Here is a 44,343-nt window from a genome sequence, read left to right as displayed (position 1 = left end):
CGGGTGTTCGACGCCGCGTCGAACCTCCTGCTGCGCGCGCTGCGCATCGAGCCGGTTCACGACGTCGAGCACTCCGCCACGGTGCGGGACCTCGAGCACATCGTCGAGGAGTCCCGCGACAGCGGTGACCTCCCGGCCGAGCTGTCGGTGCTCCTGGACCGGATCATCGACTTCCCGCGCCGCGACGTCGAGCACGCCATGATCCCCCGTGCCCACGTCGACGTCGTCGACGCCGACGAGACGCTGGCCCAGGTCCGCGCGCGGATGGCCACCGGTCACTCCCGGTACCCGGTCCTGACCGACGACGAGCAGGTCGTCGGCGTCGTGCACCTCGACGACGTGCTCGCCGGTGTCGAGGGCGACCGGTCGCTGGCCGCGACGTTCATGCGGCCCCCGCTGATGCTCGCCGCGTCCATGACGCTCCCGGACGCCCTGCGCGAGCTCACCCGGTCGAGGAACCGGCTGGCGTGCGTCATCGACGAGTACGGCGGCTTCGCCGGGGTGCTGACCCTGGAAGACCTGGCCGAGGAGCTTGTCGGGGAGATCACCGACGAGCACGACCCCGCCACCCCGACCCTCGCCCCGGTCGCGGACGACGGGATCTGGGTCATGGCCGGCGACGTGCACATCGACGAGGTCGAGCGCGCCGTCGGGCACGACCTGCCGCGCGACGGCTACGAGACCATCGCCGGCCTGGTCATCGCCCACCACGGCTCCCTGCCCGCGACCGGTGACGTGGTGCACGTCGAGCTGCCCCCGGACCCCGCCGACCTGGCCCACGCCGACGAGCCGGCACCGGTGTGGATGCGCGTGGAGGTGCTCGAGCTCGAGCGGCGCGTCCCGGCCCTCGTGCGCGTCACCGTCCCCGCCGGACCGCCCGCGACCACCGACGCCGGCACCCACGCCCAGGAGGACGACCGGTGAGCGACCCCGGGATCGTCGCCGCCGTCACGGTCGCCCTGATCGCGCTGAGCGCGTTCTTCGTCGCCGTCGAGTTCGCGCTGCTCGCCGCCAGGCGTCACCGGCTCGAGGACGCCGCGCCCACCAGCCGGTCCGCGCGTGCGGCCCTGCGCAGCTCGACCGAGCTGACCGTCCTGCTCGCCGGGTCCCAGCTCGGGATCACCGCGTGCACCCTGGCGCTCGGGGCGATCACCAAGCCGGCCGTGCACCACTGGCTCACGCCGCTCTTCGAGGCCTGGGGGCTGGCTCCGTGGCTCGCCGACGCCGCCGGGTTCCTGCTGGCCCTGCTCATCGTCACGTTCCTGCACCTCGTCGTCGGCGAGATGGCGCCCAAGTCCTGGGCCATCGCCCACCCCGAGACCTCCGCGACCGTGCTGGCGCTCCCGATGCGCGCGTTCATGTGGGTCACCCGCCCGCTGCTCGTGGCGCTGAACGACGTGGCCAACCGGTGCGTGGTCAAGGTCGGCGTCGAGCCGGCCGCCCAGGTGGCCGCCGGGCAGAACCCCGAGGACCTGCGTCACCTGCTCGAGCACTCCGCGAACGTCGGGGCGCTCGAACCGGCGTACTTCGCGCAGCTCTCCGGCGCCCTCAAGCTCCAGGACCTCACCGTCCAGGACCTGCTTGGCGCCGGCTCGCGGCCGACGGCCGTCCCGGTGACCGCGACCGCCGCGGACGTCCAGGACGCCACCCGGACCTCGGGTCATCTGCGCGTCCTCGTCGGCGGCCGCGGCTCCGCCCAGGGGGTCGTGCACGTGCGCGACACGCTCGTCGAGCCCGCCGACCGGCCCGTGCGCGAGCTGATGCGGCCCGTGCTCGCGCTCGAGGCGGGCACGCCCGTGTACGCCGCGCTGACCTCGATGCGGGAGACCCGCAGCCACCTCGCCGTCGTGGTCAGCGACGGGACCCTGCGCGGGGTGATCACCCTCGCCGACGTCCTCGCGCGGCTCTTCCCCCGAGTGCCGACGGTTCCCGTCGGATCCTCCCCCGACGGGAACGGGCGGCCGGCCCTGCCGTAAGTACTCCGTACCGTCTAGAACGCCTACGACGCCTCGCCATACCTCGACCGGTCTCTCCGCGGAGTGCATCTGGCAGAAGAACCGCGCACAGGTCAAAGTGCGCCGCCGAGTAGGGTTCTAGCCAAGAATCGAGGGTCCCCCCGGCGCACGCGCAGGGCGGCGTGGCGTCGATGGCATAGCGGGCCGTGAGGTAGCCGCCAGCCCGCTCGATGACCTCAGGAGCAGCAGCCGTCCGTGCAGGGCGAGGCGCCACGGGATTCGCTACGGGCGTCGACCGAGGCGCTCGTAGTGGTGGGCGGGACACAGCAGGCGTCTCCTCGCCAGGCGTCGATGCCTTCCTTGACGGCGACGGCGGCGATGATCAGGGCGGCGAGCGGGTCGGCCCAGGTCCATCCGAGGGTGCTGTTGAGCAGCAGCCCGGCCAGGAGGACCGCGGACAGGTACGTGCACAGCAGGGTCTGCTTGGAGTCGGCGACGGCGGATGCCGAGCCGAGCTCGCGTCCGGTGCGTCGTTCGACGAAGGACAGGAACGGCATCACCGCGAGGCTGACGGCGGCCAGGATGATGCCGACGGTGGAGTGCTCGGGTGTGGCTGCCCCGAGCAGGGTGCGCAGCGCGTCGATGGTGACGAACGCGGCGAGGCCGAAGAACGACAGGGCGATCACTCGCATCGCGGTGCGTTCGCGCCGTTCGTGGTCGGGGGTGGAGAACTGCCAGGCCACGGCCGCCGCCGAGAGCACCTCGACGACGGAGTCGAGACCGAAGCCGATGAGCGCGGCGGACGACGCGGCTCGCCCCGCGGTGATGGCGATGACGGCCTCGATGACGTTGTAGGTGATCGTCGCCGCGACGATCCAGCGGACCCGCCGGGTCAGCACGCCGCGCCGCTCGAGGCTCAGGGGACGCTGGCCGATCGTGATGTCGGTCATGAGCAGGTGCACCCCTCGGCCGCGCAGCATGTTGGGTCGACGGTCACGACCAGGCGCAGGAGCTCACCGAGCGCCGGCGCGAGGTGCGGGTCGGTCAGCCGGTACCAGGTCCGTCGCCCGTCCGGGATGGCCTCGACCAGGCCGCACCCGCGCAGGCAGGCGAGCTGGTTGGACATGACCTGGCGGGAGACCCCGAGCGCGTCGGCGAGGTCGGAGGGGTAGGCGGGCGCCTCCCGCAGCGCGAGCAGGATCCGAGCGCGGGTCTCGTCCGACAGTGCATGTCCGAGCCGGGCCAAGGCCGCGGTGTGGGTCAGCGCGACGGTCTCCATGCCGCGACGATACACGAAAACCTGTACTGAGAGGAGGGGGCCGGATGCCGACTCGCGTCTACGGGAGAGTTCAGCCCCGACTGTATCGTTGCGCGGACGTGCCGTAGCTGCCAGCGCCCGCTCCCGACAGAGAACGAGACGATGACCCGGAACGCGAAGATCTCCTTGACGATGCTCGGCGTGTTCGTGGTCGTGGTCGTCGTCGCTCTGCTGGTGAACCGCCCCGCATCCCCCGCCCCCAGCGCGGCGGGCGCGACGTCTGGGGCGGTGGAAGGTCCCACCGCGGGTGCTGTGCCTGTGGTTCGTGAGGACACCCACCTGCTGACTACCGCCGAGGACGGGCGGGTGACGCTGGTGGAGTTCTTGGACTTCGAGTGCGAGTCGTGCCTGGCGATGTTCCCGGTGATGGAGCGGATCCGCGAGGAGTACGAGGGCCGGATCACGTTCGGTGTGCGGTACTTCCCGATCCCGGCCCACCCGAACTCGGGCCTGGCCGCCCTCACTGTGGAGGCGGCGGCCCAGCAGGGCCAGTTCGAGGCGATGTACCAGAAGATGTACGAGACGCAGGAGCAGTGGAGCCACACCCAGGCTTCGCAGCAGGAGACGTTCTTCGGCTTCGCGCGCGAGCTCGGGTTGGACATGGAGAAGTTCGAGGCGGCGCTGCGGGACCGGGCGACGGCTGATCGGGTGGCCCGCGACCAGACCGACGGGATCGCTCTGGGCGTGCAGGGCACCCCGACGCTGTTCCTGAACGGGGAGACGGTCCCCTCGATGCCGACGTATGAGGAGCTGACCGCGCTCATCGACGCCGAGCTGGCTCGATGAGCGCACCCCCCACCGCGACGGTCGGCGCCGTGGACGGGACCAGCACGCCCACGCTCGCGGCGGGGCTCCCGACACGGGCGATCGGGTGGGTGCTGGCGGTCGGCGGGGCGATCGGCTTCCTGGCCGCGTTCGTGCTCACGGTGGAGAAGATCACGCTGCTGGGTAACCCCTCGTACATCCCCACGTGCAGCATCAACCCGGTGCTCAGCTGCGGGTCGGTGATGAGCACCCCGCAGGCCGAGCTCTTCGGCTTCCCGAACCCCCTGCTCGGGATCGCCGGCTTTGCCATGGTTCTCACCGCCGGGATGGCGGTGCTCTCCGGGGCGCGCCCGGGCCGCTGGTTCTGGCTCGCGCTGCAGCTCGGCACGACTGCCGGTGCGATATTCGTGCACTGGCTGATCTTCCAGAGCCTGTACCGGATCGGGGCGCTGTGCCCGTACTGCATGGTCGTCTGGGCCGTGACGATCCCGGTGTTCTGGTACACCACGCTGCACAACCTGCAGGCCGGTCACCTTCCGGTCGCCGGGCGGGCCCGGCGGCCGGTCGAGGTGGCCAGCCAGTATCACGCCGTCGTACTCACCGGGTGGGCCTTGAGCGTCCTGGCCCTCATCGGCGCGGAGTTCTGGTTGTTCTGGACGACCTTGCTCTGAACGTGCAGGGACCCCGACGTGGCGCCGGCGCGCGCTGCTCGCGGCGGCGGGCGGTGGTCCTCATCGGCGGCGCCCCGGCGAGCGACACCAACGCCGACACCGACGTGGCCAACCGGGGCTACGAGTCCGGGGACGGCAGCACCAAGACCTGCCCGGCGGACAGCCGAGGGAAACCGGTGGACCTGGCCGGGACGGACTTCACTGGCGCCGCGGTGGAAATCACCGCCGGTGCTGTGAGGTGGTGGTCGTCAACACCGGGTACGCGGGGTAGCTGCGTCGGCTCCGACTGCTCATCGCCCCCTTTGGCGGGGCAAGTCTCGTCCTCATCGGCGTGGCGCTGGCCACCAGGCTGTGGAGCGGCTGGACGCAGTCGCTGCAGGGCCTTGTCGGCGATTCCGGCCGGCCGTCGGAGCCGTTCATGCTGCCGCGTTCACCGGCCGCCGGTTCCGTCCTGGGACCGACGGCATCCATGCCGCGCCCGTAACGTTTAGGCCATGGCGATCCAGCCGATCGTCACAGCTAACCTCCCGAAGTGAGCAGTCAAGGGCGGGGCCTGAGTGCGGTTCGCGCGCCCGCGGGTGCGTACCGCATCACCGTGGCCCGGCGAGCCGGTGCTCGCTCGAGACCGCCGGCCTCGCACCTGGCGTGTGCGGAGATGAGCACGATCACGTGAACGCCCTCGCGACGACCTCCTGGGTGCGTCACGAGTCGGGCTGCCGGCTGCACCGGCTAGGGCACACCAGACCCTGCGGACGTCAAGACACCCCTACGGGGCCCATCAAGGCTGCCCCGTTCCTGGCGCGCGTAGCGCATCGGTCCACTGGTTCATGCGCCCCCGCCGGGAGGCATGCACCCGGACGCTGAGCGGCGCACCCTCGCACGAACTACCCCTGTCGCATCGGAGATACGCATGGCCACACTCGACGACCCGACCCTCGCGCCTCCCGAGTTGCCGCCCGCCAGCCCCGTTGGTCAGCGGCGAAGTGGCGGGCTGTTCCGTGCGTTCTGGCGCTGGCACTTCTACGCGTCGTTCCTCGTGATCCCCGTCGTGCTCGTGCTGGCCGTCACCGGCCTGATCTACCTCTTCCGCTTCCAGCTCGAGCCCGCGCTGCACCCCGACCTGATGCGTGTCGACGCACCCCCGGAGGGCGCCCAGCTCGCAGGTTTCGAGCCGTACCGCATCGGGGTGGCGGCGACCTACCCGGACGCGACCGTGGTCTCGATGACCGAGCCGGCCACTGAGACCGACCCGCTGCGCTTCTCGCTCGAGACGGCCGACGGCTCGCCGCTCGACGTCTTCGTCGACCCGTGGACGGGCAAGATCCTCGGCGACCTGAACCCCGACACGACGCTCAGCGGCACCGCGGTGCGCCTGCACGCCGACCTGATGGCCGGCCGCGTCGGGGACGCCGTGCTCGAGCTCGGGGCGTGCTGGGCGATCGTCATGGCGCTGTCGGGGTACTACCTGTTCTGGCGCGGGCGCGCGGCCCGCGCCCGCAAGCGCCGCACCCGCACCGGGCAGGCCCGCCTGCGCACCACGCACGCGTGGCTGGGCCTCGCGGTCGGCGGCGGGCTGCTGCTCCTCGTGGTGAGCGGGCTGCCGTGGACGGGGATCTGGGGTGCGAACGTGCAGTCGCTCGCGACCGGCGCCGGGACGTCGATGTGGAGCCAGGACCACGGCGCGCTGTCCGACCCCGTCTCGACGCTCGACGAGTCCCTGCCGCACAGCCACGAGGTCCCCTGGGCGCAGGGCAAGAGCCCCGTCCCGACGAGCCAGGTCCCGACGACCGACCCCGACGCCGTGACCCGGTCGGTGGCGACCGTCGACACCGCGCTGCTGCTCGCGGCGCAGGAGGGCCTCGCGCACCCCATGACGGTCGCCCTGCCGCGCAAGGAGGACGGCGTGCTGACCGTGATCGGCTACGCGTTCGACGACCCCGGCAAGGAGCGCTCGGTCCACGTCGACCGCTTCGGCGGCACGGTCGTGTCGCAGTACGGGTACGACGACTACCCCGCCCTGGCCAAGACGGTCGCGCAGGGCATCGCGCTGCACGAGGGACGCCGCTTCGGGCTGCTCAACATGGTCCTGACCGCCGCGTTCTGCGCCGCCGTCGTCGTGATGTGCGTGACCGGGCCGCTCATGTGGTGGCGGCGGCGACCCCGCGGCCAGGGCCGGATCGGCGCACCCCGCGGAACCCTTCCTCTCAAGACGACACCGCTGCTCGCGATCGGCGTCGTGCTGCTCGGCGTCACGCTCCCACTGTTCGGCGCGTCGCTGCTGGTTGTCCTGCTGCTCGACCGGTTCGTGCTGAGGCGGCTGCCCGCGACGCGACGCTGGTTCGACGTCACTACCTGAGCGTCACCGGAGTCGCGCCTTGCGGGGTCCGCGGGACGCGCCGGGTGCCCCGTTCTCCGGTCCCTGCGCAGTGCGGGCTCAGGACCGCGTCATGCAGTCCGATAGGCGGAGGCGAGGCCGATCCGCGCCTCTGGCCTACGGAAACCTTGAAAGAGCGGCGACACTCGATGGCACCCGAGCAGCGCGTAGTTGGTAGCAGACCCAGGATCGCAGCGAAGTCGTCCGCGGCGGCCCCCCCGTCGAACCCGACGGAGGACGCACCCGTCGCTGGCGGCGGACGGAAGCGCGCCATCACGATGGCGCTGGTGGCGCTGCTAGTCCTGGGTGGTGGCGCCGGGTACTGGTTCGTGCTGGGTCCGGGGTCGACCAGCAGCGCGGAGGCAGAGGTGGAGCCCGAGCCGGAGCCGGGGAAGGTGCAGACAGTCGAGTCGTTCAGCCTGAACCTGGCCGGTGGCCGTTACCTGCGTCTGGGGCTGGGCCTGCAGCTGTCCGCCGAGGTGCTCGAGGACATCGACACGTCCAAGGCTGTCGACCGGGCCCTGACGCTGTTCTCCGGACGGACGCTGGAGGAGGTCAGCAGCCCCGAGGGCAGGACCGCACTCAAGGATGAGCTGACCCGGCTCTTGAAGGAGGCGTACCACGGTGAGGTGATCGCCGTGTACTTCACCGACTACGTCACCCAGTAGCTCACCGCCCACCTCAGGTTCTGATTCCGGCGTCACGGCGGGGATCGAGGTCGGTTGTAAGTTCTCCGCTGCGATTGGGCACCTTTCGCTGCGCATCGACGTTCACTACGCAGGCGCGAGCAGGGCCCCGGGCCCTGCTCGCGTACCGTGAACGCGCGCCCGCGGCGGGTGCCGGTGATGCGAGGAGAGCAGATGAGCGGCAAGAAGCCCAACCCTCGGGACGAGCGGCGGGCCCGGCTTCTGGAGATCCAGGCCGAGCAGAAGCGCAAGGAAGCCCGTCGGGCCAGGTTGATCTTCATCGCGCTCACGCTCACCGTTCTGGCCATGGTGATCCCCACCGTGTTCGTGTTCATCAACGCCGAGCGGGACCGGGAGGCTCAGGAGGCCGCTGAGCAGCAGCCCATCGACGGTGTTGAGGAGTTCGAGGTCGCCAGCGCCAACCACGTCGAGGCCGACGTCGAGTACGCGCAGACCCCGCCCGCCGGGGGCGACCACTCGGGCACCTGGCAGAACTGCGGCGTCTACCCCGAGCCTGTGGTCGACGAGAACGGGGTGCACTCCCTGGAGCACGGCGCGGTGTGGATCACCTACGGCCCCGAGATCACCCAGGAGCAGGTCGACGCCCTCGCGGAGCAGGCCAGCACTGAGCCGTACCTGCTGATCAGCCCGCGTGAGGAGCTGCCCAGCCCGATCGTGGCGAGCGCCTGGGGTAACCAGCTGCAGGTGGACTCCGCGGACGACCCGCGTCTAGCGACGTTCATCGGCAAGTACATCCAGGGTGAAGACACCCCTGAGCCCGGCGCGCCCTGCACCGGGGGCATCGGCCTGTGACGGCGCCCGCCGCGGACACCCGCCCGCGCGTCGTCCTGGTGGCGGCGGTCCTGGTGGCGTTGATCGTGGGGCTGTGCGGTGGGGTGCTGTTCGCGAGCCGGTTGCTGCAGCAGCCGGCGCTGCCGGGCGACGCCTCGCTCGAGGCGGGTTTCGCTCGGGACATGCAGGCCCACCACGGGCAGGCGGTGGAGATGGCGCTGCTCATCCGTGACCGCAGCACCGACCCGGCGATCCAGCAGCTGGCGCTGGACATCGTGCTGACCCAGCAGCAGCAGCAGGGCCAGATGTATGGGTGGCTGTCCTCGTGGGGGCTGCAGCAGTCGTCCTCACGTGCGCCGATGGCGTGGATGAGCCAGGACAACGGCGCCGGCCACACCATGACCGAGGGCGCCGGGCAGCCCGCGATGCCCGGCATGGCGACCGACGAGCAGATCGCCCGCCTGACCGCGGCGGACGACGTCGAGGCCGAGCGGGTGTTCCTGGAGCTGATGCTCCGTCACCACCAGGGTGGGGTGCAGATGGCCGAAGCGGCCGTCGACCAGACCCGCCGGGCCGAGGTGCAACGCCTTGCCGAGGCGATCATCACCTCCCAGACCGCCGAGATCACCGTCCTGCAGGACCTGCTCGAGGCCCGCGGCGGGCCCCCGAACGACCTGTGACCGCCCGTGGGTGACCGCCAGATCGGGCGGTCACCCACGGGGCAGGCGTCAAGCGCGGCCCTCCCGCCGTATCGCCTCCCCTCTTCCCCGTTTTGGAGGACCTGCTGTGCTCCGCAGTGCCGCCCCTGTTCCCTGGCGACGTCGTCGTGGCCGCGTGCTCGTGGCGCTCGCCCTGGTCGCCCTGCTGGTGGGCTGCACGAGCGGGACCGACACCAACGCCGACACCGATGTGGCGGGTCAGGGGTATGAGTCGGGCGACGGCAGCACCAAGTCCTGGCCAGCGCTGGACCGCGACGACCCCGTGGAGATGGCCGGGTCCGACTTCACCGGCGCGCCGGTCGACGTCGCCGACTGGCGCGGCGACGTCGTGGTGCTCAACACCTGGTACGCGGCCTGCCCGCCGTGCCGCGAGGAGGCACCGGATCTGGCGGCTCTGGCCACCGACTACGCCGACCGGGGCGTGCACCTGCTCGGCATCAACAGCACCGACGACGCGGGCGCGGCTCAGGCGTTCGAACGCACCTTCGCCGTGCCCTACCCCTCGATCGCCGACCCCGACGGGCAGGCGATCGCCGCCCTGCAAGCCAAGGTCCCCGTCCAGGCGGTGCCGACCACGGTCGTCCTGGACCGGCAGGGCCGGGTCGCAGCCCGCATCCTCGGGCGCGCGGACCCCTCGATCTTGCGAGGGCTGGTCGACGACGTCCTGGCCGAACCGGCGCCCACGCCGTGAGCGCGGCCCTGACGGCCGCTGACATCGGCACGACCTTCGCGACCGTCGCGTTCTCCGGGACCATGCTGTTGGCCGTCCCGGTCGCCCTGCTCGCCGGCGTGGTGTCCTTCGCCTCCCCGTGCGTGCTGCCGCTGGTGCCCGGCTATCTCGGCTACCTCGGCGGCATGTCCGGCGCCGCCCTCGGCGCATCCACCACCCGGCCCTCGCCAGGGCGCGCGGAGCAAGCCGGCGCTGACCTGGCGGGGCCGGAGCCTGCCCGTCCACGGCGCGGGCGCCTCCTGGCCGGGGTGGCACTGTTCGTAGGCGGCTTCACGGCCGTGTTCGTGACCTTGGGTGTGCTCGCCGGGTCGCTCGGGGCCTCGCTGGTGCGCTGGCAGGGACCGGTGACCCAGGTGCTCGGGGTCGTGGTCATCGTGCTCGGCCTATCGTTCCTCGGGTTCATCCCCTTCCTGCAACGCGACCTGCGCCCGCACGCCACCCGGACCGCCGGGCTGTGGGGCGCTCCCGTGCTCGGCCTGGTCTTCGGGCTGGGCTGGACACCCTGCATAGGACCAACCCTCGCGGCGGTGATGGCCCTGTCCCTGGACGAGGGCTCACCCAGCCGTGGAGCCATCCTGTCCGTCGCCTACGGGCTGGGGCTCGGGCTGCCGTTCCTGCTCATCGCCCTGAGCGTCGAACGCAGCTCACGGGTCCTGACGATGCTCCGCCGGCACCGGCTGCTCATCGCCCGCGCCGGCGGTGCACTGCTCGTCCTGATCGGGCTGGCCCTGGCCACCGGGCTGTGGAGCGCGTGGACCCAGTCGCTGCAAGGACTCATCGGCGGCTTCCAGACAGCCGTCTGACCCCGGTCCGCCCATCCCGGCGCGGGGCACAGATCGCCCTGGCAGGGCAGCACGTGCGCCGCCCACCCCCGTGTTGCAAGGTGGCTGGAGCGCCTTGCGTGAACCCCGTGAACAGGAGAGACATGCGCTCGCCCCAGGGCCTCGTGGCCCACTCCCCTCAGCCCACCCACCGGACCCTCGCGCTGAGCCTTACCAGCGTGGCCGCGCTCCTCGTCGCGGTAGTGTTGGCTGCGGCGCCCGCGGCGGCGCACACCGGGCTGGTCAGCTCCAACCCCGCCGCGGGAGCCGCCCTGACCGAGGTCCCCGCCACGGTCACCCTGACGTTCAGTCAGGAGATCTCCGAGCAGTTCGCCACCGCCGCCCTGTCCGTCGACGGTGCCACTGGCAGCGAGGTCCCGCTCACCGTCCAGGGCGCCCAGGCGGTGCTCGACACCACCGCCGTGCCCGACCTCCCCGTCACCCCAGGACAGGCCAACGCCTGGCAGGTCCTCTACCGGGTGGTCTCCCCCGACGGTCACCCGATCAGCGGGACCGTCGATTTCACCGTCACCCCGCCCGCCCCGCCCACACCCGTCACCACCGAGCCGACCTCACCCACCACCGCGCCCAGCCCGGAAACCACCACCCCGGCGGCCATTGCGGCCCCCGGCGACCCGGCTGCTGACGGTGCCGGCACCATGCGCGGCGGCGGCGCACTCGCACTGGTGGGCCTGCTCGCCGTGGTGGGGGCCGGCGCGGTCGTCGCCGCGCGGTCCCGGCGCACACCGCCCGCGTGATCCCCGCGCGCCGCCTGGCCGTGACCGCCTCGATCGTGGCGGTCGTCCCGCTCGTCGCGGTGGCGGTGCTGGCCGGCGCCGGTGAGCTGGCCCCCGCCGAGGTCGCCGACCCCGGGCCCGTAATCCGGTGGGGGCTGCCGGTGGTGCGCGGGCTGCGTGACGCCGCGGCCGCCGCCACGATCGGGCTGCTCGTCCTGTCGACCCTGGTCCTGCCCCGCGACGACACCGACGCCGACCGCCTGAGCCCGATCCAGCAGACCGCGGCCCGCAGCGCCGCCGCTGGCGGCGCCGCGTGGATGACCAGCTCCGTAGCCGTCATCGTGCTGACCTTCGCCCAGCTCGCCGGGATCGGGGCCCTGGACGCGGCGCTCAGCCCGCGGCTCGGGACGTTCCTCCTGGAGGACCAGCAGGGCCGGCTCCTGGTCGGAAGCACCGTCCTGATCGCCGCGGCCACCGGCGCGGCCTGGTCCCTGACCCGCGAGGTCCCCCTCATCCTGACCAGCGTGGTGGCGGTGGCGGCCCTGCTGCCCGTAGCCCTGACCGGGCACACCGCCGCCGCGGTCAACCACGACGCCGCGGTGAACCTACAGTTCACCCACGTCGCCGCCATGTGCATCTGGGTCGGTGGCCTAGGAGCTCTCGCTCTGCTGCGCCGCGCGCTCGCCGAGCACTTCCCCGCCGCAGCCCGGCGCTTCTCCACCCTGGCGGGCGTCTGCTACGTCCTGGTCGCCGTCTCCGGGGTCGCCGGCGCCCTCGTGCGCGCCGACGGGCTCCCGGACGTGACCTCGACCTACGGCACGCTGCTGGTCGTCAAGACCGCGCTGCTCCTAGTGCTCGGTGTGGCCGGCTGGGTGCACCGCACCAGCACCCTCACCGCCCTAGACACCTCCGCGGAGTCAGGACATCCCTTCGCCCGACTCGCCACCGGCGAGCTCACGGTGATGGCCGTCGCGATGGGGCTCGGCATCGCCCTGTCGAGCACCTCCCCCATGTAACGCACCGCTGCACACGAAGGTTCCCACCCGCCACACTGTGCGCTAACATCGTCTTATGGCGATGTCGAAGATGGGTAGCGATTCTTCAGTTGTCGATGAGGGGCGGGCGCTGGAGGCGGCGGCGTGCCTGTTCCACGGGTTCAGCGACCCGTCGCGGCTGACGATCCTGCGCCACCTGGCCCTGGGCGAGCACCGGGTGGTCGACCTGACCGAGCACCTCGGGCTGGCGCAGTCGACGGTGTCCAAGCACCTGGCGTGCCTGCGCGACTGCGGCCTGGTCGAGTCACGGCCGCAGGGGCGGGCGTCGGTATTCCGCCTCACGCACCCCGAGGCGCTGATGGACCTGCTCGCGGCGGCCGAGCGGCTGCTGGCGCTCACCGGGGACGCCGTCACGCTGTGCCCCACGTTCGGCACCGCCGCCACGGCCGGGACGGCGGCACGTACGGAGGCCGCGAGGTGAGCGGGACCCGTGAGCTCGACGCCCTCGAGGTCGAGCGGCTGACCCGCCGCGGGCTGCGGCTCGCGCAGTTCACCGTGGCCTACAACGTGGTCGAGGGCGCCGTCGCCGTCACCGCCGGCGTGCTGGCCGGGCTGGTGTCGGTCATCGGGTTCGGGGTCGACTCGGCCATCGAGTCGATCGCCGGGGTCCTGGTCGCGCTGCGCCTGTCGGCGCGGCTGCGTCACGGCGAGGCCGACGAGCGCAAGGAGCGCCTCGCGCTCAAGGCCGTCGCCGTCACCTTCTTCATCCTCGCCGCCTACGTCACGATCGAGGGTATCCGCAGCCTTGTCGGTGGCGAGGTCCCCGAGAGCTCACCGCTGGCCATCGCCCTGCTGGTCGCCTCGATCATCGCCATGCCCGTGCTGGCGGCGATGAAGCGCAAGGTCGGGACGCGCCTGAAGGACAACCTGATCCTCGCCGACGCCGCCGAGACCCGGATCTGTGTGCTGCTGAGCATCTCCACCCTCGCCGGGGTGGTCCTGTTCCAGCTGACCGGCGCGGCGTGGCTGGACCCGGTCGCGGCGTTCGTGATCGCCGCGTTCGCGATCCACGAGGGCAAGGAAGCCTGGGAGGGCGAGCTTGTCGAGGACGACGACGAGGAGGGGGACGACGATGACGACTGACTCCGCGGCCGCCCTCGGGCTCGGCCTGTATCTGCTCGGGGTGCTCACCACCTTCGGGGTCCGCACCTTCCTGCACCACCGGCGTACCGGCACCACCGGGTACCGGGGGGTGTCCGGGACACCAGGCTCCGCCCAGTGGTGGGGCGGGATCCTCTTCGCCGGTGCGCTCGTCCTCGGCGCCGCCGGGCCTGCGCTCGCCCTCGCTGGTGTGGGACCGGCACCCGCCGAGGTCCCCGCGGCGCTGCAGTGGCTCGGCGCCGTCGTGGCGGTGCTCGGGTTCGGGGCCGTGCTGGCCGCCCAGACCGGGATGGGGTCCTCGTGGCGGATCGGTGTCGACCCGGGCGAGCGCACCGCCCTGGTCACGTCCGGGGCATTCGCGCTGGTCCGCAACCCGATCTTCACCGCCATGATCACCGCCCTGGCCGGACTGACCCTGCTGGTGCCCACACCGGTGTCGGCCGCGGCGCTCGTGTGCCTCGTGCTGGCCGTCGAGCTGCAGGTGCGTGTGGTCGAGGAGCCCTACCTGCGGCGCACTCACGGCCAGCACTACATCGAGTACTCCGGCCGGGTCGGCCGGTTCGTCCCCGGGGTCGGGCGCCTGCGCCGCCCACCCGTCGTCACGATCGAGGGGCTCTCATGAGCGGCGGACACACCCACAGCCACGGCACCGCGACCGGCCAGCACCGCAAGCGCCTGATCCTGGTGCTCGCCATCACCTTGAGCGTCGTAGGTATCCAGGTCGTCGGCGGCCTGGTCTCCGGGTCCCTCGCGCTGCTCGCCGACGCCGGGCACATGCTCACCGACGCCACCGGCGTCGCGATCGCCCTCATCGCCTCCACCCTGGCCACCCGGCCCGCGACGAACGCCCGCACCTACGGGCTCCAGCGCGCCGAGATCCTCGCCGCCCTGGCCAACGCCCTGCTGCTCGGCGGGCTCGCGATCTGGGTCATCGTCGAGGCCGTCGGACGCTGGAACGACCCACCCGAGGTCGCCACCGGTCTCATGCTCACCGTCGCTGTCGCCGGCGCGGTCGCGAACCTGGCGAGCCTGCTCATCCTGCGCGGCGGGCAGCGCGAGAGCCTGAACCTGCGCGGGGCCTATCTCGAGGTCCTCGGCGACCTCGTCGGGTCCGGCGCCGTGATCATCGCCGGCATCGTCATCGCCACCACCGGATACACCCGCGCCGACGTCATCGCCTCCATCGCGATCGGGCTGTTCATCATCCCGCGCGCCTGGTCCCTGCTCCGCGAGGTCATCGACGTCCTGCTCGAAGCCACCCCCAAGGGCCTAGACCTGGACAAGGTCCGCGACCACATCCGCGAAGTCCCCGGGGTCGTCGACGTCCACGACTTGCACGCCTGGACCATCACCAGCGGCGTCCCTGCCCTGTCGGCGCACGTGGTCGTCGACGAGGAGTGCATCGACCAAGGCCGGCCCGGTGTCGTGCTGGACGCCCTCGATGAGTGCCTGGGCGAGCACTTCGCGATGGAGCACTGCACCTTCCAGCTGGAACCCGTCGGCCACCGACCCCATGAAGGCGCCCACCACGACTAGGAGCCGTCGTACGGCGGGTGCAGCAACTCCGCGATCCGCTCATGGCGCACGCGGTCATCCTCACGGAAGTCGACCACGACGCCCGTGAGCGCGATCATGCCCAGGACCGCACCGGCCAGCACCGCCCAGCGCCGGCCGTGCCCTCGCGCACCCGGGCTGTGTCGGAGGTCGCTGCCCGGCTCGGGTCGGGCCAGCGTCTCGTCAGGGCTCACGTCGCGCTCCGAGGCCGAAGGTGAGGCTCAAGGTCCGTTGGTCGCGCCGCCGCCCGAGCGAGGGGCCTGATCGCGCTCTTCGCTGGCGCGGGTGATCTGCGCTGCGAGCCGGGTCCCCCCGACAGCGCCGAGCACGACCAGCATCGCGGCGCCCAGGAGGAACCGGCGGTCGACCAGGCGCTCCTCCTGGGCAGGGGCGGTCGATCGCGAAGCCCGCCCAGGGCCCGGCTCATCGCGTTCGTCGTCATGCACACCTTCACGGTAACCGCCGGTGGCTGACGCTACGCGCCGGTCAGCCCGGGTTGGAGCGCTCGTTCAAGCGCGCGAGGTAGGCGTTGTAGGCGTCAAGCTCGGCGTTCCCCTGCGCATCGATCTGCCGGTCAGTCACCTCGGCCTGGGCGGTGTCGGCCCGCTGCCAGCGGGCCAAAACCAGGAGCAGCATGAGCAGGGTGGGCGCCTCGCCGTAGGACCAGGCCAGCCCGCCAGCGACCTGCTGCTCTCGCAGCGGGTCCACACCCCACGCCTGCGGCGGGGAGGCGAAGAACGCCACCAACGGGACCGGGGCCATCATCAGGACCACCCCGAAGAAGGCATGCAGCGGCATCTCCGCGAACAGGTCCAGAGCACGCCCGACGTGCGTCTGGCGGGTCGGCAGCGGATCGGTGGACAGCACCGGCACGGTGAACAAGATCCCGGCCACCAGGAAGAGCAGCTCCAGACCCACGTGCCCGGCCCAGGTGCGCAGCAGCCGGTCGGCCAGCGGACTGAGGTAGATCCCGTAGAAGCTCAGCAGGAACAGCGGGATCATCAACGCCGGGTGGATCGCGAACCGCCCGAGCCGGGACCGCAGCCCCCAGCGCGCCGCCCCCATCGCCGCCCGCCCGGCCGCGTTGTGCGGCAACGCGCGCAGCAGCAGCGTGCCGGGCCGGCCGAGCACGAGCAACGGTGGCACCGCCATCATCAGAGTGAGCTGCTGGAACATGAACACCGAGAACAGCCGCAGCCCGTACCCCTCGACCCCGGCGCCCATCACGACCGCGATCACGACACACCCGGTCAGGAAGGACAAGGTCGCCGGGACCGACCACCGCCGTCCCGAGGCCCAGACCCGGATGGCACCCGCCAGGTACAACACCGCGAGCACGACGGCCAGCGCCGGCAGCACCGGCACCGGCTGCAACGTGGGCGCCAGGTAGGTCTCCAACGACGGCGGCAGCGAGGGAATCCACACCGGACCGCTGATCTCCACACTCGACGCCGCAGCCCCAAGACTCATCGGGCCACCTCCCACGCTCGGACCGCGCGGCTCACCGCACGCTCCGGGCGCCCGGCGGCGCCCGTTCGCCTTCAGCGTACGACGCACCTGCGTGGCCCCGAATCGCCACCAAACACCACATCCCACCCGAGTCGAACGGGCGAAGGCTTCCGCCATCGGCGCGCCACCCACCGGGTCGGCGAGCGGCGTGCTTAGCCTCCCGGTGGCCCAGCTCCTCTTCCTGTCCTCTACCTCGGGCCGAGGCGAGCATGCACCACCACTTCATGCACCAGCCGGCACCGGTTCCCCGCGGGACTAGAGCCAGACGCGTGCTCGCGGCCAGCCTCGCCGGCCTGCTCGCCGCCGGGCTTGCGCTTGCCCCGCCCGCGGCCGGCGACCCGATCACCGACCAGCGCCGGGACGCCGAGCAGCGGGCCGCCGCGGCCGAGCGCCGCGCGGAGGAGCTACAGGCGTCGATCGAGGGACTCAGCGCCGAGCTGAGCCAGGCGGTGCTGGACCTGCAGGCCACCCAGGCACGACTGCCGGTCGCCCAGGCCGAGCTGGCCGCCGCCCAGGAAACCCTCGAGCGCACCCAGCGCGAGGCCGCCCTGATCGCCGCCCGCCTGCAGGACGCCCAGGACCAGCAGAACGCGATCACGGAGACCATCGCGGCCGATGACGCCCGCGGTCAGGAGATCCGCGCCTCGATCGGGCAGCTGGCGCGCCGGGCCTACAAGGGCGGCCAGGGCGCGATGCCCGAGCTCGACCTCGTGATGGAGTCCGAGACCACAGAGGACTTCGTCGACCAGTCCGCCCGGCTCGCCACCGCACTACGCACCCAGACCCGAACCCTGGAAGAGCTCCGGGAGATCGAGGCAGCGAACCGCAACAGCCAGGTCCGCCTGACCGCCGTCAAGGACCGGATCACCGAGCTCAAGATCGAGGCCGAACAGAAGGTCGTCGAGGCCGACGCCGCCCGCGCCGCGGCCCAGGCCCGTCAGGCGGAGATCGAACGCCTCATCGCCGACCAGACCGCCCGCCAGCAGGCCATCGCGGGCATGAAGGCCCAGGCCGAGGCCGAGCAAGCCCAGATCGACGCCCAGCGCAACGCGATCGCCGCCGAGCTCGCCGACATCATCGCCCGCGAACGCGCCGCCGCCGAGGCCGCCCGCGCCGCCGCCGCAGCGGCCGCCGCCGCTGCCGGGAAGAAGCCGCCGCCGGCCGTCCCGGCACCGTCCGGGAGCGTCTCGGGGTCGATGTTCTCCAACCCCACGTCCATCGACCCGATGTACGTGACCTCCGAGTACGGCATGCGCCTGCACCCGATCCTCGGATACACCCGCCTGCACGCCGGGATCGACCTGCGCACCTACTGCAACACCCCCCTGTACGCGCCCCGAGACGGGCGCGTGCGGTGGGCCGAGTGGCGCAACGGGTTCGGCAACCAGGTGATGATCGACTACGGCACCGTCGACGGGAACTCCCTGATGACGAGCTCCAACCACCTCACCCGCGCCGTGGTCGGCGCCGGGCAGCAGGTCTCCCGCGGCCAGCTCATCGGCTACTCCGGCAACACCGGCCTGTCCGGGGCCTGCCACCTGCACTTCGAGGTCTACGTCAACGGCTCCACCGTCAACCCCCGCCCGCTCCTCGGCCGGTAGACCAAGAAGACACCCCACCGACGGCGAAGCGCACGAGACCGTCGCGCTGACCAGGGGTGCGGAACCATGCGCGAAGGCGAGCCGCGCCGCTAGAGTTCGGATACCCGAACTTTTTGGCGGAGGTGTCCCGTGGCCGTGACGACCGACCCGATCCAGCGCCGACCAGGCTGGCGGACGCGCCTGTTCCTGCTCGGCCCAGCGTTCGTGGCGGCCGTCGCGTACGTCGACCCCGGCAACGTCGCGGCGAACCTCACCGCCGGCGCCCGGTACGGGTACCTGCTGGTCTGGGTCCTCGTCCTCGCCAACGTGATGGCCGTGGTCGTGCAGTACCAGTCCGCCAAGCTCGGCCTGGTCACCGGACGCAGCCTGCCCGAGCTCCTCGGTGAGCGGCTGCGCACCCGCAACCGTCGCCTGTACTGGGTGCAGGCCGAGGCGGTCGCCGCCGCGACCGACCTCGCCGAGGTCATCGGCGGAGCCGTGGCCCTGCACCTGCTGTTCGGGCTACCCCTGCTCGCCGGTGGCGTCATCGTCGGGATCGCCTCGATGCTGCTGCTCGCGGTGCAGTCCACCCACGGCCAACGCCACTTCGAACGGGCCGTCATCACCCTGCTCGCCGTGATCGCCGTCGGGTTCATCACCGGACTGGTCGTCGCCCCTCCCGACGCCGGCGCGGCGCTCGGCGGGCTGCTCCCGCGCCTGGAGAACACCGACACCGTCCTGCTCGCCGTGAGCATGATCGGCGCGACCGTCATGCCCCACGCCATCTACCTGCACTCCGCCCTCACCCGCGACCGGCACGGACGCGCCAGCAGCCCCGCCGAGCTGACCCGCCTCATCCGAATCACCCGCGTCGACGTGATCGGCGCACTCGTCCTGGCGGGAGCGGTCAACATCAGCATGCTCCTGCTGGCCGCGACCAGCCTGCGCGGCACCGAAGGCACCGACACCATCGAAGGCGCCCACGCCGCCATCACCACCGCCCTCGGCCCCGTCGTCGGCGTGATCTTCGCGATCGGGCTGCTCGCCTCCGGCCTAGCCTCCACCTCGGTCGGCTGCTACGCCGGCGCCACCATCATGGGCGGCCTGCTGCACCTACGCGTGCCGCTGCTCACCCGCCGCCTGATCACCCTCATCCCCGCCCTGCTCATCCTCGGCGCCGGCCTCGAGCCCACCCGGGCCCTGGTCATCAGCCAGGTCCTGCTCAGCTTCGGCATCCCGTTCGCGCTCATCCCCCTGATCCGCCTCACCAGCGACGCCGCCGTCATGGGCGAGCACGTCGACACCCCACGCCTGAAGATCGCCGGCTGGACGATCGCCGGGATCATCACCGCCCTCAACGTCGTGCTGATCACCCTGACCCTCACCGGCACCACCTGACGAAGGCCAGCTCGTCCTTCGGATCAGCCGAACTCGCGCACCTCGGCCACGGTGCGCACGCGGTGCCCAAGCCGACTGCATTTCGAGTACACCCGTCGCCGGCGACGCACTCACCGAGGAGCTTTGGGGGCTGGCTCAAGCGCGGCGGTCCGGGTTGGGCCGCCGCACCAGCTGCCCTCGCGCCCCACCAGATCATCCGCTCTGTGCCTGCCGTCCATCTCGACCGTGAAGCCGACGAGCGGATCAGCGTCTCGGCTCCACCTGTCGAGCCTGACCGACCCGCTGCTGGATCCGACCGTCCGCCTCTCGCGCGGTGGGCGGCCACGGCTGCGATGGGCGCGGCGGCGAAGCCCCCTGGCACCGCACCGCACCCCTGGGCATCGCGCGGTCAGCGTCCGATCCCGGGACCGCGTCCTCGCTGCTGGTCCCGGCGGCGCTGCTCGTCCCGCCGCCGATGCTCCTTCTCGCGGCGCCGCTCGGCCTCGGCCCGCGCCACGTCGGCAGCGTCGCCCGGCGGCGCGGCCGCAGGCTGCTCGTCGGTACCGTCGCCGCCTGGAAGCGGCACGCGGGCGGGCGTGGCTGCGGTGTCGTAACGGGCAGCACCTTCGCGCATACGCTGCACCCGCTCCAGCAGGCGGGCCGCCGTAGGCGCTTCCGCGCGGGCGCGAGCGTTCGGCACCGGGAGTGCGTCACTGCGCTCGGGTTCCCGGGCGGCGAGCAGTGTCAGAGCTGCTGCAGCGCTCTCGCTCGCCCGCTTCTGCGCTCCCCGCGCGGTGTGGTGGTCACCGAGGGGGTGCGTGCTGGTGATCGCGTATCGGTCGCGGTAAGCCACGACCTGACGCAGTGCCGAGTCGACGCCGAGGTCCAGGCCCGAGGTCCAGGCTGGGCGCTGAATGCGGACCTGCTCGACGAGCTGGTCCAGCCGGTTAGCGATGAGGTCGGCCTGCCGGCCCATCCACGCCACAACTGTCGGGTCCACCGTGCGCCGCGTCGAGTCTCCATCCGCATCCACGGCCGCACGGGTGCCCGGCGTGGGTGCGGGCGGGGGCGCGATCCACGACGGCAACCGGCGTTCGTCGACGTCGTGGTGCGTCGCGGGGTAGCCGAGGCGGTGGTGCAGGACTTGGGCGATCGAGTCAGCGTCGTCGAGGATGCGCGCGCCCACCGCTTTCAGGAGCAGCGAAGGAAGATCCGCGCCGGCAGCCTCGTGCAAGACGAGGCGTGCAGCCAGGGCGGGCCAGGCGTCGTCGTCGAGCAGGTCCTGAGCGATCTGCGGGACCGCAGCCTGCACGGACTGCTCAATCCGCTTAAGTGAGGTGGGGTCGATCAGCCGGGTGCAGGCGTCCTCGTACTGCGGGACGAGCCGGGCCAGGCTGTGCGCGGTGTCGAACTCCCGCTCCAGGGTCGCGGTCGCCGACAGCGGCGCGCCCTCCCGAGCCACGACCCGCGCCAGGGTCTCTTCGACGGCACGCTGGGGCGCCGGCTTGGCGTGAGCGTCGACCTCAAGGACTTCCTCCACCACGACATAGACGCGGTTGGAGTCGCGGCCGCGGGTCACCGCGGTATAGAGCTGCTCGCGGGTGGTGGTGTCGGTGACCAGAGTGTGGGAGGTATCCACGGTCATGCCTTGGACGCGGTGGATGGTCGCGGCGTACCCGAGCTCGACGTTCTCGGCCACGTAGTCCGCGGGCAGGACGGCGCGGGCCTTGGTCGCGAGGTTCCGCACGTGCAACTCCCCGGTCGTACTGCGCTCGGCAACGAACCACCGGTCGCCGTTGCGGACGAAGTCGGTGGGCCCGACCTTCAAGCGCCGATCGTTGCGGCGAGTCACCACGACGTCCCCGCGGCCGGCGTAGGTGCCGTCGTGCAGCTGCACCCCGCCCGCCTCGACGTCGCCGACGGTGACCCGGTCGAGGCGGGCGCGGGCACCGAGCTCGCTGACATCAGTGGTGGTGGCAGCGACCATGACGGTGTCCTTGCCCGCGGCTAGGTCGGCGGCCCAGGCGGCGTAGAGCTGCTCGCGCATCGCCTCGACGCTGCCCCCGGTGGTGCGCCCGCGCGCGATGTAGAAGTCCAGTCCGGTGGTCTGGCCGTCGCGGAGCAGCAGGGACGCCTCGGCCTCCCCATGCGTCCCGAACCGGTGCACGACGTCCAGGTGCGCGGCACCGACCTGCTCGTCGATCAGCCGCAACGCCCCGCCAGCCCCGACCGCGGACAGCTGGCGGGGGTCCCCCAACAGCCGCACCGCCGCGCCATGCCGACGGGCGAGGGCGACGACGGCCGCCAGGTCCGGGGTACCAGCCATGCCGGCCTCGTCGACGAGCAGCACCGTCCAGTCGTCCAGCCGCAGCACCTCCGGGAGTTCGGCATCCGGGTCGGCTGCTGCGGTGTCGTGTGCGTGCAGGAGCTTGTGCAGGGTCTCCCCCGCCACGGCGAGCTCGGCGCCCAGCACGGCGGCCGCGGCCGCGGACGGGGCAAGGGCCACGACCCGGCCACCGGCGAGATCGACGGCGCGAGCGAACGCGGCCATCGCGGTGGTCTTGCCGGTGCCGGCCGGACCGATCCCGGCCTCCACGACGTGCCCGCCGGCGGCGAACCGTCGGGCGAGCTCGAGCTGCCCCGTGTTCAAGGTCCGCCCGGTCGACTCGGCGACCTCGGCGACGGCCCGCTCGAACGTCGCACCATCCACGACCAGCCCACCGCCCGTGCGAGCAGCTTTGACGAGGGTGTCCTCGGCCTCCAGGACCGGCAAAGAGGTGTACTTCTCGGAGCCGTGGACGGTGTAGATCGACGCACCGTCCGAGCGCTGCATGACCTTCGGTGCCTCGTTGACCTCCGGCGGGGTCAACGCCAGGGATACCGACCGGACGCCCTCGGCGATCCGGCCGGCCAGATCGGTGACCGACTCCCCCGCGCCGGCGTGCTCGCGCGCGACCCGCAGCGCCTCGGCCTCGATATGGAACCGGCCCCACGTCGCCCGCTTCGCTGCCAGCCCCGTCAGCGCCTGCTCGACGAGCACGTTGACGTCGACCTCGACCGCGTCCCGGTGTGGTGCGGCCGCCAGGGCACCGGCGATCATCGCGTCGACCGCGTGCTCACTGCCCAGCACCCGGGCTGCGGTCTGGCGCCACTCCCCCAGCCGCACCCCCAGACCCACCGGGGTCTTCTTGGCGGTGCGGGTGTCGAGCGTGGCCTGCTGGGCGAGCTTGTGCTGCACCGGTCGCGGCGCCTCGAGCCCGTGCCGGGACCGGTACATCGCGAGCAGCTCGCCGTAGGCGTCCTCGATCGCGGCCCGCCGCTGGGAGAACGCCCGCCGCACCCCGGCGTCGATCCCGGCGATCTCCCGCACCCCCTGCCGGCCCGCCCGGCGCGCCTCCTCCTGAAACTGCACACCCAGGCGCGCCCGCAACTCGGATTCGATGTTTGCGTTGTACCGCTCGGAGGCGGCCACGGCTAAGGAATGCAGCACCCGCCCATCCAGGGAACGCCATTTCCCGTCCACGCCGAGGACCTTGTTGGACACCGCGACGTGGGTGTGCAGATTCGGGTCTCCGGCCCGGGAATCGAGGTGATCGAACGCCGCGGTGATCAGACCCTTCGTCTCGATCTGCGCGACCCCACCGGCACCGACCCGGGTCAGGGCCGCTTCCTTTTCCACCCACGCCAGCGCTTCAGTCCAAGCGACCCGGTGCGCCTCGGCGATCTGGGCGCGGGTGCCCGGGTCGGCCAGACCCCACAGCGTGGACACGCTCTTGGCCGGGGTGAACACCAGGTCGTACCCCGCCACCGGGTGCTTCTGCTGCGCACCCTGGCGGGCGAGGAACCGGGCGACGTCGGTGTCGCTGGGTGTCCCGCCGCGGGCGGTCAGCAGATCCCTCGCGACGTTGTAGCGGATCAGGTCCCGCTCAACACCGACCTCCGGGTCGCGCCCATGGTCGGCCCGGAACGTCGCGTACGCCGCCGACAGCGCCGGGCGCAGCTCCTCCTCCACAGGCTGGAACTGCGGGTACCGGCGCCCCAGCTTCACCAGGGCGTCTGCCTCCTTCTCGGTCTTCCCGGAGGCGATCGCGGCGACGACGATCCGCTCGGCGTCGGGGTGCAGCCCCTCCCCGAACAGGGCGCGCATCTGGGCCTCGGTGACCGTTCCGGACACCCCGAGCGCCTCGAGCCCAGACCCGTGCCACACCCCCGGCGGGTTGCCGTGCTGCATGTAGTAGTCGCTCAGCGACTGCCCCGGCTCGCGCGCAACGTCCGCCGATGCGACCTGCCGCGTCAGGTAGGAGTACCCATCGCCGGCGTGCAGGACGTGCACCGTCATCACCGGCGACCACCCCCTCGCACGCTCCGCTCGCGCCGCCGTCGCGGCCGATCCAGAAGGCGCCTGGGCGCCGCCACACACTGTAGTGCAAGAGGTGTGTAAGGCTTGCCCTGCATGAAGTCTTGGGTCTGGAGGGCCTGGGAACTTGAGTGCTCGTTGCGATGGGGCGCGGAGCACTCAAGTCGGTGAGTGGGAAGAAGGGTGTGGGTAGATGGTGCGGTCGGCTGGGTCGGAGCGGGTGAGTGCTCGGGAGCGTGCGCGTGCTGCACGGCTGCGGATGGACGCGCAGCGCGCGCAGCGGGACCGGGCGGTGGACGATGCGGCTACGGCGTTCTTTGCACCGTGGGACGAGCGCGCAGCCGTCGAGCGCAAGGTGCGTGACGCGGTGCACGACCTGCGCCGGATCGGGCTCGGCGTCCGTCAGATCGCGGCCTTGCTCGAGCTCGCCGTCAGCGAAGTGCGCCGGCTCGACCCGAGACCACCACGATGCCGACCGAGCCGGACGGGGCGTCAGCGGCAGCACCTCGCAAGCACGATGAGGCGAAGACCGCCGGCGCTCGCGAGGAGCAGCGCGACATCGAAACCGCATCCGCACACCGGTGCGCGACAGGCCCGGCACGCGGGCATCACCGATGAGCAACACCCTCGGCTCGCTGCGGCTAGTCTCGCGACAAGGTCACCCAGCCGAGAGGTTTACCTTTGGCTAACATCGAGCGTAGGGTCATCGCTGAGGGCGAGGAGTTCTGCGTTGAGTGTGCCGTCCGGACCGACCTGACGTCGCCGGTCTCCGAGTTCCTTGACGGCATCGAGGGAGGTGCCGCGGACCACGTCGGAGACCTCGAGCCCGACGAACAGATCAGGTGGTACGACTGGTTCATGGCCGCGTGTGACGGGTTGGCGGAGTACGGCACTCTCCCCCACCGGCATGACCACAACCAACTGCTCGACGGCATCTGGGAGATCAAGCACAGCGTCCTACGCATCACGTTCTTCGATACGGACGGCTCTGGGGAGTACGAGCCCCTCATCGACTCCGACTCGTACTCCCGCTTCACAACCCGGCCCTGGCCGGACGACTTCCTCTACTACCTGCGCCTGACGACCGCGTTCACCAAGACCGCCCCGAAAGCCCCACCCGCTGAGATCGAGCTCGCCAAGACAGTCCGAACGGAGGACCTCGAACATGACCGCTCACCGTAAGGGCACGCTCGTCCAGGAGCGCGAGAGCACGCCCGAAGGACGCATGGCCATGGCCGGGGCACGCGCCGCGGTCGGTGCCGTCACGCTCATCAACCGGGCTCTCGATGTCTCTCGGCTCAGCCAGACGGAGCTCTCTCGCATCCTCGACGTGACCCCGGGCCGGGTGTCTCAGGTCGTGAACGGCGACGGAAACCTCCGAGTGTCGACGCTTGCTCGGTTCCTGCGTGCGGCGGGCTACACGCTCAAACTCACGGCGGAACCAGCTGAGCCCGGCGTCACGCCGTTGCCCGAGCCGGGATCGCGCCGCGCGAAGAGCAGGCCAGCACCGCGGTACGCGACGACATTCTCCGTGATGTGCGCCACGGAAGACGGCGTCGGTCCCGTGGACGTGATCCAGTTGTCGAGCGCACATCCGTCGCGGATGCTCGATCGCCCGAAGACGTATTCGATGGTGCTCGACCTCGTCACAGGTAAGCACGAAGCCCCTGCGGCCGAGGTGTCCACCCCGGCCGAGGCGGCGCAGCCAGTGCCTGTTCACCATGCCTGAGCACATCGACCCCGACGACGTGCTCGATCTGTCGATCGCGGAACTTTCCGGCCGACGCCTCAGTACCCAGGTCTCGGAGAGCAAACGTGTTGAGCTCCAGCTGTCCGTGGGGCCCGTTGGTGAGGACCTCCACTTCGCCCAAGTGACGGCGCGCGTTCGCACGTTCGTACCTGAGGGCCAAGACGACGCCCAGGGCGCCGCAGACGCCTTGTATGAGGGGTCTGTGGCGTACATCGTGCGCTTCGCTGATCACGGCGCAGATGATGTCGAGCTCGACGCGGGACAGATCGTCACCTTCGTCTGGCCCTACCTTCGACTGGGTCTAATCGAGCACGCCTCGCGCCTGGGCGCGGACGCGCCGCAGCTACCGCTGAAGGTCAGCACCTCATCTCTCGTGGAAGCCGAGGCAGGGCGCCACACGTCCTAGGACACCGGGGTCTCGAGGTAGCGGCGAAGCGACGCACGCGAGACACCGAGCGCGCGGGCGACGCCGGCGACGCTCGCCCCGGGCCGGCGCAGCAGCTCGTCGGCGGCCGCTCGCCTGTCCGGGGTCATGACCGTGGGCCGGCCACCTACGCGGCCACGTGACCGGGCAGCGGCAAGACCGGCTACGGTGCGGCCGCGGATGAGGTCGCGCTCGAACTCGGCGAGGGCCGCGAAGACGTGGAGCATCAGCCGGCCGTTGGCCGTCGTGGTGTCGATGGCCTCGGTCAGTGACCGGAACCCGATCCCCCGGCTGTCGAGGTCGGCCACCGCGGCCACCAGGTGCGCGACAGAGCGGCCTAAGCGGTCCAGCCGCCACACGACGAGGGTGTCCCCCGGGCGGGCGTAGTCCAGGAGCTGGTCGAGCTGTGGCCGCGACGTGACCGCACCGCTCGCGTGGTCGGTCCATGTCCGGTCACACCCGGCAGCGGCCAGGGCGTCGGTCTGGAGGTCAGGATTCTGCAGGTCGGTCGAGACCCGCGCGTAGCCGAGGAGCGCCATGGGTGTGACCGTACGGAACTCGTCGGTGACCGGTCAGCGGCCACACCGGTTCCGGCCACGACTTTCGGCCACATCCTGCCGGGCGTGTCGCGTGGCCGGTGGCCGGTGGCCGGAAACGAGCGTTAGCGGCCACCGCGGCACCGCCCGCGGGAAGTTCACCCGCGAGCAACCTCTCCAGGGAGGCCCCAGCGCCGGTACCTTCGCGTGAACGGACAAAGGGGACACCGTGCATCTGGGCATCGGCACCAATCTCATCGTCAGTGACCAGCCCGTCGCCGCGGTGTTGAGCGCTGGCGGGGGGATGCTCGTCAAGGCCGAGACGGTCAACAACGGCCCACTCGTGGCGAGCCTCAACATCTGGAATGCGGCGGGCGACCACATCGCCAAGCTGCGTCGGGGCGCGTGGGTGTTCAATCACCGCAACCTCGAGGTCACGACGTCACCAGAGCACTTGACGCTGACGGATGGTGACCAGGTGCTGGCCGAGGTGCTGAAGACGGAGCCCGACAAAATCTGGATCCGACGGCTAGACCTCTACACGCCGGACGGCCTTCGAGTCCTCGTCCAAGCCTCCAACGACTTCGACCTTGAGGTGCTCGACGGGGACCGTTCCCTCATCCGTCTCGATCACTGCCGGTTCAACAACCCAGAGTGCGTGCTGAACTGCAGCGACACGCAGGGCAACGCGACGACGGCCAGCAGTGACGGCATCCACCTCTCGCGAGCGGCAGAGCAGGTGGTCTTCTCCTACTGCACGTTCGACCCGCTGGGCCAACGCCCTCACGATCCAGCCTCGACTTCGTCCTGAGGTTCGCTAGCCGCTCCCTCGCGCTGCGGCGGCGCGAGCCGCTGCGTCACGAGCGGCAGCACCGCGGCGGTGCACCAGCTCGCGCCGCGCGGCTCGGGGATGATCCCGGTCATCCGGCCGAAACCGGGCCTCACAACTTCGAGCCCGAGCAGGGCGTAGACGCGTCTTGCGCGCTCATCGCGGGCGCGGACGGTGACGCGCTGGCCGCCGTGGTGCTCCATGAGGTACGCGCGGACCTCCCGCATTCCGCCGGGGGCGGTGGAGGCGGCCAGGCTCACCGTCAGGTCGGTGCCCGGGACCTGTGGTCCGGCGGAGCGGATCATCCCCGGGTACGGCAGCGCGAGGAGCACGAGCGCGGCGAGCGCTGAGACCGCCGCCAGGACGGCGGTGAGAACCAGCACGCTGAGCAGCCCGAGGCCCAGGGTCCGGGTCGGCATCGCGAGGGGCAGCAGCAGCGCCGCGGCGAGCACGGCCAGGCCGGCGAGCATCCGGAGCACGGGCACCACGGTGTGCCCGCGGGGGGTGATCGTCACCGTGATGAGGCGGCGCGCGTCGTGCGGGTCGCGCCAGTACCGCACGAACGGCCGGTAGACCGCGAGCAGGAGGCTGAACCCCAGTCCGACGAGCGGGGTGAGGACGGCGCGCGCGCCCGCGCCGAGCCGCGCGCCGGCGCCGGCGCGCAGGTAGGCGCCGGCCATGACCTGACCGGCTCGCCCGAGCTCGCGCCACGGCGGCACGTGCAGGTGCCGCTCGGCGGGCCCCGCGGGCGCTCTGGTCACTGGCCCGGCGTCTGTGCCCGGGCGGTGTACGTCGCGCCGGCGCGACGGATCGCGTCGGCCGGGGTGCCGTCGGTCCAGTCGGGGGCCTGCCCGGTCGCGGGGAGCGGCGTGCGCAGTGTGGCGGCCGTGGCGAGGGCGTCGCCGAGCGCGTCGGTCTCCGGTGCGGGGCCGCTGAAGTCGAGCTCGACGACCTCGACCGGCGCGGTGACGCCCATCTCGGCGGCGACCTCGTGGACGGTCGCGCGGAACGCGGCGGCGTACGCCGTGGCGTCGTGCGCGAGCAGGTCCTCGAACGCGTCGTACACGCGCTCGGCCTCGCTGGCCTCGGCCTCGCTGAGGCCGTCGGCGTCGAGCCGTTCGGCGGCGGCGTTCTGCTCGGCGTAGAACAGGGCGGTCACCCCGAAGTCGCCGAACGTTCCCCACACGTCGAGCAGCACCCGCACGGGTTCGGTGCGGTGGCGCCACAGGTCGGCGTCGTCGGCGGCTGCGCCGGCGAGGAGCTCGCGGACACCGGCGGCCTCCCATGACCCGGGACGGCCGGCGAGCAGCGACTCCACGCCGCCGACGTTCGCGGCGACCGACGTGAGCACGCCCACGAGCACACCGGCGAAGTCCTCGGGTTCCTCGTGCGCGCTAGGCGTGCCGGGGCCGATCGTGCGGGTGCGGTTCGCCACCCGGGTCAGGGCGTCGATCGCCTGGGCGATCGGGTCCGGCTCGTCGAGCGAGGGGGCCGGGTTGTTCTCGGTCATCGTGCGTTCCCTTCGGGTGGGTCGTGCTCATCATGTCGATCGGTGCCCACGCGCAGTGCGCCGTGAGGGGTGTGTCCGGGGTGAGCGCGGAGACGCCAGGCCGCTCACCCCGGACGTGGGACAGCTCAGGGGACAGACGCGGGTGCCAGGAGCTCGAGGGCGCAGGCCCGCAGCCGGCGTCCGGTCCGGGCGCTGACCGGGCGGCCACGGCGGGCCAGTTCCTCGGCCAGGCGTGCCCCTGACACCTCGGGGTCCTGGCGCAGCAGGTCGAGCGCGACGTCGAGGTTGCTCGTCGCGCCGTCCGACGCCGGGACGTCCTGGCCGGGGACGTCGAACAGCGTGGCCGCCGCGTCCGGGACGTGGTCGTGCGGCCTGACCTGCGCGGTGACCACCGGCGCACGCTCGGCGGCGGCCGCGACCACGCGCCGGTCGGCCAGCGCCGGGACAGCGTCCGGCGCGGCCACTGTCGAGGTCTCGACGCGGGCGGGGCTGGCTGGTCCGGGCACGAGGGTGGCCGCCGCGAGGTGGTCCACCTGTCCCACCGCGGCCAGCACGGCATCGAGCGAGGGCGCCGGCGGCGCGACGCGCAGCGCCGCGAGGTGCGCCCGGTCCAGGCGCCGGCGCGCTCGGTGGACACGTCGGGTGGTCCACCGCCCGCCGTCACCGGCGCCCAGGCGCCGCACGGCCAGCGCCGCGCGCGCGACCTCGAGCAGGCGCCGGTCGCGCCGGACCTCAGTCAGGGTGCGCTGGGCGTGCTCGGCGCGGGCGGCCTGCAGCACCCGCTCCCACAACCACGCCGCGACCAGCGGGGCGACGGCGCGCACCGCGGCCGCCAGGAACGCCCCCGGGTCGGTGCTCCACGTCGACGACCCATCCGGTGCCGTGGCGACGAGCTCGTGCACCCCGGCCAGGACCCCGGAGGTCGCCGAGACGACCCACACCGCGACCGCGTCGGCGCCCCCCGGGCGCCCGGCCAGCGCCGCGGCGCGGGCGAGCAGCGCCGAGGAGACGAGCGCCAGCTCGAGGAACGACGCGAGCGCGACCGCCGCGAGCAGGTTGAAGCCCAGGACGTCCACAGCCAGGGACGCCATGCCCTGCGCGGCCAGGACCGTGGGCACCGCCGCGCCGATCGCAGCCACGACGGTCGCCTGCCGACGCGCCCGGGCGGCCGCGGCGAGCACGGGCGTGGGGGCGCTCATCGGGTCGACCGCCGATCGCGCAGACCGACCACGACGGCCAGGGCGTCGCGGTCCTCGTCGAGCTCGTCGACGTCGCGGGAGTCGTTCGCGCGGGATGTGCGGTCGGGGCCGATCCGGCCCGCGTACGCGAGAATGCGCATGGGAGTCCTCCAGTGGCTTGGTGGGTTCCTCGCCCCGGCGGTGGTGCAAACACCGTCGGGGCACCTGCTCACCGGTCGGCGGGTGCCGGTCGGTGATGTCGTGGGACGCGCCCTCGGGCGCGGTGTGGGTCAGGTCAGGGCATGGTCAGCTGGCCTCGTGGACAGCGAGATACTCGGCGGCCGCCTGGCGGAGAATCTCCGACAGGGGCCGGCGCTCGGCCTTGGCGCGGGCGCGCATCGCGGCGTCGAGCTCGACCGGCGTCCGCACGGTCCAGACCGGCCCCTCCCCCGGTTCCAGGTCCGGGTTCAGGCGCGGACGACCGCGCCCGCGTGCCGCACGCACCAGCTCCCGCCCCTCCGGGTCGTCCTCGGTCGCGCCCTCGAGCAGCGCGCGCGCCGCGGCGCGTGCGTCCTCCCCGCGGTGGGTGGTCGCGCCCGGGTGCACCTGCGGTGCGTCGGACGCCGCCCAGGCGCTCAGCGCGGCCTCGCGGTCCTCCTCGGTGCTCATCACTGCCCCTCCTCTTCTTCCTCGAGCAGGACCAGGAACTTGGCCCTGGCCTCCATGACGTGAAACACGAGCACATCGCGCGGCGGAATCGTCTCGGTCATGACCTCCAGCAGCGGAGCCCCGAGCGTGCGCTGAGGCCCGATCCACAGGTCCGGACGAGACGCCCCCGGAACCCGGGGGTCATCGAACGACGGCACGTGCAGGTACGCGTTCAGCATCGCGTGCACCGCGTCCTCACGCGCCACACCATGCTTGCCCGTGCTGTCCGCCCACCTCATCGCCATACGAATATTGTATGTCGGAAAATGATTAAGCGCAACACAAAAATGCGGATCGGTGGGCGGGGGTCATGACACGTCGTCGATCTCGAACAGCGTTTGGACCGAGTCGTCGTCACGCACATGCACGCGCAGCACCCGCGGCTTCACCTCCGTGGAGAACCGCCGGCCGAACAGCTCCTTGAACTCCTCGAGGTCGTGGCTCACCTGCATGAGCGTTGTGACCGCGGTGATCTGTCGGTCCAGGTGGACGTTCCCCGTGTCGACCGTGAGGTGCTGGTGGTGCTTGCGCGCGCGGTGGCCCGACGGAAGCTTCGGGTTGACCCGCCGCAGCTCGTCGGAGACACCCTCGGGCAGGTGGTCGTAGACGTACCGGTTGATGAACTTTCCGACGTACCTAGGCCCGGCGTTATTGCCAGGAACCCACTGCCACCCGTACAGGCGGTAGAGCTCGCTGAAGAACGCGTCCGGGAACATCCGTGCCCACGGGCGGAACGACTCGTCGACGTACTGCTCGAGCAGACGGCGCAGCTCGTCGCGCGATCGCTGCTCCTGGTACCCGGTCGCCTCGTCGACGAGCGCGATGATCCCGACCTTGGCCAGACCTCGGATGAGCACCTCTGCTGACTCGGCAGCCGGCTTCTGCTTGTCCTGCAGCACCCCGGCCTGCCGCGCCTTGAGGTAGACCTCGCAGACGTCGGGGAGCGCCTCCGCCCGGTATCCGACGCTGGCGAACCGGTTGTTCGGCATCTTGTACGTCACCGGAGTGAGCTTCTCGAGCAACTCCGGGGTGATGAACTGGTCGAGGTTGTTCGCGCTCAGGAACGGTGCACGCTTGACGTCCTCGCTGTCGCCGCGCCGACCCATGGACTTCGCGCGGCCCAGCGCCTCGAGCATGGTGCCCTGGGACAGCACCCGGGTGCCGTCGTCGAGAACCGCGCATTCGATCCGGTTGTCTCCGATGATGAGCGCGCCCGAGTGCGATGCACGTCGCGCCTTCCCGACCCAGCGCGTCTCAGCGGCCCGCCGGGCGATCTCTGACCGCTGCTCAGGCGTCAGCCGGCGCGCGCGGGCCTTGCCACCCTCGCTCGCCCCCAGGCGAAAGAGCGCCGCATCTGCGGCGTCCTCGACGGTCGTGTCCTCGCCCGTTCCATCATCAACACCGTTCACGCCGCACCTCCGGGTTGTGCTTACTGGGCAAGCACAGAGTGGCATGCCTGCCGAGTAAGCACAACGTCTGACGCTGTCCGTGCTCCCCGGGGTTCTGAGCGAGGTCTTTCGTACACTCGTTCGATCATGGCTCAGGAAGCGTTGTCGTGGAACTCGGGCCGGGAGCGCTGGCAGCGGCTGGTGAACGAGGTCGAGGTGCCGCCGGCACGGTCGCAGACGACGGCGCCGGCGCCGGTGGCGTGCGTGGCGCGGTTGGTGTGGGAGGTCGACGGGCCCGAGCTCGTGGAGACCGAGGCGATCGGGTGGACGCCGGCCGCGGTGCTCGTCCGGGTGTACGACCGTCGTTGGCGCCTTGGCGGGGCGTGGGTCCCGGTCAGCGACGTCCGCCGGCGCAACACCGGCTGAGCCGCGGGCCGGTGTGCGCGATGCTGGGGCGCGTGACCAGCGACTCGACGCCTGAGCCGGACTGGTACGACCTCATCGTCACCGTGGGCGAACCCGCCGGGAAGCCCGAGCTCCTGCGCCCGCCACGGCGGGCGCGAGTCACCACGACGAACTACCGCGGGGACGTCGTCGTGCTCGAGCTCGACGTCGTGGCCCGCGCCCCCGGCCACGTGCTCGTTGCACAGCCACGCGAGGGCCGTGACTCGTGGCACGCCTGGATCCGCTCAAGCGAGGCGATCCCCCTCGACGGCGGTCGCTGAGCCCCCAGTCCGGTCAGCAGTCGCAGCGCACGCCGTCGGCCTCGTGCTCGCACCCGGCCAGCGCTGTGCGGGCGTCGCCGAGCGGGTTCACCCTGGCGTTTTCGAGCCCGCGGACCGCGACGCGCACGAGCGCGGCCGGCGCCTGGCGGGCCGACAGCTCGAGGAGCAGGCGGTCGCCGTGGGTGGCGTACCAGGCGGCGGCCAGCGGCTCGGGGGTCATGGGGGTGTGGTCGAGGGCGTAGGTGGCTAGGCGTGCGGTGGCGGGGATGATCTGGCGGCCGCCGGCATGGGTGAGCCACGCGGCGACGAGCCGGGCCTGCCGGACGGCGTCGTCGTGCTCGGTCTCGGGTAGGTCCTTGAACGTGCGGCGTAGGTCGAGGGCGCCCTGCATCCGGGTGTCCCAGTCCCATGACCCGATCGGACCGGCGGCTGCGGCGAGGGCGAGGGTCCAGGGCTCGGCCCGGCCGCGTTCGACGCGCTCGATCGCGCGCAGGCGCAGTAGGTGGGCGGCGTACTGCCCGGCGGAGGCGGTGCGGCGGGCCGCGGCATGCCCGGTGCGGATGCGGGTCTGGCCGGCCTCCGCGGACGCCCAGACCCCATCGTCAGCGAGGGCCGGCGTCGCGGCCGCGCGGGCGCGGGTGACCAGCCCGAAGATCGGCACGGCGTAGGCGTTCTCGAGCGCGAGGGGTGTGCGGGTGGTGGTGGGCATCGTCGCTCCCCTGCTCGTGGCCGATGTGCGGGTGGCCTGCTTGAGCGGTGACCCTACGGTCACGCGCCCACGCGCTCGGGCGGTCATGCACAGCGGCGTCGGTGCGGTGGCGGTGGTGCTCGTCATGAACCGGTCTCCTCGGGTGGGTCGTGCGGGTGCGGTGGGTCAGGGCAGGTCGAGCTCGTCGACGTCGCCGACGTCCTGGTCGTCTTCGGCGGTGCGGGCCGCGTGGAGGGCGCGGATCAGGCCGGCGGTGGTGCGGCCGGGCTCGGGCGGGAACGTGAAGGTGTGCAGGTAGGTCAGGACGTCGCTGGCGCGGGCGAGCAGCTGGGGGTCGGGGCGCCCGTGCGCGCGGGCGTTGATCCCGGCGACGGGGCACCGGTAGGGGTCGACCGGCTCGGGTCCTTCTCCCCCGGTCAGGACCCAGGTGCGGTGCGTGGCGCGGGCGTGGGCTACGTCGTCGGCGGTGCGTAGGACGTGCGCGACGATCGAGGCGACTCGCTGGTCTCCCTCGGCCGGGGCGGCGGGGAACGTCCGGTCGTGGTCGGCGATGAGTGCGGCCAGGGCGGCGCGGGACCCGAACAGCCAGACCGGTGCCAGGGTTCGGGCGATCGTGGCGGCGCGCCGTGACCAGAGCATCCGGGTCAGGACCTGCTCGACGAGCTCGGCGGGGGTGGTGGGCATCGCGTGGTCCTTCCTACTGGTGCTTGAGGTAGGTGCCGGCGCCCCCGCCGACCTGCGCGGCCGACGGGGGCGGGCGTCTGGGGTGGGGGTGTCAGGCGCTCAGCTGCTCGGCGGCGGCCAGGTGGTCGCGCAGGTCCCGGATGCGGTCGTCCCGGTACCCGTCCCAGGTACCGATCGGACTGACCACGACGGGCATCTGCAGCGCCCCGGACGCGCGCAGCTCCTTCTCCAGGTCGGTGTTCCCGGTGGTGTCGATCGCCTGGTACTCGATGCCGGCCTTGGCCAGGGCCCGGAACGTCGCCCCGCACATGACGCAGCCGGTGCGGGTGTAGACGGTGACGGTGACGGTGTCCATGACGATCTCCTCGTGCGCTGTTGCGCGGTTCGTGTGTGACTTGACCTGCGAGAACGTGACCTAGGCGCCCCTACTTGGCCGTCCTGCCGCTGGTGCGCCGAACGTCTTTCGGACCCTCCTGGTAGCGAGATGACCGCCGGCATGAGCGGGTGGAGCGTCAACCCGGAGGGCGGGTGCGGGGGCGAGTTCGGCCGGGCTCAGTGAGCGCAGCGAACGCAGGTCGGGCTCGTCGCCGTGCCCGGCGGCGTAGCCGCTTGCGGGGAGCTCGCGCCGGCGATCATGGAGAGCCAGGAGGGGACACAGACGACCGTCCTTCGACAGTCGGTGACCGCGCAGCGGGCGACGCCCGTGTGCGGTCCGGCGCTCCGTCGCTGGGGCGCCCCCAAATGACCGTGGACAGACTTCGGTGCTGACCTGCACGTTCATCGGTGGTGGCCTCTTGGTCGAGGGTGATCGGTGGTCGGGTTGGTCTGGCGTACGGGAGGCTGCGCCAGCGGCGACCCGTAGCGGCCGCACCTGGAGCTCGGGGTGCTCTGCTCGTGCCCGGCTCGTGCGGGTGAGGGGTGTGCGTGCTCGAGGTGGGGTCCCGGCTCATCCGGGGTGCGACGGCGGCGTGAGGGGCGCAGCTGCGGGTGGTGCCCGCGTGCTGGGTCTGCCGGCTCGATGCCGGCAGACCCGGCCCCGCCCCCGGGGACGTGAGCCGCCCGACCGGGGCCGGGCGGCTCACGTCGGGTGCGTCAGCGCAGCAGCCGCAGGATCACGGCCTGTGCCTGGATGACGCTCCACGCGCCCTCACGCGCGACCGGGGCCGCGCCCGCGACGTCGGGGTAGGCCGCGACCTGGAACCGGGCGCTGTCCCGCGCGGCCGCGACGTGCGCCACGACCCGCTCCCGACCGGACGGCCAGAACACAACGACCGTGACCGCACCGGCAGGCGAGCGCCGGGCGAGCGGCCCGGCGACTCCGGCGCGGCGCAGCAGCCGGGCCAGGGTGAGCGCGAACCGCCCGTCCGGGGTGTCCTGCTCGTGCAGCGTCAGCGTGGTGACCGACGGGGCGACGTACTGGTGCAGGTCCACCCCGCGGGCGTTGACCCACACGGCGCGGGTACGGCCCGGCTCGACCTCGTAGGTCACGCGCCACGGGTAGTCGGCCCGCTCGGGGTCGCGGGGCTCGACCCCCACGACGCGGCCCGCGAGCAGCAGACGCGTCCCGCCGGGGAAGCCGTCGAGGGCCTGGACGTGGTCCCCGACCAGGTACGGGGCGCGGGTCGCGCGCGCCGAACCGCGCCGGACGATCGCGGGTTCGGTGGGTTGGGTGTGGGCGAGAATCGACATGGGAGTCCTCCAGTGCATTGGTGGGTTCCTCGCCCCGGCGGTGTTGACGCACCGTCGGGGCACTTTCGGTTCGGGCCGGGTGGCCCGTCTGCGGGCGGTCGCCGCGCGCGCTCGACGCGCGGCGACCGCGTGGCGGTCAGTCCTCGTGCGGGAGCAGGACCGTGAGCACGGCCTCGTGGGCGTCACCGGGGCCGATGTGCACGTGCAGCGTCGTCGTGACCGCGTCGAGTGCGTCCGGCTCGTTGGGCACGCGCAGGACCTCGAACGCGATCCGGGACATGCCGTGCCCGACGCGCCGGGCGGCCCTGCGCGCCAGCCAGAGCACGTCCCACAGGCGTCCGGACTGGTCCTGGTCGTCGCGGCAGTTGGCCTCGTCCCAGGCGACGGCCTCGTCCCACGCGCCCTTCGTGAGCGCGAACGGCAGCAGGTAGCCCGCCTCACGGGCGGTGGTGGTGACGTCGATGAGCGCGCCGTCGGTGAGGGCGTCAGCGCGCAGGTACGGGGTGTGCACGTGCACGATCTGCAGTGCCCCGGTGTTCGGTGAGTGGTTCATGGGTGGTCTCCCTGCGGGTAGTGGTCTCGGCCTGCCAGTTGGTCGGCCGGTGAGCGCCCGTGTTCTTCGGGCCTCACCGGCAGGCGCGAGGGAGCACGTCCGGCAGAGGCTCGCGGCAAGGCCGTCCCGACCGGCCCCGCTCCCCCGAGCTCGTGGCTCTTGGTGCGGAGCACCGTCCCCAGCCCGCTCAACAGCTCCGGTCGGGACGGCCTTGTCGTGAGGGACGGTCGTGCTACCGGCCACGTGACCCGCCGACCCAGACCCCGCCACCGGCACGGCCGACCGCGCGGACGAGCTCGCGCGCCCGCAGGGCGCACCACCGGGGTGTCGGGTCGGGCGGCTCGATGCCGCCCGACCCGAGCAGCACCCCCGGGGCGCCGCCCCCACCCGTAGGCGGGGACGGCGCCCGGTCGGGTCAGGCCGCGTCGTCCGGCTCGTCGACGTCGTCGTACTCGCCCGCGCCGTCCTCGTCCTCGTCGAGGTCGTGCTCGGCGTCGTCGGGGGCGGTGCGCTCTGGTGCTGCGGCCGGGGTCGGCTGCTCGGCGAGGACCAGGTGCTCGACGTCGGACAGGCCGTAGCCCCAGGCGTCCAGGGCGGTGAAGTAGGCGCGGGACTCCGGGCTCGGGCGGCGCCAGGTGTGGATGCCGGTGCGCTGCTCGATGGTCGCCAGGATGAGCACGAGCGCGATGTGCTGCGCGCGGGCCGGGCTCGCCTTCGCGATCGCCTCGGCGAGCGGGTCGGGGTCGGACCAGTTCGCGCGCTCGGGGATGCCCAGCAGGGTCCGGGCCAGGCGCAGGTCGTCGGTGTCCGGGCTCGTCCGGCGCGCGAGTGCGGCCGCGATGAACGCGGGGGCGTCCTTCGGGGCGGTCTTGCGCGTGGCGAACGTGGTGAGCCAGTCCCGGCGCACGGTCTGCGCGCTGGGCCAGGCCTTGTTGTTCGCGATCAGGACCCGCCGCTCGGCCTTCTCCTCCTCGGTCATCCGCCCGCCGCGCGCGCCCGTGGCGGTCGAGTGGCGGTCGACGTGCCCGTGGGCGCGCCAGCCCTCGCACCCGGGCACGGCCTGCACGCCCCGGTACCCGTGGTTGATCCACACCACGTGCCCGGGGCACGTCGCGTGCGCCTCGTCGGTGAGCGGGGTGCGGCCGGTGTCGTCGGCGGCCGCCAGGACGGCCAGGGCCTTGATCTTCCGGTCGTCGTAGTACGGCTCGCTGATGACCCGCAGGCCCCGCTCGGTCAAGTCCGCGGTCAGCACCGCGACGGCCTGGGCGCGGGTGCGGTCGTCGCGCATCTTCTGCGCGCAGTGGACGAACGCGCGCGGGTCCTCCGCCGCCATCGTCGTCAGGCGCTCGACGGCGTCCGCGTCGTCCGCGAACTCCGCGATGACGGCGGCCTGGTCGAGGGTGAGGTCGTACTGCGCGGTCGCGGCGGCCGCGACGGGCGACGCGGCGACAGTCAGAGCGGAGGTGACGCGGTCCTTCTTCGTGCCGGTGCGCTTGGCGATCTGCTCGGCGGTCAGGCCCAGCAGGGCCAACTGCTCGAACGCGGCGAGGTGGTCCCCGTCGCGCAGCGCGCGGCGGTGGTCGTTCTCGGCCAACTGCTCCACAATCCGGTGCGTCTCGTCGGTGTCGGCGTCCACGACGTGGGCGGGGATCGTCGCCCGGCCGGTCTCGACGGCGGCGAGGGTGCGGCGCTGCCCGGCGCGGACGTGCAGGCCGTCCTCGCGGCGCTGCACGAGGACCGGGGTCAGCACGCCCAAGTCGCGGATCGAGGCCAGGAACTCCGCGTCCAGGTCGGCGTCGCGGCGGACGTTGACCTCCAAGATCAGCGTCCGGGGGTCGACCTCGACGATCTGCCCGGCCGTCGTGGTGGTGTCGGTGGTGGTCATGTGGGTGGTCTCCCTGCGGGTGGTGTCCTCGACCTGCCCGGTTGGGCTGGCCGGTGAGCGCCCGTGTTCTTCGGGCCTCACCGGCAGGCGCGAGGGAGCACGTCCGGCAGAGGCTCGCGGCAAGGCCGTCCCGACCGGCCCCACTCCCCCGAGCTCGTGGCTCTTGGTGCGGAGCACCGTCCCCAGCCCGCTCACGAACGCCGGGCGGGACGGCCTTGTCGTGAGGGACGGTCGTGCTACCGGCCAGGTGAGCCGCCGACCCACACCCAGCCACCGGCACGGCCAACCGCGCCGAGGAGCTCGCGCGCCCGAAGGGCGCACCGCCGGGTTCCGTCACGGCGGTGCGGGGCATGACGAGGTCCCGCTGCGCAGGGGGCCGAGCAGCGGGACCTCGCTGACACGCTAGCTCGGTGACGCGTCGTGCGCGGCGGGGGGAGCCTCGGTCTCCCCGCGCTGAGGTGAGGCGAGCGGCTAGGAGCCCCGCGGGCGACTCGCCGCGAGGGATGCGGCAGGCGGCAGGCGCGACGTCGCGTTGATCGCGTCGTACGGCCGAGCCGGAGGGACGGGCTGGCAGACTCTCGCTATGAGTAGCGCCGCGATTTCTCCGCTCTGGCCGGCCATGGCAACTCTTCTGCCCGCAGCTGGCCTCGCGCTGGTCTTGGAGGCACGGTGGGAAATCAGCCGAGTAAGTCGGAGCGTCGGATACAACACCGTTGGCAGCCTTCGGCTGAACGGATTTCTTTATGGCCCGGTCTTGCTTGCCATTGGGGCGTCCGAGTGGGTAGCAATCTGGAATTTGGGAAATCCGGGACAGAGTATCCCGTGGCATACGACGCTGCTACAATCGACGCTCTTGTCTGCGTTCGTGATCCTCGTGGTCACTCCCGCGCTTGTGCTGATCAGGCTGGGTTTCGCGGGCCTCGGGTGGTGGACGCTGCTCGCGCTTCGCGGACTCCCCAACACTGCCAAGAATGCGGTCTTCGAAGTTGGAGTTTCTTGGAAGTCTATGCTGGCACGCCGCGACATGGCACTCCTAGAGCGTGACAACAAAGTCATGCGTACTCGCGCCCAGGTAGTCGAACACCGGCAGCGCGTTTTGCTGGCGATACCGACGACGATCCGTTCACGCGAGGCGGAAGCTGCCATCGGCGAAATAGGCGAACTCCTTGAGCAGGTTGAGATCGCCGAGAAGCGGTCCGTCTCGATTCGTCAGCGAATCACCGAGCTGGACAGAATCACCAGACGTGCTCGCGACCGTCGCAGGGCTGCGCGGCGGAGCCGGAACCGCGCTGTCGCGGAGCGGCAAGCGCGGCGGCTGGCCAAGCTGCTGCCGCCGCCTACGGCGGAGCCGAGGACCGCACCGGATCAGGACGGGCGCCCGTCGATGCAGGCTGCGCCGCTGCGTGGGCGGGGCTCGCGCTCCCCGCGTGTGCGGCCGATGCCAGCGACGGCGCGGGCACGGGGCAGAGGTCAGCGGACCTCGACGTAGGGCGTTCCGAGCACACGGACGTGCATCTCGGGCGACGGCAGGCCGAAGGCGGCGCCGCCGTGGCTGGAGTCTTGTTTGGCGCTGGTGATGACCGGTCCCGGCTTGCCGGTGGCGGCGGAGGCGGCGGTGTTGATCTCCGTGACGGTCTGGTCGAGCCGTGCGCGTCCCTCGTCGGGGGTGAGGGTTGGCCAGACGTCGCTGATGAGTTCCTGTGGGCTGGCTCCGCGCTTGATGCTCATGTGTACGAGGACTTCGAGCTGGTCGTCGGTGAGCTCGAGCCTGCGCCAGGTGTCGTTCATGTTGGTTCCCCCGCCTTCGGTTTCGTCGTCAAGGCTTCTGCCTGGGTGGTGTGGAGCGGTGGTCAGTCGCGGTGGTCTCGTACGCCGGCGGGTGGGCAGATGTCCTCGACGATGTAGGCGAGGTTGGCGGCGAGCTCGCGGGGTAGCGGTGCGGGGAAGTCGAGGAGTGTGTCGCGCAGGTGGTGGAAGCTGACGACGGGGATGGTGGCGATGGACCGGGGGTGCGGCTGCATGACGTCGGTCGGTGCGCGCTTGCTCGCCTTGGGGTGGGGCGGGACGGCGATCAGCATCCGGGTGGGGCCGACCCAGTCCAGGTGCGCGGCGGCGACCTCGAGAGCTTCTTGGACCTGCGTGGCTTCCCACCATCGGGTGCGGACCCACTCTGAGGTGGGCCGGCCCTGGAGGTAGGCCTCGTCGTTGTGGACCTGCCAGGGGCCCCACGCTGGTGTCGGGGTGACGATGACGACGCCGCCGGGACCGATCAGGACGAATGGCATCCGTGCTTCGGTGCCGGGCACGAGGCGGTCGGCTAGGACGGTCCATCCCTCGCTGCGGAGATGCTCGAGGTGCCAGTGGAGGTTCTTCTCGACGCGGATGGCCGCTGCAAGGCGAGCCTCGGCGGGTCCTGAGCCCCATCGCGTTCCGAGGCGCCAGGCGGCGGGGGCGCCGATGAGCAGGGCCAGGATGCCGAAGGCGAGGAAGCGCAGGTCTCCGGGTTCCCTGATGAGCAGGCCGTAGATCATGGTCGCGAGCAGGAGCGGAGCGGCGACGGCCGCGACCAGGGCGGCCAGGGTGAGCCAGTCGCGTAGAAGCGGCCCGTACCTCGCCAGTCGCGCGGCGCGCTCCCGCGCTCGTGCGGCGCGGAGCGACCCGGCGACACCGAGGTCCACGCGCTGCCGGGACGGGACCGAGGCGACCCGTGGCGCCAGCCAGTCGGGTGGTGTCGCGTCCGTCATGACGCGGCCAGGTGCGGGCGCGGGATCATCGTTGGTCTCCCCCTGTGTACGTACATCGCCCGTCCGGGCGGTGTTAAGGCTCCACGCCGCGCTCGGTTAGTCAGATGCCGCGGAAGGCGGTCGCGTGGCTCAATTATCAGCGAGGCGTCTGACACCGTGCGGGCGGACGTCGCGATCGCGATTGTCGTCAGAGTTGGTCGCCGCCGGTCTGTACTGAGCTGACTGCTGCCGCCCTAGGAACCCTCGGGCGACTCGCCGCGAGAGCCGCGTGCGGCGGCAGGTGCGACGTCGCGTCACCTGTTGTTGGCGTGCGCTAAGGTCTGCGTGCTTTTTGCTAGATATCTATCTAGCGGCGGCGCTTCCAGGCGTCTTCGACGAGCTGCTCGAACATGGCGCGCTGCGTGAGGCCTGCCTCGTCGGCGAGCGTCTGAAAGCGGGTGCTCGCCGTCTCGTTGACCCGGACGAAGACCGCGACGGTCGGCTGCTTGCGCGGGGCGCTGGGCGCGCGGGGCGCGAGCGAAGGCGCGGGGCTGGGTGCAGGTGCGGGAGCTGCCTGCGGCGCGGGTGTGGCGGCGGCCGGCGGCGCTGCTGGCGCTGGCGCGTGCGGCGGGGTGTTGGGTGCCATGGGGTCGGTTACCGCGGGGGCGACCCGGCGGCGCTTGGGGGCGGGCAGGTCGCTCATCGGTGGTCGTCCTTCCGCGGGTACTGGGGCCAGAGCGTGTCGGTGAGGCCGGCGAAGGCGTCGACGACGACCTGGCCGCGGGCGTAGTCGCCCCACCAGACCTCACCGGCGCGCGCTGAGCGCACGACGACGCGCTCGGGGATGAAGGGCCGCAGGACGAGGTCGCCGTTGTCCTGCTCGAGCGCTTCGAGGGCGCCGAGGGCATCTCGGGTCGGGATGGTGTCGGGCCAGCGGGTGAGGATGACGCCGACCTCGCGCAGGTCGGGGTTCAGCGGGGAGAGCTGCTTGAACCGCGCGACGTTGGACCGGGCCCACTCCACGCCGGAGCGGCCGTCCTCGTCGGGCGTCGTGGCGTAGATGATTTGCGCGGCCGCGGTGAGGGCGGAGCGGATGAGATAGCCGCCCTGTCGGTTGGGCGAGTCGATGAGCACGACGTCGCGGTCCCAGCCCTGCAGGGCGCGTCGCAGGCGCAGGTCGCCGTACTCCTGCGGCGCGGATTCCAGCGCGGCGAGGTCGCGGGAGCCGGGGATGACGGTGATGTTCTCGTGCCATGTCGATGTGAGGGCGAGGTCGGAGGCGGCTCCGTCGACGTCGTCCTGGCCGAGGATCGCGCCGATGTGCTCCCCCGGCGGCGCATCGATGCCGAGCCACGTCGTCGCGGTGGCGCGAGGGTCGAGGTCAACGATCCCGACGCGGACGCCGCGGCGGGCGAGCTCGGCGGCGAAGCCGAGGGTGCAGGTGGTCTTCCCGATGCCGCCCTTCTCGGAGGCGACGGCAGTGATCAGCATGGCACCAGCGTACTAGATAGCTAGATTGTTAGATAGATAGCACGCTTGCTATCTATCTTGCTTGCTTGATATCTAGCAAGGACCGTTCCGGCCTTGGTGGCAGGCGAAGCCGCGCCGGGCCTAGTCCTCGGGCAGCGTTGGGGGCTCGACGACCTCTGCGTCAGCCCACTTCTTCTCGTAAACCTCGCGCACGGTGTCGCTGAGGCTGGCGCTGAGCGTGGTCAGCGTGATGGGAGAGCGACCGATCGTGCCGAGGGATCCGCCGAGCATCAGTACTGGTCCGCTGGCGGGGATGAGGTACCGGTCGTGGAGTTCACTGACCTTGCGAACCTCGAGAGGCCGCTTGTTGGCGATGACCTTCGCCGCGCTACCGAGCGCAGCGAGGTCGCCCGCGTTGAGCTTGGTGCCGACGAGCACGCGTTCGACAGTCGGGACGCGGTCGAGGTCGATGAGCTGAGCCATCCGCAGATAGGGGTCGACAAGCAGCGCGGGGGACTCGGTGCGGAGGTAGGTAACGGCTTTCGCATAGGCGAACGGATCGTCGACGTCGAGTACGGCCTCGATGACGTCCTCCTCCTGCTCGGCGGCGTCGAGTCCGCGCACGAGCGCCTGGCCCACGGACGTCAGGACGACGGCACCCTCCTCGACGCGGATCCACTCCATACGGAGTAGGTAGTCGACGGGGTTCTCGTCCGAGCCGGTGCGGTATGTCCCTCGCGCCATCATGTTGACCATCTCGATGAACACGCCGCCCACCTTGGGCTCGGCCGACCGAAAGAACTGGGCGACTCCTGCCCTCGAAGGGCGGGCACCTCCACGATTTACCAGCGCGATGTAGGCAAGGGTGCGGTGCGCTTCGGCCGACAGAACGTCCATGCCGCGAGCGTAGAGCGGCCACCGGGACCAGCGTCTACGCGGCGCCGTGAAGTGCCTGTACGAGCGTCGAGGTGTCGTCGGGTGGCCACCAGTAGTCCTCGACGTCCACCGGGTCGGGTTCGCGCTGTTCGGGGTCGTGGCGGGTGAGGTAGGCGCGCCAGAGTTCGCGGTCGCGGGCGTAGCGGCGCAGCTGGGCGGTGACGGCGTCGAGGGTGCCGAGGAGCTCGGCGACGGCGCGTAGGCGTTCGGGGTGGGCGGTCAGGCCGGTGGGGGTGCGCTCGAGCAGCCCGTGCGCGGTCAGGACGTCGACGGCGCGGGTGACGGTGTCGCGGTGCAGCCCGGTGGCGGGCACGAGGGTGGTGATGGTGGTGGCGCGTCCGGCTTCGACGGCCTCGAACACGAACGCCGCGGCGTGCCCGAGCTCGCGGAACGCCGGGCGCAGAGCGTGGGCGTGCCCGCGGTCCCACCGCAGGTCACTGGCGGCGCCGGCGAGGTTGGTGGGGATGGTCAGGGCGTACAGGTCGGCCCGTTCGCCGCGGGCGGGTTCGATCAGGTCGATCCACCCGCCGGGCTCGTCGGCCAGC

At 71.9% G+C, this 44,343-nt stretch carries 50 protein-coding genes; 24 read left to right on the top strand and 26 right to left on the bottom strand.

Annotation, left to right across the window (positions count from 1 at the left end; genetic code table 11):
- Both AB6N24_RS10080 and AB6N24_RS10075 read left to right on the top strand, forming a co-directional pair.
- Nucleotides 1-924, top strand: a 924-nt coding sequence (locus AB6N24_RS10080; protein WP_412869270.1) for a hemolysin family protein, incomplete at its 5' end; no start/stop codon positions are given.
- Nucleotides 921-1,976: a hemolysin family protein gene (locus AB6N24_RS10075; RefSeq protein WP_412869269.1), complete on the top strand. Its 1,056-nt coding sequence runs from the start codon at nucleotides 921-923 to the stop codon at nucleotides 1,974-1,976. The genes AB6N24_RS10080 and AB6N24_RS10075, both read left to right, overlap by 4 nt.
- Before the next feature lie 215 nt (nucleotides 1,977-2,191).
- Here the strand turns inward: AB6N24_RS10075 and AB6N24_RS10070 are convergent, their stop codons facing one another.
- Both AB6N24_RS10070 and AB6N24_RS10065 read right to left on the bottom strand, forming a co-directional pair.
- Nucleotides 2,192-2,905, bottom strand: a complete 714-nt coding sequence (locus AB6N24_RS10070) for a cation efflux transmembrane domain-containing protein (RefSeq protein ID WP_412869268.1) — start codon at nucleotides 2,903-2,905, stop codon at nucleotides 2,192-2,194.
- Nucleotides 2,902-3,234 carry an ArsR/SmtB family transcription factor gene (locus AB6N24_RS10065; protein WP_412869267.1) on the bottom strand — a complete coding sequence of 111 codons (333 nt, stop codon included), beginning with the start codon at nucleotides 3,232-3,234 and terminating at the stop codon, nucleotides 2,902-2,904. The genes AB6N24_RS10070 and AB6N24_RS10065 overlap by 4 nt, the downstream gene beginning before the upstream one ends.
- A gap of 141 nt (nucleotides 3,235-3,375) precedes the next feature.
- On the opposite strand from AB6N24_RS10065, the gene AB6N24_RS10060 reads away from it, so the two are divergent.
- From AB6N24_RS10060 to AB6N24_RS09995, 14 genes are all read left to right on the top strand, one after another.
- The gene (locus AB6N24_RS10060; RefSeq protein WP_412869266.1) at nucleotides 3,376-4,059 is read left to right on the top strand and encodes a DsbA family protein; all 684 of its coding nucleotides are present in this window, start codon (nucleotides 3,376-3,378) and stop codon (nucleotides 4,057-4,059) included.
- Complete coding sequence (locus AB6N24_RS10055) at nucleotides 4,056-4,709, top strand: vitamin K epoxide reductase family protein (RefSeq protein ID WP_412869265.1); 654 nt, start codon at nucleotides 4,056-4,058, stop codon at nucleotides 4,707-4,709. Before AB6N24_RS10060 ends, AB6N24_RS10055 begins: the two co-directional genes overlap by 4 nt.
- A gap of 910 nt (nucleotides 4,710-5,619) precedes the next feature.
- On the top strand, nucleotides 5,620-7,065 hold the full coding sequence (locus AB6N24_RS10050) for a PepSY-associated TM helix domain-containing protein (RefSeq protein WP_412869264.1): 1,446 nt from the start codon (nucleotides 5,620-5,622) through the stop codon (nucleotides 7,063-7,065).
- Between the two features lie 305 nt (nucleotides 7,066-7,370).
- Nucleotides 7,371-7,751 (top strand): flagellar basal body-associated FliL family protein, encoded by a 381-nt coding sequence (locus AB6N24_RS10045; RefSeq protein WP_412869263.1) that lies wholly within the window; start codon nucleotides 7,371-7,373, stop codon nucleotides 7,749-7,751.
- Between the two features lie 192 nt (nucleotides 7,752-7,943).
- Complete coding sequence (locus AB6N24_RS10040; RefSeq protein WP_412869262.1) at nucleotides 7,944-8,582, top strand: thioredoxin-like domain-containing protein; 639 nt, start codon at nucleotides 7,944-7,946, stop codon at nucleotides 8,580-8,582.
- Between the two features lie 38 nt (nucleotides 8,583-8,620).
- Entirely contained in the window at nucleotides 8,621-9,241 is a 621-nt protein-coding gene (locus tag AB6N24_RS10035; RefSeq protein ID WP_412869261.1) for a DUF305 domain-containing protein, read from the top strand.
- Nucleotides 9,242-9,395: 154 nt separating this feature from the next.
- On the top strand, nucleotides 9,396-9,971 hold the full coding sequence (locus AB6N24_RS10030; RefSeq protein WP_412869260.1) for a TlpA family protein disulfide reductase: 576 nt from the start codon (nucleotides 9,396-9,398) through the stop codon (nucleotides 9,969-9,971).
- Nucleotides 9,968-10,813 (top strand): cytochrome c biogenesis CcdA family protein, encoded by an 846-nt coding sequence (locus tag AB6N24_RS10025; RefSeq protein WP_412869259.1) that lies wholly within the window; start codon nucleotides 9,968-9,970, stop codon nucleotides 10,811-10,813. Before AB6N24_RS10030 ends, AB6N24_RS10025 begins: the two co-directional genes overlap by 4 nt.
- Before the next feature lie 122 nt (nucleotides 10,814-10,935).
- On the top strand, nucleotides 10,936-11,589 hold the full coding sequence (locus tag AB6N24_RS10020) for a copper resistance CopC family protein (protein ID WP_412869258.1): 654 nt from the start codon (nucleotides 10,936-10,938) through the stop codon (nucleotides 11,587-11,589).
- Nucleotides 11,586-12,584 (top strand): copper resistance D family protein, encoded by a 999-nt coding sequence (locus tag AB6N24_RS10015; protein ID WP_412869257.1) that lies wholly within the window; start codon nucleotides 11,586-11,588, stop codon nucleotides 12,582-12,584. The genes AB6N24_RS10020 and AB6N24_RS10015 overlap by 4 nt, the downstream gene beginning before the upstream one ends.
- A 61-nt stretch (nucleotides 12,585-12,645) precedes the next feature.
- Nucleotides 12,646-13,044: an ArsR/SmtB family transcription factor gene (locus AB6N24_RS10010; RefSeq protein ID WP_412869271.1), complete on the top strand. Its 399-nt coding sequence runs from the start codon at nucleotides 12,646-12,648 to the stop codon at nucleotides 13,042-13,044.
- Complete coding sequence (locus AB6N24_RS10005; protein ID WP_412869256.1) at nucleotides 13,041-13,706, top strand: cation diffusion facilitator family transporter; 666 nt, start codon at nucleotides 13,041-13,043, stop codon at nucleotides 13,704-13,706. The genes AB6N24_RS10010 and AB6N24_RS10005 overlap by 4 nt, the downstream gene beginning before the upstream one ends.
- Entirely contained in the window at nucleotides 13,696-14,346 is a 651-nt protein-coding gene (locus tag AB6N24_RS10000) for a methyltransferase family protein (RefSeq protein ID WP_412869255.1), read from the top strand. The genes AB6N24_RS10005 and AB6N24_RS10000 overlap by 11 nt, the downstream gene beginning before the upstream one ends.
- Nucleotides 14,343-15,260: a cation diffusion facilitator family transporter gene (locus tag AB6N24_RS09995; RefSeq protein WP_412869254.1), complete on the top strand. Its 918-nt coding sequence runs from the start codon at nucleotides 14,343-14,345 to the stop codon at nucleotides 15,258-15,260. Before AB6N24_RS10000 ends, AB6N24_RS09995 begins: the two co-directional genes overlap by 4 nt.
- On the opposite strand, the gene AB6N24_RS09990 is transcribed toward AB6N24_RS09995, so the two are convergent.
- From AB6N24_RS09990 to AB6N24_RS09980, 3 genes are read right to left on the bottom strand one after another with little or no spacing between them, the layout of a single operon-like run.
- Complete coding sequence (locus tag AB6N24_RS09990; RefSeq protein ID WP_412869253.1) at nucleotides 15,257-15,472, bottom strand: hypothetical protein; 216 nt, start codon at nucleotides 15,470-15,472, stop codon at nucleotides 15,257-15,259. The two genes, AB6N24_RS09995 and AB6N24_RS09990, sit on opposite strands and share 4 nt — an antisense overlap.
- Before the next feature lie 27 nt (nucleotides 15,473-15,499).
- Nucleotides 15,500-15,724, bottom strand: coding sequence for a hypothetical protein (locus tag AB6N24_RS09985; protein WP_412869252.1), 225 nt, complete (start codon nucleotides 15,722-15,724; stop codon nucleotides 15,500-15,502).
- Nucleotides 15,725-15,764: 40 nt separating this feature from the next.
- On the bottom strand, nucleotides 15,765-16,748 hold the full coding sequence (locus tag AB6N24_RS09980; RefSeq protein ID WP_412869251.1) for a cytochrome c oxidase assembly protein: 984 nt from the start codon (nucleotides 16,746-16,748) through the stop codon (nucleotides 15,765-15,767).
- Nucleotides 16,749-17,056: 308 nt separating this feature from the next.
- On the opposite strand from AB6N24_RS09980, the gene AB6N24_RS09975 reads away from it, so the two are divergent.
- A complete protein-coding gene (locus AB6N24_RS09975) occupies nucleotides 17,057-18,388 on the top strand; it encodes a peptidoglycan DD-metalloendopeptidase family protein (protein WP_412869250.1) in 1,332 nt (443 codons plus the stop codon).
- Nucleotides 18,389-18,517: 129 nt separating this feature from the next.
- A complete protein-coding gene (locus AB6N24_RS09970; RefSeq protein WP_412869249.1) occupies nucleotides 18,518-19,765 on the top strand; it encodes an Nramp family divalent metal transporter in 1,248 nt (415 codons plus the stop codon).
- Between the two features lie 388 nt (nucleotides 19,766-20,153).
- Here the strand turns inward: AB6N24_RS09970 and mobF are convergent, their stop codons facing one another.
- Nucleotides 20,154-24,083 carry a MobF family relaxase gene (gene mobF, locus AB6N24_RS09965; RefSeq protein ID WP_412869248.1) on the bottom strand — a complete coding sequence of 1,310 codons (3,930 nt, stop codon included), beginning with the start codon at nucleotides 24,081-24,083 and terminating at the stop codon, nucleotides 20,154-20,156.
- A gap of 699 nt (nucleotides 24,084-24,782) precedes the next feature.
- Here mobF and AB6N24_RS09960 point away from each other — a divergent pair.
- From AB6N24_RS09960 to AB6N24_RS09950, 3 genes are read left to right on the top strand one after another with little or no spacing between them, the layout of a single operon-like run.
- Nucleotides 24,783-25,283, top strand: coding sequence for a hypothetical protein (locus AB6N24_RS09960; RefSeq protein ID WP_412869247.1), 501 nt, complete (start codon nucleotides 24,783-24,785; stop codon nucleotides 25,281-25,283).
- Nucleotides 25,267-25,830, top strand: a complete 564-nt coding sequence (locus AB6N24_RS09955) for a helix-turn-helix domain-containing protein (RefSeq protein WP_412869246.1) — start codon at nucleotides 25,267-25,269, stop codon at nucleotides 25,828-25,830. The genes AB6N24_RS09960 and AB6N24_RS09955 overlap by 17 nt, the downstream gene beginning before the upstream one ends.
- Nucleotides 25,823-26,257: a hypothetical protein gene (locus AB6N24_RS09950; protein ID WP_412869245.1), complete on the top strand. Its 435-nt coding sequence runs from the start codon at nucleotides 25,823-25,825 to the stop codon at nucleotides 26,255-26,257. Before AB6N24_RS09955 ends, AB6N24_RS09950 begins: the two co-directional genes overlap by 8 nt.
- Here the strand turns inward: AB6N24_RS09950 and AB6N24_RS09945 are convergent.
- Nucleotides 26,254-26,814 carry a recombinase family protein gene (locus tag AB6N24_RS09945; protein ID WP_412869244.1) on the bottom strand — a complete coding sequence of 187 codons (561 nt, stop codon included), beginning with the start codon at nucleotides 26,812-26,814 and terminating at the stop codon, nucleotides 26,254-26,256. The two genes, AB6N24_RS09950 and AB6N24_RS09945, sit on opposite strands and share 4 nt — an antisense overlap.
- A gap of 226 nt (nucleotides 26,815-27,040) precedes the next feature.
- Between AB6N24_RS09945 and AB6N24_RS09940 the strand changes: the two genes are divergently transcribed.
- Nucleotides 27,041-27,622 (top strand): hypothetical protein, encoded by a 582-nt coding sequence (locus tag AB6N24_RS09940; RefSeq protein WP_412869243.1) that lies wholly within the window; start codon nucleotides 27,041-27,043, stop codon nucleotides 27,620-27,622.
- Here the strand turns inward: AB6N24_RS09940 and AB6N24_RS09935 are convergent.
- The 7 genes from AB6N24_RS09935 to AB6N24_RS09905 form a co-directional block, all read right to left on the bottom strand.
- Nucleotides 27,595-28,401 carry a hypothetical protein gene (locus AB6N24_RS09935; RefSeq protein WP_412869242.1) on the bottom strand — a complete coding sequence of 269 codons (807 nt, stop codon included), beginning with the start codon at nucleotides 28,399-28,401 and terminating at the stop codon, nucleotides 27,595-27,597. The two genes, AB6N24_RS09940 and AB6N24_RS09935, sit on opposite strands and share 28 nt — an antisense overlap.
- Entirely contained in the window at nucleotides 28,398-29,150 is a 753-nt protein-coding gene (locus tag AB6N24_RS09930; protein WP_412869241.1) for a hypothetical protein, read from the bottom strand. Before AB6N24_RS09930 ends, AB6N24_RS09935 begins: the two co-directional genes overlap by 4 nt.
- 125 nt (nucleotides 29,151-29,275) lie before the next feature.
- On the bottom strand, nucleotides 29,276-30,349 hold the full coding sequence (locus tag AB6N24_RS09925) for a hypothetical protein (protein WP_412869240.1): 1,074 nt from the start codon (nucleotides 30,347-30,349) through the stop codon (nucleotides 29,276-29,278).
- Complete coding sequence (locus tag AB6N24_RS09920) at nucleotides 30,346-30,489, bottom strand: hypothetical protein (RefSeq protein WP_412869239.1); 144 nt, start codon at nucleotides 30,487-30,489, stop codon at nucleotides 30,346-30,348. Before AB6N24_RS09920 ends, AB6N24_RS09925 begins: the two co-directional genes overlap by 4 nt.
- A gap of 145 nt (nucleotides 30,490-30,634) precedes the next feature.
- A complete protein-coding gene (locus AB6N24_RS09915; RefSeq protein WP_412869238.1) occupies nucleotides 30,635-30,997 on the bottom strand; it encodes a ribbon-helix-helix protein, CopG family in 363 nt (120 codons plus the stop codon).
- A complete protein-coding gene (locus tag AB6N24_RS09910) occupies nucleotides 30,997-31,281 on the bottom strand; it encodes a hypothetical protein (RefSeq protein ID WP_412869237.1) in 285 nt (94 codons plus the stop codon). The genes AB6N24_RS09915 and AB6N24_RS09910 overlap by 1 nt, the downstream gene beginning before the upstream one ends.
- A gap of 63 nt (nucleotides 31,282-31,344) precedes the next feature.
- Nucleotides 31,345-32,445 carry a P63C domain-containing protein gene (locus AB6N24_RS09905; RefSeq protein WP_412869236.1) on the bottom strand — a complete coding sequence of 367 codons (1,101 nt, stop codon included), beginning with the start codon at nucleotides 32,443-32,445 and terminating at the stop codon, nucleotides 31,345-31,347.
- A gap of 126 nt (nucleotides 32,446-32,571) precedes the next feature.
- On the opposite strand from AB6N24_RS09905, the gene AB6N24_RS09900 reads away from it, so the two are divergent.
- Nucleotides 32,572-32,850, top strand: coding sequence for a hypothetical protein (locus tag AB6N24_RS09900; RefSeq protein ID WP_412869235.1), 279 nt, complete (start codon nucleotides 32,572-32,574; stop codon nucleotides 32,848-32,850).
- 32 nt (nucleotides 32,851-32,882) lie between these two features.
- Nucleotides 32,883-33,149, top strand: a complete 267-nt coding sequence (locus tag AB6N24_RS09895) for a hypothetical protein (protein ID WP_412869234.1) — start codon at nucleotides 32,883-32,885, stop codon at nucleotides 33,147-33,149.
- 13 nt (nucleotides 33,150-33,162) lie between these two features.
- Here AB6N24_RS09895 and AB6N24_RS09890 read toward each other — a convergent pair whose 3' ends face one another.
- The 12 genes from AB6N24_RS09890 to AB6N24_RS09835 all read right to left on the bottom strand — a co-directional run.
- Nucleotides 33,163-33,858, bottom strand: coding sequence for a hypothetical protein (locus AB6N24_RS09890; protein ID WP_412869233.1), 696 nt, complete (start codon nucleotides 33,856-33,858; stop codon nucleotides 33,163-33,165).
- Between the two features lie 165 nt (nucleotides 33,859-34,023).
- Nucleotides 34,024-34,542 (bottom strand): hypothetical protein, encoded by a 519-nt coding sequence (locus tag AB6N24_RS09885; protein ID WP_412869232.1) that lies wholly within the window; start codon nucleotides 34,540-34,542, stop codon nucleotides 34,024-34,026.
- 91 nt (nucleotides 34,543-34,633) lie between these two features.
- Complete coding sequence (locus AB6N24_RS09880) at nucleotides 34,634-34,897, bottom strand: glutaredoxin domain-containing protein (RefSeq protein ID WP_412869231.1); 264 nt, start codon at nucleotides 34,895-34,897, stop codon at nucleotides 34,634-34,636.
- Between the two features lie 737 nt (nucleotides 34,898-35,634).
- Nucleotides 35,635-36,231: a hypothetical protein gene (locus tag AB6N24_RS09875; RefSeq protein WP_412869230.1), complete on the bottom strand. Its 597-nt coding sequence runs from the start codon at nucleotides 36,229-36,231 to the stop codon at nucleotides 35,635-35,637.
- 136 nt (nucleotides 36,232-36,367) lie between these two features.
- The gene (locus AB6N24_RS09870) at nucleotides 36,368-36,784 is read right to left on the bottom strand and encodes a DUF6573 family protein (protein ID WP_412869229.1); all 417 of its coding nucleotides are present in this window, start codon (nucleotides 36,782-36,784) and stop codon (nucleotides 36,368-36,370) included.
- A 415-nt stretch (nucleotides 36,785-37,199) separates the two neighbouring features.
- Entirely contained in the window at nucleotides 37,200-38,669 is a 1,470-nt protein-coding gene (locus tag AB6N24_RS09865; protein WP_412869228.1) for a ParB/RepB/Spo0J family partition protein, read from the bottom strand.
- 1,470 nt (nucleotides 38,670-40,139) lie between these two features.
- Nucleotides 40,140-40,457 carry a hypothetical protein gene (locus AB6N24_RS09860; RefSeq protein ID WP_412869227.1) on the bottom strand — a complete coding sequence of 106 codons (318 nt, stop codon included), beginning with the start codon at nucleotides 40,455-40,457 and terminating at the stop codon, nucleotides 40,140-40,142.
- Between the two features lie 62 nt (nucleotides 40,458-40,519).
- Complete coding sequence (locus AB6N24_RS09855) at nucleotides 40,520-41,413, bottom strand: hypothetical protein (RefSeq protein ID WP_412869226.1); 894 nt, start codon at nucleotides 41,411-41,413, stop codon at nucleotides 40,520-40,522.
- Nucleotides 41,414-41,759: 346 nt separating this feature from the next.
- Nucleotides 41,760-42,095: a hypothetical protein gene (locus AB6N24_RS09850; protein ID WP_412869225.1), complete on the bottom strand. Its 336-nt coding sequence runs from the start codon at nucleotides 42,093-42,095 to the stop codon at nucleotides 41,760-41,762.
- Nucleotides 42,092-42,883 carry a ParA family protein gene (locus AB6N24_RS09845; RefSeq protein ID WP_412869224.1) on the bottom strand — a complete coding sequence of 264 codons (792 nt, stop codon included), beginning with the start codon at nucleotides 42,881-42,883 and terminating at the stop codon, nucleotides 42,092-42,094. The genes AB6N24_RS09850 and AB6N24_RS09845 overlap by 4 nt, the downstream gene beginning before the upstream one ends.
- A gap of 120 nt (nucleotides 42,884-43,003) precedes the next feature.
- Complete coding sequence (locus AB6N24_RS09840) at nucleotides 43,004-43,759, bottom strand: hypothetical protein (RefSeq protein WP_412869223.1); 756 nt, start codon at nucleotides 43,757-43,759, stop codon at nucleotides 43,004-43,006.
- 34 nt (nucleotides 43,760-43,793) lie between these two features.
- A partial coding sequence (locus AB6N24_RS09835) for a MarR family transcriptional regulator (RefSeq protein ID WP_412869222.1) occupies nucleotides 43,794-44,343 on the bottom strand: 550 nt, incomplete at its 5' end.

The organism is Cellulomonas jepli, assembly GCF_047229345.1.
In the GTDB taxonomy this organism is placed as follows: domain Bacteria; phylum Actinomycetota; class Actinomycetes; order Actinomycetales; family Cellulomonadaceae; genus Cellulomonas_A.
This window is presented reverse-complemented; position numbering and strand designations above follow the sequence as displayed.

What these genes read in the sequence shown, in the direction of transcription:
- AB6N24_RS09910 (WP_412869237.1), bottom strand. Translation starts at nt 31,281, where the DNA reads ATGGCGATGAGGTGGGCGGACAGCACGGGCAAGCATGGTGTGGCGCGT.
- AB6N24_RS09925 (WP_412869240.1), bottom strand. Translation starts at nt 30,349, where the DNA reads ATGAGCGCCCCCACGCCCGTGCTCGCCGCGGCCGCCCGGGCGCGTCGG.
- AB6N24_RS09845 (WP_412869224.1), bottom strand. Translation starts at nt 42,883, where the DNA reads ATGCTGATCACTGCCGTCGCCTCCGAGAAGGGCGGCATCGGGAAGACC.
- AB6N24_RS09995 (WP_412869254.1), top strand. Translation starts at nt 14,343, where the DNA reads ATGAGCGGCGGACACACCCACAGCCACGGCACCGCGACCGGCCAGCAC.
- AB6N24_RS09885 (WP_412869232.1), bottom strand. Translation starts at nt 34,542, where the DNA reads ATGCCCACCACCCCCGCCGAGCTCGTCGAGCAGGTCCTGACCCGGATG.
- AB6N24_RS09920 (WP_412869239.1), bottom strand. Translation starts at nt 30,489, where the DNA reads ATGCGCATTCTCGCGTACGCGGGCCGGATCGGCCCCGACCGCACATCC.
- AB6N24_RS09890 (WP_412869233.1), bottom strand. Translation starts at nt 33,858, where the DNA reads ATGCCCACCACCACCCGCACACCCCTCGCGCTCGAGAACGCCTACGCC.
- mobF (WP_412869248.1), bottom strand. Translation starts at nt 24,083, where the DNA reads ATGACGGTGCACGTCCTGCACGCCGGCGATGGGTACTCCTACCTGACG.
- AB6N24_RS09900 (WP_412869235.1), top strand. Translation starts at nt 32,572, where the DNA reads ATGGCTCAGGAAGCGTTGTCGTGGAACTCGGGCCGGGAGCGCTGGCAG.
- AB6N24_RS09850 (WP_412869225.1), bottom strand. Translation starts at nt 42,095, where the DNA reads ATGAGCGACCTGCCCGCCCCCAAGCGCCGCCGGGTCGCCCCCGCGGTA.
- AB6N24_RS10040 (WP_412869262.1), top strand. Translation starts at nt 7,944, where the DNA reads ATGAGCGGCAAGAAGCCCAACCCTCGGGACGAGCGGCGGGCCCGGCTT.
- AB6N24_RS09880 (WP_412869231.1), bottom strand. Translation starts at nt 34,897, where the DNA reads ATGGACACCGTCACCGTCACCGTCTACACCCGCACCGGCTGCGTCATG.
- AB6N24_RS09855 (WP_412869226.1), bottom strand. Translation starts at nt 41,413, where the DNA reads ATGACGGACGCGACACCACCCGACTGGCTGGCGCCACGGGTCGCCTCG.
- AB6N24_RS09875 (WP_412869230.1), bottom strand. Translation starts at nt 36,231, where the DNA reads ATGTCGATTCTCGCCCACACCCAACCCACCGAACCCGCGATCGTCCGG.
- AB6N24_RS09980 (WP_412869251.1), bottom strand. Translation starts at nt 16,748, where the DNA reads ATGAGTCTTGGGGCTGCGGCGTCGAGTGTGGAGATCAGCGGTCCGGTG.
- AB6N24_RS09915 (WP_412869238.1), bottom strand. Translation starts at nt 30,997, where the DNA reads ATGAGCACCGAGGAGGACCGCGAGGCCGCGCTGAGCGCCTGGGCGGCG.
- AB6N24_RS10055 (WP_412869265.1), top strand. Translation starts at nt 4,056, where the DNA reads ATGAGCGCACCCCCCACCGCGACGGTCGGCGCCGTGGACGGGACCAGC.
- AB6N24_RS09950 (WP_412869245.1), top strand. Translation starts at nt 25,823, where the DNA reads ATGCCTGAGCACATCGACCCCGACGACGTGCTCGATCTGTCGATCGCG.
- AB6N24_RS09840 (WP_412869223.1), bottom strand. Translation starts at nt 43,759, where the DNA reads ATGGACGTTCTGTCGGCCGAAGCGCACCGCACCCTTGCCTACATCGCG.
- AB6N24_RS09860 (WP_412869227.1), bottom strand. Translation starts at nt 40,457, where the DNA reads ATGAACGACACCTGGCGCAGGCTCGAGCTCACCGACGACCAGCTCGAA.
- AB6N24_RS09945 (WP_412869244.1), bottom strand. Translation starts at nt 26,814, where the DNA reads ATGGCGCTCCTCGGCTACGCGCGGGTCTCGACCGACCTGCAGAATCCT.
- AB6N24_RS10065 (WP_412869267.1), bottom strand. Translation starts at nt 3,234, where the DNA reads ATGGAGACCGTCGCGCTGACCCACACCGCGGCCTTGGCCCGGCTCGGA.
- AB6N24_RS10010 (WP_412869271.1), top strand. Translation starts at nt 12,646, where the DNA reads ATGTCGAAGATGGGTAGCGATTCTTCAGTTGTCGATGAGGGGCGGGCG.
- AB6N24_RS10050 (WP_412869264.1), top strand. Translation starts at nt 5,620, where the DNA reads ATGGCCACACTCGACGACCCGACCCTCGCGCCTCCCGAGTTGCCGCCC.
- AB6N24_RS10000 (WP_412869255.1), top strand. Translation starts at nt 13,696, where the DNA reads ATGACGACTGACTCCGCGGCCGCCCTCGGGCTCGGCCTGTATCTGCTC.
- AB6N24_RS10020 (WP_412869258.1), top strand. Translation starts at nt 10,936, where the DNA reads ATGCGCTCGCCCCAGGGCCTCGTGGCCCACTCCCCTCAGCCCACCCAC.
- AB6N24_RS09955 (WP_412869246.1), top strand. Translation starts at nt 25,267, where the DNA reads ATGACCGCTCACCGTAAGGGCACGCTCGTCCAGGAGCGCGAGAGCACG.
- AB6N24_RS09930 (WP_412869241.1), bottom strand. Translation starts at nt 29,150, where the DNA reads ATGACCGAGAACAACCCGGCCCCCTCGCTCGACGAGCCGGACCCGATC.
- AB6N24_RS09870 (WP_412869229.1), bottom strand. Translation starts at nt 36,784, where the DNA reads ATGAACCACTCACCGAACACCGGGGCACTGCAGATCGTGCACGTGCAC.
- AB6N24_RS10060 (WP_412869266.1), top strand. Translation starts at nt 3,376, where the DNA reads ATGACCCGGAACGCGAAGATCTCCTTGACGATGCTCGGCGTGTTCGTG.
- AB6N24_RS10070 (WP_412869268.1), bottom strand. Translation starts at nt 2,905, where the DNA reads ATGACCGACATCACGATCGGCCAGCGTCCCCTGAGCCTCGAGCGGCGC.
- AB6N24_RS09865 (WP_412869228.1), bottom strand. Translation starts at nt 38,669, where the DNA reads ATGACCACCACCGACACCACCACGACGGCCGGGCAGATCGTCGAGGTC.